This window comes from Bacillus cereus group sp. N11 (assembly GCF_016483605.1).
In the GTDB taxonomy this organism is placed as follows: domain Bacteria; phylum Bacillota; class Bacilli; order Bacillales; family Bacillaceae_G; genus Bacillus_A; species Bacillus_A toyonensis.
Genome location: NZ_JAEHBN010000008.1, coordinates 172,314 through 229,406 on the forward strand (window position 1 = coordinate 172,314; position 57,093 = coordinate 229,406).

The window sequence follows — 57,093 nt, forward strand, 5'->3', positions numbered from 1 at the left end:
TACCAAATTAAAAATTTCCATTGAATGATGAAATCTTTTAAAATTAATTGCTTAATCATGTATTACACCTCCTAACATGAAAATGCCACTTCTATAACTCTGCCTCTTGAAACATTTTCATTGAGAGTAACATTGATATGACTATACTTACTAACACTCCGATACCAAGAACACTCATCGCTACTGTAGCATCCTCAGAGTGAAGTACTTTTAACATAATTGTTTTATCACCAAAAACATTACACATAAGGCCAATCATACCTATTAAAGGAAAAATCATAATTACATACAAGACAGTAGTAGCTTTATTTCCTCCGATGTAATTAGTAGGTATCATTATCACACAATAAATCAAAGTTGCTACTATTGCTGAAAACATTGCATATCCAGGAATAACTATATCTCTGTCCAACAAAATATTTCCTAATATTACGACTATAAAAGTTGTACTCAAACCGACTATAATAAATAATGTAGTTGAAATATATTTAGCTATAACTATCTCTTTTCTCGTTATAGGCAAACTCACTAATACTTTTTCTGTTTTACTTTTTTCTTCATAATAAAAAGAAATATATATAATCATACTACATGTCATAAATAATCCTATTGCAATCCCCATCGGTTCTACAGAATTCCAAAAAATCGATAAAACGGGTATTAAAAAATAGAAAGGAATCATCTTCTTCTGTAAGAAAAACTCCTTCAAAATTAACTGTTGCATATGAATTCTCCTCTCTATAAATCACGGGCTCCATAAATTTTAATTGTTAGAAACATAGAAGCGATATAAATACTAACTAATGTAATGAATCCAACTATAAATACACCAATATGCATAGGATTCATAATCCACTCAATGAATGAAGGTGCTATTCCATTGATCTCATCACTAATAAATATCCAAAGTATCCCTCCGACTCCTATTGAGGCTGCTGATACTATACTTCTTACTACCTTCGACTTTGTACCATAATAACTAGGGAAAAACGTGACAACCAAAAATACGGCGTAAACAGCTCCATTTATTACTTCATACCACGGAATTTCAATGTATAGATTAGGATGATATGCACCGATATCACCGATGACCACAATGCCTCTTATAAGAAAAACAACAAACATCGTAGAGAGCATGCCACCTACAATAAATATTGCACAGGAAATATATCTAGCAATTATGATATCCTTTCGACTTAACGGTAAACTATTTATTACAATGTCACTTTTATTCCTTTCATCCATATAGATTAGCGTCATAACGGAGGAAAGGGTTATAAATAGACAACTCATCGGAAATAACAATTCACTCCCGGGCTCAAGTAAAAAGAACATAAGGGGCATAATAAGATTCACTAACCAAGTTACCCGAAAAAAGAACAAATCTTTATAGATGAGCTGACGCATAGGCACCTCTCCCTTTCGCAGTGTAAACGATAATATCATCTAATGTAGGCTTTTCTAGTACAACCTCATTTCCAAACCAATCGATAATTACTTGTTTATCCTTCGCTAAACCTTCAAAACCAAATTTATTTTTTCGTAATCCAACAAATAGCTCTTTTCCTTCTCGATCCAATAAATCATTACTTCCCTTTACGATTACGTAGCTCTCCATTAATTCATCTTTCTCACCAGTAAATATAATTTCCCCATCGTTGATAAAAGTAATATAATCTGCGATGCGCTCTAAGTCTGTTGTAATGTGCGTTGAGAATAATACAGATACTTCATCTTCCATTACAATTTCTTGCAATATATCAAGCAATTCACTTCGAACAACTGGGTCCAATCCTGCTGTTGGTTCATCCATAATAATAAACTCTGCATGATGCGAAAGCGCGATGGCAATCGCAAATTTCATTTTCATCCCTTTAGATAACTCTTTAATTTTTTTATACTTTGGAACTTGTAATCTCTCCATATACGATTGATACTGACATTCGTCCCACTTTTTATATAGCGGTGCAATAATACGCTTCATTTGTTCACACGTTAAATCTTCGTAGTAATGATTTTCATCATATACAAAGCCGATATTTTGTTTTATTTCCTTTTCTGCTTTCTTATTGTCCTTGCCAAAAATTTGTATATCGCCGCTCTCTTTTCTAATTAAATTCATAATCATTTTGATCGTCGTACTTTTCCCAGCACCATTCGGTCCGACAAATCCCATAATATATCCACGTGGCAGCGTAAAACTTATATTTTTCACTGCAAAATCTTGATATCTTTTACAAACGTTTTTTAGCTCTAACATTCCTTATTCCCCCTCATATAAACACGCAATCATCTGCTGTAAATCTTCAAGTGAAAGCTGCAACACTTTACTTTCTCTCACAATTTCTTCAGCCTTACTTTCCAATAAACGTAAGCGCTGTTCTTTTAATAGTTCATTGTTTTTACGTGAAACATAAGTCCCCTTCCCAGCAACAGTTTCTATATATCCTTCTTTTTCAAGTTCCTCGTACGCACGCTTCGTTGTAATTACACTAATTTGTAATTCCTTCGCTAAGCTACGAATAGACGGCAGTTGGTCTCCCCCCTTTAAACCACCATTTAAAATAAGTTGGCTTAATTGTTTCCTTATTTGTACATAAATAGGGTCTTGGGAAGAATTCGAAATAATAATATTCATGTTTTCCTCCAGTGTGTATATACTGTATATATCTTATATATACAGTATATACACACTATCCTATTTTTGGCAAGAAAAAAAGACCAACATTTTCCTGTTGGTCTTTCGTATATGTATCACTTTTCAAAGCGATCTAACATTTCGTCTCTCATTCCGAAACTAACAACCGCAATTCCTACATACATAAACAGAAGGAATGCCGGATGAACTGTATTGTACCAGCTGCTATCAACAATTAAATAAATCGTTAACGCCACAACAAGAACAAACGCTAAAATAAACATATAAAAGTGTCTTGTACTACCCATGATAAACTCCTCTCTACTCTCTGCACCATTCAACAGTATATTTTATCGAATAATTCGATATGACTCAAGGTTAACTTTCTTTTATGTAATCAAGTTCTACCTTTACAATGTCCTCACATGCTATTGAAATGATTGTTCCTTGTTTATCAATCGCCGTCACTTCTCTATTATCCATTACACGATGTGCTACTCTTTCTAACACTTTTCCTTGGTCTCGATAGCAAAATTCTTTTACATCTTTAATTGTTTCTCCATTTTCTAAATGGTATACCATTCTATAACATCGATATCCCACACTTTCACCCCCGCCTTGCTCGTTTTTTCACATATACATAAAAATGAGTAATTTTTGCCTCATCACATCTTCTTAATTTCAATAAAATTCTAACAAAAATAAATACTTTTATCAAACCGACTTTTTCAACAAAACTACCTATAAAACTACATCTTTACACAATTATGAAACAAAAAATATAAAGTTTTAACATTTTCTTCACTATTTCTGCATAAAGTGAAACTTTAATCAGTGGGGATTTTTGTTCATCCCCACTGATTATTAGCCTTCACCAATCGGGCATTTACGGACAGTTTATCTCCCACCTGGCTTCTTTGCACCAGCTAAGTTTTGAGTTGGGAGTTTTACTGTCCACAAATAGCAGGACAAATTCTCCAAACAAAAAAAGAACCCGCATGTAGCGAGTTCTTTTTTATTCTAATCAAACTTGTACAGGAGCAAGCTTTTCATAACGTAAAACAGGTTTACGAGCAGCCATTGTTTCGTCTAAACGTTTAATAACTGTAGTGTGTGGTGCTTCTTGTACAACTTCTGGATTTTCTTCTACTTCTTTAGCGATTTGAATCATCTTATCAATGAAACCATCTAACGTTTCTTTTGATTCTGTTTCTGTCGGTTCAATCATAATACATTCTTCCACATTTAATGGGAAGTAAATTGTTGGTGGGTGGTAACCGAAATCAAGCAGACGTTTTGCAATATCTAATGTACGTACACCAAGTTTCTTTTGACGACGACCTGATAATACAAATTCATGCTTACAATGTCTATCGAACGGAAGATCATAGAACGGCGCTAATCTTCTCATCATATAATTCGCATTTAATACAGCATACTCAGTTACTGCACGTAGTCCATCTGGACCCATAGAACGAATGTATGTGTATGCACGAACGTTAATACCGAAGTTACCATAGAATGGTTTCACACGCCCAATTGCTTCTGGACGATCGTAATTGAAGTGGTAGCCATTTTCCGTTTTCTCTAAAATTGGTTTTGGTAAGTACGGAATTAAATCAGCTTTCACACCTACTGGACCAGAACCTGGACCACCGCCGCCATGCGGACCTGTAAATGTTTTATGAAGGTTTAAATGCACAACGTCAAATCCCATATCTCCTGGGCGCGCTTGGCTTAATACCGCATTTAAGTTTGCACCATCATAGTATAATTTACCGCCTGCATTATGGACGATTTCAGCCATTTCTAAAATATTTTCTTCAAATAGACCTAATGTATTTGGATTTGTTAACATAAGTGCTGCTGTTTCTTCGTTTACAACACGTTTTAAATCTTCTAAGTCAACAAGACCATGTTCATTCGATTTTACTGTAATTGTTTCAAAACCAGCTACAGTTGCAGATGCTGGATTCGTTCCGTGAGCAGAGTCAGGAACAATTACTTTCGTACGGTTAAAGTCACCATTTGCTTCATGGTAGGCACGAATTAACATTAAACCTGTCCATTCTCCGTGTGCACCTGCTGCTGGTTGTAATGTAACAGTATCCATACCTGTAATTTCAATTAAATGCTCTTGTAAGTCGTACATTAATTCCATTGCACCTTGTACTGTCTCTTCATCTTGAAGTGGATGAATATTTGCAAATCCTGCAAAACGAGCTACATTCTCATTAATTTTCGGATTATATTTCATCGTACAAGATCCAAGTGGATAGAATCCAGAATCCACGCCGTGGTTACGGTTTGAAAGTGCTGTATAGTGGCGCATAATGTCAAGTTCAGATACTTCTGGTAGCTCTGCATCTTCTACTCGAATATAATCGCTCTCAAATACATCTTCTAGTTTCACTTCTTCTACATCTAATTTGGGTAAGCTATATCCTACGCGTCCTTCTTTAGTCACTTCAAAAATAAGTGCTTGGTCTTGGTTCTTCATTGGATAGCCCCCATTTCGTTTACAAGTGTGTCAATTTCCTCTTTTGTACGAAGCTCAGTTACTGCTAACAGCATATGATTTTCTAATTCTTTATAATCACGGCCTAGATCATAACCACCGATAATATTCTTTTGTAGTAATGCGTCGTTTACTTCTTTCACTGGACGTTTGCAATCTACAACGAATTCATTGAAGAATGGTCCAGCAAATGTAGCTGTAAAGCCTTTCGCTTCGAATTGACGTTTTGCATATTGTGCTTTAGAAATATTTTGACGTGCCATTTCTTTCACACCTTGTTTTCCAAGTGCCGTCATTGCAACAGAAGCTGCTAATGCATTTAACGCTTGGTTTGAACAAATGTTAGATGTCGCTTTGTCACGACGAATATGCTGTTCACGTGCTTGTAGCGTTAATACAAATCCACGTTTACCATCTGAATCTACCGTTTGTCCGACAAGACGTCCTGGAATTTTACGCATAAATGCTTTCGTTGTTGCAAAGTAACCACAGTGTGGTCCACCAAACTGTGTTGGAATACCGAATGGTTGTGCATCACCGATTACAATGTCAGCACCGAATTTCCCTGGTGGTGTTAATGCGCCTAATGATAACGGATTTGAAGAAACGATAAATAATGATTTTTGTTGATGAACGATTTTTTCAATATCAGCTAACTTTTCAACTTGTCCGAAGAAGTTTGGATATTGAACGATTACACAAGCAACTGTATCGTCTACTTCGCTTTGTAATACGTCTAAATCTGTTACACCATCTTTATGATTAATTTCAACAACTTCTAGATGTTGACCTTTTGCATAAGTTTCAAGTACTGCTCTTGATTCTGGGTGCACTGCACTAGATACAAGAATTTTCTTTTTACGAGTATGGCCAGCCGCTAACATTGCCGCTTCAGCTAAAGCTGTACCTCCGTCATACATAGAAGAGTTTGCTACATCCATTCCTGTTAATTCACAAATCATTGTTTGGAATTCAAAGATTGCTTGTAATTCCCCTTGTGAAATTTCTGGTTGGTATGGCGTGTAAGCAGTATAAAACTCTGAACGAGAAATAACATGATCAACAATTACTGGAGCATAATGATCGTATACGCCAGCTCCTAAGAAAGAAGCATATTCTTTTAAATTAGCATTTTTACCAGCCATTTGAGATAGCTCTTTTAAAAGCTCTGGCTCTGATTTTGCTTCTTTAATTTTTAAATCCCCTTTAAAACGAACACTCTCTGGAATATCAGAGAATAATTCGTCGATCGTTTGAACGCCGATCGTTTGTAACATTTCTTTTTTGTCTTCTTCTGTCATTGGAAGATAACGATGCAACATGAAATCTACCCCTCTCCCCGTTACTTTGAACGTTTATAAAATGGTGTTGGAACAACTACTGCTTTGACGCGTTTATTACGAATTTCAATTTCTACTTCTGTATCAACTGCTGCGTATTTTACATCAATTAGTGCTAAACCAATGCTTTTCTTTAACGTTGGAGATTGTGTACCACTCGTTACTTCCCCGATTTTTTCTTCTCCTACAAATACAGGGTAATGCGTACGAGGAATACCGCGTTCGATCACTTCGATGCCGACTAATTTACGAGATGCACCGTTTTCTTTTTGCTCTTTTAACGTTTCTTTTCCAAAGAAATCTGCTTCTTTGTTTGGTTTTACCGCAAAGCCAATTCCTGCTTCAATCGGTGTAATATCTTTTGATAATTCTTGTCCGTATAACGGAAGTGTTGCTTCAAAGCGAAGTGTATCACGAGCACCTAAACCACATGCTTTTAAGCCCTCTTCTGCTCCAACTTCAAGAAGTTTCTCCCAAAGTTTTGCAGCATCTTCACTCTTACAGTAAATTTCGAATCCGTCTTCACCTGTGTAACCTGTACGAGATACAAGTGCAGGAATTCCATCTACAAGAATATCGTTTTTAAATTTAAAGAACTTAATTTCTTTCAAATCTTCTGACACAACTTTTTGTAAAATGCCTTCTGCTTTTGGTCCTTGAATTGCAAGCTGCGCAACTTCACTAGAAACATTGACTACTTTCGCATCGCCAATTACATGACTTGCTAACCATTCGTAATCTTTCTCGATATTTGATGCATTGATTACTAATAAATAGTCTTCTTCACCACGTTTGTAGATTAATAAATCATCTACTGTACCACCATTTTCGTAGCACATAGCTGTATATTGTGCGCCTCCTACCTTTAAGGTAGATACGTCATTTGTAACAACACGTTGTAAAAATGCTAAACTATCTACACCTTTTACCTCAACTTCTCCCATATGAGACACATCGAACAAACCTGCCGCTGTACGTACAGCTTCGTGTTCTTCTTTAATGCTTGAAAATTGAACTGGTAATTCCCAGCCACCAAAGTCGATTGTTTTCCCACCATACTTCGCGTATACATCAAATAACGGTGTACGTTGTAATGTAATCATGCTCTTTCCCCCTTATGCTCTGACAAATCAATAAAAGTTGCTTCCCATATCTAAACATTTTCATTCTGAAAAGATAGGATATACGGAATCTCACTATATTTTTTTATGAAAGCGTAAATAAAAAAGTACTTTCTTGGATAAAATACGAAAGATTCCACACATTTCACACCATTATCCTAACATCATTCGCTATATTTCATCAATATTCTAGCATAAAAAATAATTTAGAATTTTTCATTCTTAATCTTACTAAATACAACTTTTGAGATTTAATGCTTATTATTGTCTATCATATAGCCTTTAATAACGATAACAAAGCCTTCTTTCAAGGCGAATCATTATACATGTAAAAAATAATTACTTTAACTTATAAAAGGTGGGAGAGTCGTAATGAATGTTGATATTTCCGTAGATCGGACGTGGCAAAACAATTTTTTAAATAGAATTGAAGAAGATGGTCCTTGGACAAACTGGGATTTATACCATTTAGCTTATGAAACAGAAAAATCGTTACTTGTTCCTACTTTCGATGGACTACAAGCACCGAAGCACTTATCCCATTTCACACCGCTTCCTCATCAATTAGAAGTCGCTCAAAATGTTATTGAACAAATGAACGGTAAAGCGATACTAGCCGACGAAGTAGGGCTTGGAAAAACAATTGAAGCTGGACTTATTTTAAAAGAATATATGGTGCGTGGGCTTGTGAAAAAAGTACTCATACTCGTCCCAGCCTCTCTCGTGTCACAATGGGCATACGAACTAAATACAAAGTTTTTCATTCCAGCTGTAGCTCAAAAGAAAAGCTACTCGTGGGAGCAAGCTGACGTGATCGTATCATCAATTGATACTGCAAAACGTTCACCACATCGCGATATCGTTTTGAACTTAGAATATGATCTTATTATTATCGATGAAGCACATAAACTAAAAAATAATAAAACAAAAAACTATGAATTTGCACAGCGATTAAAAAAGAAGTTTTGTTTATTACTAACAGCTACTCCTGTTCAAAACAAGATTGATGAAATTTTCAACCTTGTTTCTTTATTAAAACCAGGACATTTGGGCAATCAATCCAACTTTGAAGAATACTACGCTTCAAAAAATCGTTCAGCCGAATCAGATGAAGACTTAAAAGCTCTCATTAACAAAGTAATGGTCCGAAATAGACGTCATAATACCGGAATTGATTGGCCGAAGAGGCATGTACGTACAATTTTTGTAGAGTTTAATAAAGAAGAGCAAGCTTTATATAATGCAATTGAACACTGGGGAGGACGAGATGCCTTCACATCTGCTTTCTCATCCTTAACATTAAAACGCGAGGCATGTAGTAGCCGTGAAGCTGTGTACTATTCATTAAAAAAGCATGTAGAAAAACGTCAGAAAGAAAATGAACAATATATAAAAGATCCATATATTGATGTGCTAATGGACAATATTAATCATATTCCATTCAACTCAAAAGCAAATAAAGCTCTTGAGCTTATAAAAGAAATTGACGATAAAGTCGTCATCTTCACGGAATATCGAGCGTCACAAATGTACTTACAATGGTTTTTACAGCAGCACGGCATTTCTTCCGTTCCGTTCCGCGGTGGATTTAAACGTGGGAAAAAAGATTGGATGAAGGAACTTTTCCAAAAACACGCGCAAGTATTAATTGCAACGGAAGCTGGCGGAGAAGGAATTAACTTACAGTTTTGTAGCCATATGATCAATTATGATTTGCCATGGAACCCAATGCGTCTTGAACAAAGAATTGGACGTATTCACCGTCTTGGTCAAAAAAATGATGTTCATATTTATAACTTAGCTACAAAGCATACTGTTGAAGAACACATTTTGAAACTGTTATATGAAAAAATAAATTTATTTGAGCGTGTTATCGGTGAACTCGATGAAATTTTAACAAGAATTAATATGAAAAACATCGATGCGCATATTCAAGAAATTTTTGCGCAATCAAAAAGCGAAGGAGAAATTCGAATTAAGATGGAAAACTTAACATCTATTATCGACTTTGCGAAGCGAAATGAAGCTGAGGTGCAAGGCTATGCAGCAACATGAAATCCATAATTACTTAAACAATTTCTTTGAGGCGAATAACTGCGAAATTTTAGGATGTTCCCCTCACCTATTAGATGTGCAGTTAACAATTGAGATGGATAAATTATTAATGAACCGCCCTTTCTATTGGCACTATCTTGAAAAAACAGGAGGCGTACCGAATCCGATGCGCCTTACTCTTATTACAAATCCAGAAAATGAAGAAAACGATGGCGAACTTATTCACTACGGTTCACCACGACTACATCAAATTTTCCAGACAACGAAAGAATTAGGCTCTTACATACGTTTATATGAGGAAATAAAGCATAACGGGGCAACGCATACACCGCTCCATCCTTGGCTCGGTGTAAATATAAAAGTGTCTTATCAATGTGATCGAAAAAAAGACATCCTTCATTCCATTGGTATTCATCTCATCTCTGGAACAATGATGGCAAATTTTCATGAAACATTAACTAACATTAAACTTACACCGAAAATACCTGACTTTTGTTTTACGCTCTCTCCTATCATTAAGCCTCAAAGCGGCTTACAACGTATAGAGGACGCTTTAAAAAATATAATTGCAGAAGATGATCATGCGTGGGCGAAAGAAGCGAGGGTACGTTGGAATCACGATTTAGATCTTTTAAATCGTTTTTATGAAGATAGTGATGAACTTCCTGAAAGCTATGAAATTGAAAAACAAGCCTTGCAAGAACAATATGAACCACGTATTACAGTGCAAATTATTAACGGTGGCCTCTTTTATGTTACCGCTAATCATTTTCTATCTTAAAAAAGCTCCTTCCGTTTTTAGAAGGAGCTTTTTTTTTATTTATTTTCTATCCTACTCGCTATCGTCACTACGCTCTTGCTGTTTTTTCTGTGCCATACGTTTCTGCTGTGCACGATCCTTTGCGCTCACATGATTTGCATCAGTTGGAAGGTTTTCTTTCGAACGTCCAATTCCATTGCTCATCTTTCCCACTCCTTTTTACGTTTTTCAAAACACATGTTTATTTTCAGCTAGAGTTACAATCCTTATACAAAAAAATAAGAGCAGCCATTGGCTACTCTTACTCACTCACATATTTTTGAAACATATCATGGATGCCTTTATTTACGAGGTTCGAGATCTGTTCGTCAGATTTATTCGGATAACGATCGCGCAATCTGATAGATGCCTTCACCATTAAATTTTCTAATACAGAACGGCCACCTTCTCCATAAATAATTTCAGCATACTTAACAAGCCTTCCATCCTCTACTGTTGCTGGATTATGATTGAAGAAAAATTTACTCATTGTTTCCACCTCTCTCTTTGATAACGTTTACATTTATATATTTTATTTATGTTATTTATTTCACAATATTGTATGCACGTATATTTAATTAGTTTCATTATAAAGCAACATATCGATAGTACATATGTGATTTTCCGTCCATTTTGTGAACAAACCAAAATGAAAGCGTTTCCTTTATTATATACTAAAAAAACTTACTACGCTAGGGGCAATTTTTTCAATCTACTAATCCCTCAAAAATTGATATATTTTTTCTTTTCCAATCAAACCTTATACAATTTTCAGAAATTATATTATAAAATATATGTATGACTTAAGGAGGATTTGTATGAATCAAAATAAAAAAGCTATATTAGATCTTGTCTTTTATCTCGTAATCCCATTCCTCATTTGGAAATTTGCAAAACCTTATATTGATCCTTATTACGCGATGTTAATTTCCTCTGTTCCGGGGATTATTTATACACTGTATACCTTTAAAAAAGAAAAGCAGTTTAACGTGACAGGATTCTTTATTTTAATTACACTCATTTCTAATACGACGGTAGATTTATTATCTGGATCAGCTGAACGAATGTTGTGGAACGATGCGTATTATCACATCGTACTCGGTATTATCGTCATATGTACAATTTTTATAAAAAAACCACTTATGTTATATTTCGCAGCAGATATTGCAGCACTACAAGGGCATGACCGTGATAAAAGTCGTGAACTGTATCGTGATAGTCGTATATATCCAGCACTACAATATTTAACGCTATTTTTCGGGCTTCAATTTATATTAAAAAGCTTTTTAAAAATTTATTTCATCTCCGTTTTCGGTGTAGATGGCTACGGTGAAATGAGAGCGATTATGACTGCTGTCGGCTGGGGCATTTCAATTTGCATCGGAATAGGGTTCGTATGGGTGAACAATAAAATACATGCGGTTACTGAGGAAAAAGAATCCGTACAGTAAATGAAAATCCCCTAGTATATAACGCTACTAGGGGATTTTCATTTTGCTAGGCATATGACTAAAAGTTAACTTGATTTTTTCCTTTTATTTTTTACGTTTCGATAAAATAAAGCTGCACTAAGCGGCATAACACCAAACCATTTATTTAAAAATGGCTCTTTTTCAGAGCGGCGTTGTTCTTTCTTTTGTTTACGATCTTCTTTTGGTGCATCCATATATGACACAAACTGCTGCGTCACAAAGCGAACATAATCATTAGTAGACATATTATCATCACCTCTACTTGATTAGTATGTCCACTTTTTTATTCATTAATCTTTTCCTTTAATTCATTCATAATTTGCTTTACTGACTTATTTGTCGTGTCGATATGAATATGTGCCTCTTCATAATACGCTCGGCGCGATTCGAATTTCGTTACAAATGCCTCTATATCTTTCTTCTGAAATAGTGGACGTGTCGTATCTTCACGAAGCCTTTCTGCAATTACATGCGGATCACAATATAAATACACGACAGTCCCGTTCTCTTTCATCCACTTTCGATTTTCCACTCGCTCAATAATCCCTCCACCAGTTGTAATGATTGCATTATGAACTGGTAGTGAACGTAACATCTCACTTTCATATTCTCGAAAAGTTATTTCGCCTTCTTCTGCAAAAATATTTTGAATTGCCTTCTCTTGCTTCTCTTCGATTTTTTGATCTGTATCTACAACATCCATTTGCAGTTCTTTACTTAACGCTTTTCCAATTGTTGTTTTCCCAGCTCCCATATAGCCGGTTATGTATATAGATTTCATTTTCTGTCCTCTCAATCGTCATGTATTAATTATTATTATAACGAAAGATGCTACTTTGTTTAATAAAAAAACGTTTTGTTCTTCTTATACTAAGAAGAACAAAACGTAACATACTCGCTTTTACCTATAAGTACCTCTTCTCACCCACTGCGTTGCAATCCATTTCTCGCCTTTCGTTACAGGTGCCCCTCCGTGTAACGTAAGCTCATTTAGTGATTGATCTTGATAAAAATACTCAAAGTATACTGCCATTCCCTTTCTAGGGTGTACAGAAAGATTTAATTTCGGGAAGAACGTTTCTCCGCCTTCTTCTACATCATTTAAGTACATTACAAGCGTGCTAATACGATTATTAGCAGCTGATCTACTATGTTCCGCAAAATAATCATAGTGCGCTTTATATTGTTGATCCACTTCATAATTTAAAATGTGCAATCCTTCTCCATGCGTCACCGGAACATTCATGATAGATGAAATACGTTTTTCAATCTTCGAAGTAAGTTCATTCTCTTCCAAAAATGCGCCGCTACTTGTTCGGATATCATTTACATCACGTGCTGAACCAATTGTAGAACGTTTTATTTTATTTTTAGACATTTCAATTAATTCGTCGCATTCTTCGTCACTTATTACATTTCCTAATACGACGATAAGAGGTTCTTCGAATTTCGAAATAATTTGTATTTCCCTATCTTCTGTCATAATCGTATTTCCTTTATGATCAAAAATAGTTTGTTCTTTATTTTCACCTATTTGATTGTTATTTGTCATTTCCCTATTCTCCCTAAAAAAAATGATTGGATAGCATGAATATATCATATTCTTTCTACCTTTCTCTTTTTTGAGAAAATTTAAACTTTTGATCGTTATATTTATCCATTTCCCAAAAGAAATTGAAGCTCTTCACAATGGAAATTCATGGTTTTACTCAGCATACTTTACCTGTCATCCTTCTATCCAATCAAATATTTTCTCATCATTTTTTCTATACCGAAAGCTCACCGTATAGAAAATTCTTTGTTTTGTCTCGCACTGCAAAGAAACGAGAATCATATCATTTTCAAATTCGTACTTTCCACTCACTTTTCCCTTTGTATATGGAAAGAAAAAGGTACCATCTCTTTCTGTTTTCTGTAAGTCTACTTTTATATCTGCAATAGCTCGATTAATCAACTCTTCCACTAAAAATTTTTGCTCTATTTCAGTATAAAATTTTTTATCAGAAAGCAACATATTCGTTTCGTATACAAAAAAAGAGGTTAATAAAATTAAAAAAATGATTGTTGCTGGCATTGTAAATCCATCTTGTTTTTTCATTCCTTTATTTCCATTTCGCTATATCTTACAACTACACCTTCATGTATTTTCCCACTAGTATCTTTCATATTTATAAAGAGCACATGAGGTGTTAGTTTGTACGAAACATTGCCAACCTTTTGTAATATAACTTCCCTTCCACGCATATTCACTTTTCTTATAAGATGATTATTCACTTTTTCATATATCACTTCATCCCCATTACGCAAACGGAAGCGTAAAATACTACCTTTATTTTCAAGGGCCATTATATGTTCCCCAAACGATACCTCACGAAACTCCAGTTGTACTTGGCCTAAAAACACATCCCACTCCCACTCATTTAATCCTTTTGAGTGTTTATTCTCCATTCCGATAAAATGAAGACTCGGTAAAAGTAAAAAGAACAGTGATACTAGAAACAAACATACGATCATTTCTATTAATGTAAATCCAACTTCTAATTTATTTTTCCTCCCACATAAAAACATTGTTCCATCATTCTTCCCTTCACATCTTTCCACATAGTACACACTTCACTTCCTCCCCAATATGTGTAATATACAAGTTCGTTTATAATTTTTTCTTTTACTCGCATTTCCTCATTCTCATACATATATAAAGCTGCTTCTTTTTTTAATAATACGAATGCCTTATAGCGGAGTTGTATATTTTTTCTTTCTTGCATGACCAATACTGTTTGCGGCAGTAGTACCGATACCGCCATCATTAGTATGCTTAACGATACAAGCATTTCAGCCATTATGGATCCTTTTTGATATTTCATGATACGTAAATCTCCCTCTTCCGAGCTGAAATACAATCTCATATTTATAACTTCGATACGAAAGTAAAATTGTACCACCTCTATTAATATTTCCGCTCGGATTATATGTCATCGGATTTGGAAATGTATGCAAATCAATTTGTATATCGTTACCATAGTCTCTCGACACAATAAAATGATTCGTACCCGACTCCTCAATGTAATACGTGTTTTTCTCTTTATACCACCGTAGCGTATAGTATTTCTGACGATTTATCGCTAATTGTTGCATATACAAAATATCATTTGAAAATTGGCTCAAAAATTGTTCGACTTTTTGTTTTTCATATAATGAATGAACATTAAAATACGTAATCATACTTAAGACAGAAATTACAAATAAAACGAGCAACATTTCTAAAAGAGTAAATCCTTTTTGTTTCACAATGTCCCGATTGATACTGTGCCATCATCTGAAATATGAATAGATTCACCATTCGGACACTTATGAGTTGTAATATATTTTTCGTCACTTAGCTCTTTTAACGAAGGAATTTTATTATGCTGTAATTGATATACCTGTATTTGCGCTTCTATAGATTTCACATAGGCTGCGCATCCTTTTCCTTGAACTGATGAGCGCTGCTTCACTACATTCGGAATAATTAATAGTAATAATACAGTTATAACAACCATAACTAATAACATCTCTAACAGAGTAAATCCTTCCTCATTCTGCATGTAAATGCCTCCTAAATGGAATTCATCATTTGAAACATCGGCATAATCATCGCTAAATACATAAGAACAACTATTCCTCCAATGCATGTAAATAAAATCGGTTGAATGATAACTAACATACGTTTCATTTTTTGTTCCATCTTTTCTATAACAAGATCGCTATAGTCCTCTAATTCAACTGCCAAATTACCGTTTGCTTGTCCATGCCTAATAATATAAGAAAGTTCTTTTTCGTAATAACCACTTTTAGCAATGATAGATTGTAACGATTCTCCTGCAATTAATTGCCGTTCAATTCGGGCCGCTTCATACTGAAAAAATCGATTATATTTTTGCTCCATCATTATTGTGAGTGCTTCGAGCACCGATAGTCCGCCGTACAATAAACCACTCAATTGAGTGGAGAAATAATGCGAATGCTTTAAAATAAGAAATACTTTTATGACAGGAATACGAAGCATGATTTTTACCTGTTCAATATGTGGGAGTTTCCGAAAATAAAACAAATATACGCTACATCCAATAATAAAGATAAGAATACCGCTAATAATAATGTAAGGTATTCGTTTAATTGCACTTAAAATTTGTTCTGTAAATAGCGGCACTGTAGAACCAAATGAACTATACACCATTTCAACCTGCGGTAATAAGATGAGATTGAAAACAGCAAGCATAATCATTAAAAAGAATGCTAATAGCATAGGATACTGCATTATTTTCATCATATCTTTCCTATACTTATCCTTCTTATAAAGAAGTGCGCTCCCTTGTTGCAATGCAAAAGAAATATCACCATGTTTCTCAGCATAAAATAAATAACTTAACATCTCCTGATGAAACATTAATTGATGAAATGAATCGTGTAGACTTCTCCCCTCTTTTAATCCCTCAATCATATGCTGTAATTGTACTTTCTTTTCTATGGGTAATTGAAATCGTAAAAATTCTAGTGCCTGCAAAAGGGAGTATCCTTTTTCTAATAGTTCTCCTAATCGTTTCAACAATACTAATTGCTCACTTAAACTCCATGTTTTCTTAAACATAAACATCTTCTTCTAAAAATCCTAAAGCATACCCTTTTCGTATCGAAGATTCTAATGTTTCATGTTTGTACGTAACACATTCTCCGTTCGCTTCTTTAATCGCTTGTTGCAAATCATATCCATCTAACAACTCGTAAACGCTTGCTTGTCTTACTTGCCGCATTGATTTACATAAAATTGAGCACTTTCCTCTGCAAAATGGACACTTTAATTCAACAAGTCGCTGTGCAGCTACAGCCAATAAAGATTGTTCAATTTCTTGCCTCGTTATGCCATAATCCATAAATCTGAGTATCGCTCCTTTCGCATCATTCGTATGCAGGGTCGTCATTACTAAATGTCCAGTTAAACTTGCTCTTACAGCTATTTTTGCTGTTTGTTCATCTCGGATTTCACCAACTAATATAATATCTGGATCATGGCGTAAAATAGCCTTTAGTCCAGCCTCATATGTGATACCTGCTTTTTCGTTTATTTGAATTTGTAATAAATCGTCTTTTCTTTTTTCAACTGGGTCTTCAAGTGTTACAATTCGACGTGTTTTCCTTTTTCTAATTACCTCTAATAATGCATACATTGTCGTTGTCTTCCCAGAACCAGTCGGTCCAGTAAATACGAGTAGACCATGTGAATAACGTAAAAAAGAGAGGAGTTTTTCCGCCGTACTTGGAAATAACGAAAGATGAGATAACGGCTGCACAGATGCTTGTAAATGAAGGCGAATCACGAGACTTTCTCGATATACAGTCGGAAGTGTTGAAAGACGTAAATACACTTCTTGTCCATCAATTTGTAAATACAATGAACCATTTTGTGGCTTCCGCCTCTCTCCTATATCCATGGATGCCAAAAATTTAAAGTGCGAAACAAGTTTTTCTCCAAACTCCTTTTCAATACATTGTTTCGTAATTAAATCTTTTCCTATACGTAGCTGAACCGCTACATCCTTCTGCCGGGGCACAATATGTAAGTCCGATGCTTGTACCCTACACGCTTCTTTCAAAATTGTATTCGCAAAAATTTCAATTCCATTCATCATTTTCCCTCCTCACTATGTATATAGCATGAAAAAATGCACAATAAAAATTGGGACTTTTGTATTTTCATCAGAATAAAAAGGAAAATTATGTTTGTGAAATTATGAACAATTTCCGAATTATTGTCTGAAATTACCTATATGGAAGTTTATCTGTATTATAATGTTATTATCTTGGATAAAGTGATAAAGGTGGAGATCCTCATGGAACAAGCTTTAAAAATTACAGGTGTATTATCTGACCCAACTCGTTATTACATTTATAAATATATTTCTCAAAAACATAGTTACGTAACTGTACAAGAAATTGCAGATGAGTTTGACATTCATCCAAACGTAGCACGCTTACATTTATCTAAATTAGAAGATGTTCATATGCTTAAATCTGAAACAAAGAAAACTGGAAAGGGTGGAAGACCAAGCAGATTATATGTATTATCTGATGATGTTATCCAATTGCAATTTCCATTCCGTGATTATCAATTATTAGCAAAAATAGCGTTCAATTCTCTCCTTAGCCTTGGAGCTGCTGGTGAAAAAGCGCTATACGAAACAGGAAAACAATTCGGAGCAGAATTAATGCAACAACATATGCACCGCTTAAATGTGAGTGAAGAAGACTTAACAGTAGAACAAAAAGTTCAAATTGCAAAAGAAGCTTTCTCAACAGCTGGTTTATCACCTGCATTTGAATTAAGTGCAGATGGAACAAAAATTTTCTATGATGTACACAATTGTCCATTTAAAGAAGTTGCTGTTCATCACCCAACTGAAATTTGTAATATGCATGGGGATATGATGAAAGGGATTTTTGAAATCCTATTCCCTAACATGGAATTAACACGAAATGATAGTCTACTAGATGGATGTAAATCTTGTAATTATAAATTAACAATTTAATTTCTCATATAAAAAGAAGCCAATTATAATTGGCTTCTTTTTATATGAACGAATATTTACAATAGTAAGAAAAATAAACTATAATGAGGAGAGGTTTACTTTTTCTAGAAAAGGAGGGAGATGGCATGGAGCGCATGTTTCGCGTTCTCGGCTTTTGGACTGGAATTTTCTCGGTTATGTTTTACGTAGGGGATATGCAACAGGCTGCACTACTATTTTTAGGACAAACAGGTTTCTTCGTACTTTTAAGTTATTTAAAATTAACAGAGCGTATGTATATATACGTATTTGGGGCCTACTTAACTGTTTTCTTCATAGGATTTACATACTACACGACGTTTTTACTTGTCCCTGGGGCTGGACATTAAAAGATGGCAATTTGCCATCTTTTTTTTAATCGCGGAATTTCCTAGTTGACTTATAGGTTTTATTACCTTATATTCTATATAACAGATTGGAATTAGGGGGAATCAACATGAATACACTGCTTGTCGGAATTAACGTTGCAGTCATGCTCATTTTAGTCGGCGTATTATATTATATGCAACGTAAGCATGTATCTTTTAATAAACGTGTATTTACTGCTTTAGGAGTCGGAATTTTATTTGGTCTTATATTACAATTTATTTATGAGCCTACTTCTAAAGTAATTATTGAATCAAATACTTGGTTTGGCTTAATCGGTAACGGTTATGTGAAATTGCTTCAAATGATCGTTATGCCACTTATTTTAGTATCTATTATTTCAGCCTTTACAAAATTACAATTAACGAAAAATCTTGGTAAAATCAGTGGCCTTATTATCGGAATTTTAATTCTTACTACAGGAATTGCTGCAGCTGTCGGAATCGCTGCAAGTGCAGGATTTGATGTATCAGCAACAGGCCTACAACAAGGTGATGCAGAATCTGCTCGTCTGAAACTAGTTGAAGAAAGATTTACTTCTATTGAAAAGACAACAATTCCAGACAAATTATTAGAGCTATTACCTACAAATCCATTTCTTGATTTAACAGGTGCTCGTCCAACATCAACAATTTCTGTCGTAATATTTGCAGCCTTTATCGGCATTGCCTTTATAGGTGTAAAACGAAAATATCCAGAACAAGCAGAGTTATTTAAGAAGATGCTTGATGCTGTATATGCAATCGTAATGCGTATGGTAACATTAATTTTACGCCTTACTCCATACGGCGTATTAGCTCTTATGGCAAAAACAGTTGCTGGTAGCGATATAAATGCTATTTTAAAACTTGGTAACTTCGTGTTAGCGTCTTACGTAGCACTTATCGTAATGTTCGTTATTCACTTATTATTAATTGCTCTATCTGGTTTAAATCCAATTCAATATTTGAAAAAGGTATTCCCTGTATTAACATTTGCATTCACATCTCGCTCTAGTGCTGGTGCAATGCCATTAAATATTGAAGCGCAAAAAGAAAAGCTTGGTATTTCCGAAGGGATTGCAAACTTCGCAGCTTCATTCGGGGTATCTATCGGTCAAAACGGTTGCGCAGGTATTTATCCAGCAATGCTTGCAATGATGGTCGCTCCAACTGTAGGAATTGATCCGTTACAACCACAATTTATTTTAACTTTAATCGCTGTCGTTGCTATTAGCTCATTCGGTGTTGCCGGTGTTGGTGGCGGTGCAACATTCGCAGCGTTAATCGTACTATCTACAATGAACTTACCAATTGGCATTGTCGCTCTTGTTATCTCGGTTGAACCATTAATCGATATGGGCCGTACAGCCCTTAACGTAAGTGGTTCTATGACAGCAGGTCTTATTTCTAGTAAATGGCTTGGTGAATTAGATCAAGATACGTACAATCAAGATGATACAAAAACTGGTGAAATTGCTTCATAATAAGAAAAAGACGCTAACATAAAACTGTTAGCGTCTTTTTTTACATCCCATCTTGAAAAGTATCACTCCAAGCATTCTTCTAGTTGCTCTTTTAACTCCTCCTCAATCTCATAATAAGAATAATCAACAAGTTCTCCTACTTTCTTACTCCCCCAAATTCTTGATTGAGTTAGCATTCCTAAAAAGATATTTTCGCATTTCCAAATTGGAATGATATAAAAGTCAATCATCTCACCTTCTTCATCTACTATCGCCATAGAAACTGATGAATAATACCCCGTTTCAAAGGGATCTTTTTTTTCTCTTTCGAATCCAATGTCTAATTCCATACTTTTCTCAATATATAAATGGGCATACTCACTAAAAAGTTTAAGTGATATTCGCTCTATCTCCTTTTCCATACATTGAATTTTCTCTTTCAATTCCAATGTAAAATCTCGTTCTTTATACTTCATTTCCGTCTCCTTACACATAGAAAAAGAGAATACAATAACATATTCTCTTTTCTCAAATATATTTCATTATCTCACAGCCCGTCCTTTTCACAAATAACCATTCTGCTCGCACCATTTATGAAATTGTCCTACGTCCACTCCAACTAACACGATATCCTTTAGCTCGACATCAATACTTTGTTCTCCAATTATAATAGCGAAGTGTGGTTTTAATTGTTCTTCGTTTTTCTTTACAATTCCAATTCGGTTCCGATGCGGTCCATCTTTTATATATGCTTTTTGCCCTACAATATCAAAGTTCAAGATTCTCACCTCTTTTACTGCGCTCAAATTGGAAATACAATCTCCACCTCGGAAAATTTCCTTTCATTGCACTATTTCTCTATATATATGACGAAACAATAAAAGAGTCCTTCCTTCTTTACAATTATTTTTTCTTTGTTTCATTTTTATGATTGAAACGTAAAGTTTATAATAAAATACACTTGGAAGCGCTTTCTATGTAATTTTTTATGTTATAATATAAAAGTAGAACTTCGTAAAGAGGGTTAAAAAATGAATACAAAAATAATAAAAAAAGTAATTGACGCATTAAAAGTATATGGCTTTCAGGATGTATCATTCTGTGACAAAACGAAACAATTTTTATTTCATAACGAAACGGATATTATGAGCGGCTATGCAGAAATAACATATAGTAGTCAATTTGAAAAATTTAACGTACAAATTCATCCAATTGAAACACATCATCAAGCAGAGTTACAAGAGGTTGAAAGACATATACAAGCTTGTATAAGAAAAGTGGAATATTTAAACGCACTTCTTACTGGGCAGACAAAACTAGATGATAAAATTATTATTATGTAAAAAAAAGAACGTGATATCCTCACGTTCTTTTTTCATTATACGTTCATCTTTTCCTTCAGTTGTAATCCTGTAATGGATTCTAATACATCCATCGCTTCTCCAAACGTCATATCAAAAATCGTCTTATCCTCTATGTATGGAAACTGTCTGAAACGCTTTTCTAACATCTTCACAGCATCTGATGTAAAGTTTGCACTATCAACACCAAATTCTGTTTCAAGAAGCACGATCCAATCTAACACATGAAAACCTAATCCATTTACGAATGAAATCAGTTTCTCTTCTGGTTGTGAAGATAAGAATACGTATCGCTCCATCTCACTGAATAGTTCTTCGCCTAAAATTTCTGCTAATTCATCATCATGTTCGCGTTCAATAATCTCTTCATATCCGTAATCATCAGTAAGCTCTTCTACTTCTTCACTATCTGCAAAAAGCAATTGACTAAGAAGCGCATCTCTCTTAAATTCACTCTTTTGTACCACTTCTAAAAAACTTGTTTCCCAACCATTTTCTAATTTCATATTATATAGCTCCTTTATATACTTTCCTTATCATCACTGTACCCAAAAGATTATCTTTATAACCTTTTAAACATCCACATTATTCATAACGTGAGCTACAAACTCTTTTGCATCCCCTTCAAAAATATGTACTTCTGGCAAATGGTAAAATGTTGTTTGCAGCGAATTTCCTTCATGATACATATATATTTTTTTCTCTAGTGCAATGGCCATTCCAAACTCTGTATGACTTCCATTTCCACCATCTAATATAAATAAAAAGACATCGGCTTCCTTTATAGCATTCTTTTCCGCCTCACCAATTTCTCTTAATTGTTCTTGGTTAACTGCTCTTTCGTTTTTTGTCCAATCATATGTATGGTGCCATCCTGCTTCTTTTAACTGGCCTGATACAAAACGAACAATGTGTTTATTTTGAAATCCCGATGCTATATAAAATTTCATTTATGTTCATCCTTTAAATCTGTATGGGGAAACTCCTTTTAGCGTTACTTGCTATAGATATAATAAAGAACGACATCAAAAAAAATCCCCATCTTTAGAACTTATTTGCGTTTAAATGATGGGTTGCTTCATGGTCTTCTTTTGTTTTTTGTTTTTTATAACTTTCATCAGCTAACATTTCTAGTTCTGCTGTTATTTCTGATTTTTCAAGCTCTCGTTCTTGCGAAAATTTCCTTGAAATATAAACAATCACACTACCAACGTACAACACAAAGCATATAATAAGTGCAGTATTTTCATAGAGACTTAGCTCCAACACAGTCACTCCTAATCCATTCGTATTTTCACGCTTAATCAATTGGAATTTCCCTACTAACCATTTGTTATTGTAACATAAAAATATCAATTCTTGGAATCTTTCATCCTATTAAAAAAGACATGATTGTATAATCATGCCTCTGAAATATGTTTAATAATAGTTTTAATCGCTTCTTCTCCATTGTATTTCTTTAATGCCCTTTTATACACCTCATTATTTTGATCTAACTCTTCGACATGCTTTATAAGAGAATTCATAGTAACATCTTCTTCGTACAATACTGAGGCATAACCTTGTTTTTCGAAGGATTCTGCATTTAAAATTTGATCTCCACGACTAGCAAATTTTGATAAGGGAATTAAAACCATTGGCTTTTCTAATGTTAAAAACTCAAAGATTGCATTGGATCCCGCACGTGAAATAACAAAATCTGTTGCCGCTAATATGTCTGGTAACTCCTCATGGATATATTCAAATTGTTTATATCCTTCTTTATTTTGTAAGCTTTCATCAAGATTACCTTTTCCGCAAAGATGAACAATTTGATACTTTTTAAGAAGTTTTGGTAACGCTTCTCGAACTGTTTCATTGATTTTCTTCGCACCCAAACTTCCACCCATAATTGTAATAACCGGCTTTTTACGTGAAAAACTTAAAAACGCTAAACCTTTTTCACGATTTCCCTTTAGCACTTCTTCACGTACAGGAGCTCCCGTATATATTACTTTTTCTTTCGGTAAATGTTTCGCTGCTTCCTCAAATGTAACAAATATTTTCGAAGCAAAACGGAGCGCAATTTTGTTTGCTAGTCCTGGTGTCATATCGGATTCATGCAATAAAACTGGCACTCTATTTAACCATCCTCCAATTACGACTGGTACAGATACGAAACCACCTTTTGAAAAAATTACATCCGGTTTTAGTTTTCGAATTCTTACATACGCATCCATAACCCCCTTCATTACAAAAAAAGGATCTTTTATATTTTTCAAATCAAAATAACGACGTAGCTTTCCACTCGCAATACTATAGTACGGAATGCCCTCTTTTTCTATAATCGCTTTCTCAATCCCTTGATGAGAACCAATATAAGAGATATCCCAATGCTGTTCTTGTAAATATGGAATGATGGCTAAATTAGGTGTTACATGCCCTGCCGAACCGCCACCTGTAAAGACTATTTTCTTCATACGTCTCCCCCTTCTACACTATAGTACACTAAAATACCTTGCCTCAGGGTGAGAAAATACCATAGCCGTTACTGATGCTTCTGGTTCCATCATGAATCCTTCCGTTAATGAAATACCTATTTCCTCTGGATGAATTAGACGGAACAATTTTTCTTGATCCGCAAGTTCTGGGCATGCTGGATAACCAAATGACACACGTATTCCTCTATATTTCGTACGGAAACGCTCTTCCATCGTCAGTTCAGGTGAATCTGGAATGCCCCAGCGGTCACGAATGAGCATATGTGTTTTTTCAGCAAGCCCCTCTGCTAATTCAAGCGCTAACGATTGAATTGCATGACTGCGTAAATAATCTCCCTTCGCCTTCCACTCCTCAGCAATATCCCGAACTCCTTCCCCAACAGTAACAGATAAGAAAGCGACATAGTCCATCTCATCTCCAATAGGGCGCAAATAATCACCTAAAGTACGGTATGGTGCTTTTCCTTGTCTAGGAAATGTGAAACGCTCTATTACGCGCGTATGATCTTCCGGATCATATATTACGATGTTTTGTCCATCGCTTTGCGCTGGGAAAAATTGATACACTGCTTTCGGTTTTAACCAAGATTGTCCTTCCACCAATAATTCGTCTATTAAATCATTTAATTCGTGCGCTCTTTTATCCCCCTCTTTCAAAAGCTTCTTCACATTTCCTTTTAATCCAAGGTGATGTCCAAGTAACATTTGTCTATTTAAAAATGGGGCAAGATGTGAGACAGGAACATCTCGTAATACAATTCGTTTTGTTGAATCAGGCACCATAACCTCTGATTTTGGTAATGGCTCAATTACTGCTGGAATTTCCACTTTCTTCTCTTCTTTTTTTACGATATGAAGATGACGTTCTTTTTTATCCTGTTTCATCTTCTCACGCTCTTCTTCTTTTTGAAGCTTATTAATAATATCAAGACCTGTCATCGCATCGCTCGCATAACATACGAGCCCTTTATACGATGGAGAAATACGATTATCTGTAAACTTTCTCGTTAACGCTGCACCACCAACAACAATTGGAATATCAATATTCGCCGCTTTTAAATCCTCAGCAGTTGTTACCATTTGTTGTGCTGATTTTACTAGCAAGCCAGAAAGACCTATAATATCAGGTTTTTTTTCTTGCACTTCTTGAACGATTCGATCCGAACGAACATTAATTCCTAAATTAATAATCTCATATCCGTTATTTGATAAAATAATTTCAACAAGATTTTTCCCAATATCATGTACGTCCCCTTTAACGGTCGCTAATAATACTTTTCCTTTTTTCGCACTATCGCTAGATTCCATATGCGGCTCCAAATAACTTACAGCAGCTTTCATACTTTCAGCACTTTGCAATACTTCAGCAACTATAAGTTCATTATTATTAAATAATCGTCCCACCTCATCCATTCCTGCCATAAGTGGACCATTAATAATATCCAAAGGTTTTCTTCCCTCTGTCAGCGCGAGACTTAAATCTTCATGTAATCCTTGCTTTGTACCTTCTACAATATAGTTGGCTAGTCGCTCATCAAGCGTTAATGTTTCTTGAACAACAACCTCTTTCTTTTTAGCAACACGATAAAAATTCGTAAATTCTTCTAACGTCTCTTTCGTCGTTTCAAATAATAATGCATCTGCAAGACGTTTTTCTTCCTCTGGAATTGACGCATAGCGCTCTAATTTCTCAGTATTAACAATCGCATAATCTAATCCTGCTTTCGTTGCATGATATAAAAAGACAGAATTTAACACTTCACGTCCAGCTGGTGGTAAACCAAATGATATATTACTCACACCTAAAATCGTTAAACATTCTGGTAACGCTTCTTTAATAAGTCGAATTCCTTCTATCGTCGCTGCCGCTGAACCGATGTATTCTTCATCACCTGTCCCCACTGGAAATACAAGTGCATCAAAAATAATATCTGACGGGCGTATACCATATTTCGTCGTCAATAATTCATAACTTCTTTTCGCAATTTCTAGTTTTCTTTCAGCACTTACTGCCATACCATCTTCGTCAATTGTCCCAACTACAATTGCGGCACCATACTTGCGAAGCAGTGGCGTTACCTTTTCAAAACGCTCTTCTCCATCTTCTAAGTTAATAGAGTTAATAACAGCTTTCCCTTGAATATAAGTAAGTGCTCTCGCCATTACATTTTCATCTGTTGAATCAATCATAATCGGTACTTTTAACACTTTTGTAACTTCTGATAAGAATTTTTCCATATCTTCTATTTCATCACGGTCAGGGTCTGCCATACAAATATCAATAATATGAGCATTTTTCTTCACTTGTGCTCTTGCCACTTCAGCAGCCTCTTCAAATTTACCTTCTGCCACTAATCGTTTAAATTTACGTGACCCTATAACATTCGTTCTTTCACCCACAAATAACGGTCTCATAGACTCATCATATTGCAGCGCCTCTAATCCACTAATTCCATGTCCGGCTCGTTCATTTTGCTCACGCGGTGTAAGAGATGCTAGCGCTTCTTTCATTGCTCTTATATGTTCTGGTGTTGTGCCGCAACAACCACCAATAATATTAATCCATCCTTCTTCAGCAAATCGCTTCACTTTTTCAGCGAGAGAAGATGGAGATTCATGATAATGTCCATCTTCATCAGGAAGACCTGCATTTGGATAACAAGAAATGTAACACTCCGATAAATCAGATAAAGAACGAATATGGTCTCTCATAAACTCCGGACCAGTCGCACAGTTTAATCCAACAGATAATGGCTTCATATGTTCTACGGATAAGTAAAAAGCCTCAATTGTTTGCCCAGCCAGAGTCGTCCCCATCGGCTCAATCGTCCCAGAGATCATAATAGGAACAATTTTATTTAGTTCTTCAAAAGCAGCTTGAATTCCAATATAAGCTGCTTTCACATTACGCATATCTTGACTCGTCTCAACGAGTAACACATCAACTTCGCCATTTAATAATCCCCTCGCCTGCCTAGTATAAGCTTCTATTAGTTCTTCAAATGTAACTCCTCCTGTAACACTAATTGCTTTCGTTGTCGGTCCCATCGCACCTGCAACATATACTTCATTCCCGCTTTCTTTAACAGCTTGTTTCGCTAATCGTGCTGCCTTTTCATTTAGTTCTTCATCTAAATGAGACAGCTCATAATCACTTAATACGATATTTGTCGCCCCAAATGTATTTGTTTCAATAATGTCAGCTCCAGCTTCAATATAAGCTTTATGAATCTTTAAAATAACATCCGGCCTTGTTTCTACTAAATATTCATTACAGCCCTCGTACTCTTCTCCTCCGAAATCTTCCGCAGTTAAGTCCTCTTGTTGTATCATTGTCCCCATTGCACCGTCTAATATTAAAATGTTATTTTGTAATTTTTCTTCTATACACTTCATCAATTAATACCTTCTTTCACTTCTTGCTTTTCTCTCACATATTTAACAAGATGTTCTGTAATTTCATATTTTAGAAATGGTGTAATTAAATAGATACCGTTAAAATATTTCATCGCTGCATCGATCAACTCTTGTGAAATACGAATCCCTTCCTCGATAGCTGCCTCTTTCGTTTCGTGTCCATCCATTCTCTCTCTTATTTCTTCAGGAAGAGTAATACCCGGCACCTCAAAATGGAGAAAGTCTGCATTCCGCTTACTTACTAATGGCATAATTCCAATAAAAATAGGTTGTTCCAAATGTTTTGTTGCTTCATATACTTCTTCTATTAAAGCAACATCATATATCGGCTGTGTTAAGAAATATTCAGCCCCAGCATCTATTTTTCGTTCCATTCGCTTTACCGCTGCTTTTAAATGCCTTACGTGAGGATTAAAAGCACCTCCGACTGAAAACCTTGTTGCCGGTCCAATGGATTTCCCTAAAATGGAACGTCCATCGTTCATTTCTTTAATCATTTTAATTAACTCTATAGAGGACAGATCATATACAGAAGTTGCTCCCGGAAAATCACCAACGCGCGCTGGATCACCAGTTAAAGCTAATACTTCCTCCATACCTAACGCTGATAAACCTAGTAAATGAGATTGTAGTCCAATGACGTTATGGTCTCTACACGTTAAATGTGTCAATACTGGAATATCGTGCTTCGTTAATAGTGCGCCCATTGCCATATTCGAAACACGAGGCGATGCTAATGAATTATCTGCTAGAGTAATAGCGTCTGCTCCCGCTCTTTTTAACGCTCTTGCTCCTTCAAAAAACCGCTGTGTATCTAACGTTTTCGGCGGATCTAATTCCACTACAACTGTCGTTTGTTTTTTTGCCTTTTCCGCAAGAGTAACCTGTGCCTTCGAACGCTTCTCGTGTGTATGAACTACTTTCGGTCTTTGAATTGTGTCTTTTTCTATTACAGGTGTAACATTCGCAACAGCGCGCTTCATACTTTGAATATGTTCTGGAGTCGTACCACAACAACCACCCAATAACCGAATACCTTGCTCAATAAATTTCGGTGTCATCGCTTCGAAATAAGCTGGGCTTCCCTCATATACGTAACGTCCCTCCACATAATTTGGGAGACCTGCATTTGGGTATGCTGATAAATAGCCATTCTGCGGAATCGATATCATTTTGAAAGCTTCTGTCATATGAAGTGGTCCTAGTTGACAGTTCAATCCAACAACATTTGCACCGTAATCTATAAGCTGCTTTAATATTTCATTGACATCATTTCCATTTTGAGTCGTACCTGCTTCATGTAACGCTACTTGAGCAACAATCGGAATATTCGTTTGCTTACGCAATACTTTAACGGCATGAAGTAATTCAAATTCATCGTAAAAAGTTTCTAATAGTAATCCATCAACCTGTTCTTCTAGTAAAGCACCTGCCTGTTCAAGTAGCATAAATTCTCGCTCCATATCAGTCGTTGTGACAGCTCCGATATGTTTCATACCACCGATTGTTCCTAAAATTGCATTTCTGTTTGTAACAGATGCTTTTGCAAGCTTCACTGCCGCTTTATTAATTCGAACAACTTGATTTTCTAAGCCATACATACGTAATTTCGCCTCATTTGCTCCATACGTATTTGTTTGAATCACATCTGCACCAGCAGCTACATATTGTTTATGAATCGATATAATTAGGTCTGGATCAGATACATTCAATTCTTCAAAACTACTTTGCAAACCATGTGAATGTAATAACGTTCCAACCGCACCATCACCTATTACAATTCCTTTTGATAATAAATCTAGTAATTTCACGAATCTCCCTCATTTCTATCAATATAAAAACCCCCTCTTCACTTTGAAGAGGGGGACATAATTGTTCCGCCTCTTATTATGCAAAACATGCGTTTTGCAGGTATTAGCACCGTTTCAAACATTTCGTTTGAAGGTTGCCGGGTTTCACAGGGCCTTTCCCTCCACCGCTCTCAATAAGAGTTGTCTTTATTATTTTATTTATGTAGCTAAAAGGAAATGCGTTCCCCTTTTAACAATGTTTGTTAATTTTTTATAAATTTAGCATGCACAAATATAAAAGTCAATGACACTTGCGGAAAAATAAAAATTATTTAAAATAAAGTTGCAATTCAATTAACTTTTGTTGTAAAGTTAAAAACATAATAAAAATTTCATACGAACATTCTTATCTAGAGAGGTAGAGGGACTGGCCCTATGACGCCTCAGCAACCATTAACATTTGTTAATAAGGTGCTAATTCCAGCAAATTGTGAAAGATTTGACAGATGAGAAGAAGACTCTATTCAATCCGAAAGCCTTCTTCTTAGAAGGCTTTTTTTATTTTATATTCAACTACTGGTTCAATTTAAAAAGGAGGAATTTTTACATGTCAACTATCGAAACAAAACTAGCACAAATCGGAAATCGTAGCGAAACTACAACAGGAACTGTTAATCCACCCGTTTATTTCTCAACCGCTTATCGTCACGAAGGACTTGGTAAATCTACCGGCTTTGACTATTCACGAACTGGAAATCCAACTCGTGGTCTTTTAGAACAGGCAATCGCAGACTTAGAATATGGCCAACAAGGTTATGCCTGTAGTTCAGGTATGGCAGCTGTTCTCCTCGTCCTTTCATTATTCCGTTCTGGAGATGAACTTATTGTATCCGAAGATTTATACGGGGGAACGTATCGCTTATTTTCCGAACACGAAAAAAAGTGGAATGTTCGATGTAGATACGTAAATACACAATCTATTAAACAAATTGAGCAAGCTATCACAACTGAAACGAAGGCTATTTTCATAGAAACTCCGACTAATCCATTAATGCAAGTTACTGATATTGCCGCTGTCGCAACTGTAGCGAAAAGACACAGACTACTTCTTATCGTAGACAATACATTCTACACGCCTTATATACAGCAGCCATTAACAGAAGGTGCTGACATCGTACTTCATAGTGCAACGAAATATTTAGGTGGGCATAATGATGTATTAAGCGGACTTGTCGTTGCAAAAGGAAAGGAACTTTGTAAGGAAATCGCTCATTATCATAATGCCTCCGGTGCTGTCTTAAGCCCATTTGACTCATGGCTATTAATTCGTGGTATGAAAACTTTAGCGCTTCGCATGAAACAACATGAAGAAAATGCGAAAGCAGTTGTTGCTTATTTAAATGATGAGGATGGTGTGACAGATGTCTTTTATCCAGGGAGAGGCGGTATGATTTCATTCCGACTTAAAGATGAAGCTTGGATTAATCCATTCTTACAATCTTTATCCTTAATCACATTTGCCGAAAGTCTTGGTGGTGTAGAAAGTTTAATGACTTATCCAGCAACGCAAACACATGCTGATATTCCAGAAGAAATCAGAACGGCGAACGGTGTATGTAATCGTCTTCTTCGATTCTCCGTCGGCATTGAAAACAGTAATGATTTAATTCAAGACTTAAATCAAGCCATTAAACTTGTAAAAGAAGGTGTGAGAATATGAGTTATTCTATAGATACACTCTTACTACACAACCAATATAAACACGATGCACAAACAGGAGCTGTTAACGTTCCCATTTATAACACATCAACATTTCACCAGTTTGATGTAGATACTTTTGGCAAATACGACTATAGCCGATCTGGAAATCCAACTCGTGAAGCTCTGGAAGATATCATTGCTTTATTAGAAGGCGGAACAAAAGGATTCGCCTTTGCCTCAGGCATTGCAGCGATTTCTACTGCTTTTCTCCTTCTTTCACAAGGCGATCACGTTCTCATTTCAGAAGACGTATACGGAGGCACTTATCGAATTATAACTGAAGTACTCTCCCGTTACGGTGTTTCACATACATTTGTTGATATGACCAATTTAGAAGAAATAAAGCAAAATATTAAATCGAATACGAAACTCTTTTATGTAGAAACACCATCTAACCCACTTTTAAAAGTAACAGATATTCGCGAGGTTTCTAAACTCGCAAAATCTATTGGTGCTCTTACATTTGTTGATAATACTTTTTTGACACCATTATTCCAGAAGCCACTTGATCTTGGCGCCGATGTCGTTCTTCATAGTGCTACAAAATTTATTGCTGGTCACAGTGATGTTACTGCCGGATTAGCGGTCGTAAAAGATGCCGAACTCGCTCAAAAGCTTGGATTTTTACAAAATGCATTTGGCGCTATTTTAGGACCTCAAGATTGTTCTCTCGTACTTCGCGGTCTAAAAACATTACATGTACGTCTTGAGCACTCAGCTGCAAATGCCAATAAAATTGCACACTATTTACAAGAGCATGCTAAAGTACAAAATGTCTATTATCCGGGATTACAAACACATCTTGGATTTAATATTCAACAATCTCAAGCAACGTCAGCTGGAGCGGTCTTATCGTTTACTTTGCAGTCAGAAGATGCACTCCGCCAATTTTTATCAAAAGTAAAATTACCTGTTTTTGCAGTGAGTTTAGGAGCTGTCGAATCGATTCTTTCCTACCCAGCTAAAATGTCCCACGCCGCACTGTCGCAAAAAGCTCGTGATGAAAGAGGTATCTCTAATTCATTACTTCGCTTATCAGTCGGTCTTGAAAATGTTAACGATTTAATATCCGATTTTGAAAATGCCCTCTCTTATGTAGAAGAACCTGTAAATGCGTAGAGAGAAAAGAAGATATGAGATTAAGTTTTCATATCTTCTTTTTAGTGTTTTTTCTTTTTGTACTCAAATTTTTTTGTCTTCTTCAACCATCCTCCTCGTTAGTCTAATGAGGGGTAGCGTCAGGAAAATGCGGATTTACAACGCTAAGGAAATATCACTTATTAAAAAAAGCCGATTCCCCTCTCAAGGAATCGACTTTTTTATTTATTCTTAATGAACTAACGCATGCGTTAGTTCATTAAGAAAGATGTTTGAAAAAATAGCCTGTATATATTTGAACGATGAATAACTTACCTATTTCCTTTTGTTTACACCGAATACAAAACAATCAGACAAACAAAACATATTATTTATCTGTTTGTTTTTGCTTCTTTTTCAAATACTCCGCACGCAATTTTTCAAGTTGCTGCTTTTTATCAAATTTGGCAGGCGTCTGTTTTTCATGAAACTTTGCCACAGCTACCTGACTTTTGTAATCTAATTGATATTTGCCCACTTTGTTCACCTACTTTTCTTGTCTTTACAGAGAATCTATTCAACAAATATAATATACCTTATTTTACTGAAGCAAATTTTATTACTTTAGTAGTTTTTCTACTTACATCTATCTTAATCCAAATATCCCTTTATCTAACTAACCTGCCCCGTTAGTTTAAGTAGGAAACTTCACAATCTCAATAGAGTAAAACCTATCGGTACATAATCCAATCACCTTTCAATTAGACCTCATAATGTCTCATAAGACTTGTATCAAAATACTTATCGTTGTAAATGTGTATTTTCTTGACTCTACCCCAATTATAATAAAACAACTTTATTGTTTTTTAAAGAATTTTATTGTAAATGAAACTACTTTATTATCTCTGTACAAAAATTTAATCATTGGGGGTTTTGTTCATTCCCACTCATTATTAGCCTTCACCAATCGGGCGTTTACGGGCAGCCCGCCTCCCACAAATAGTGGGATAAAAGCACATCACTTATTTACAAATAATGGTTTTATCGATATATTAAGAAATAAAAGGGGGTAAAAATAATGGATACTTGTTCTGATATTTTAATCGTTATCGATTTACAAAATGGGGTATGTTATAGCGGAGAGCATTTATTTGATTTACAAAACTTGCTTACAAAAGTAAATAAAAGAATTTCTTCATACAGAAAATCAAATAAACCAATCATTTTTGTTCAACATTGTGATGATGATTTAGTACCCGAAAAAGAACTTTGGGCTATTCATACTGATCTAGATGTTCAAGACCAAGATTTCTTTGTGAGAAAAACACATGCAAATTCATTTTATAAAACAAACTTAAAAGAAATTTTAGATCAATTATCTGTACATCGTATTGAATTTTGTGGCGCCCAAACAGAGTACTGTATGGATGCTACGATTAAATTTGCTCACGGACTAGGGTACGAAAACTTTATGGCACCTAAAATAACTTCTACATTAAACAATCCATTTATGTCCGCAAAAGAGACAATTGACTTTTATGAGAATATATGGAATCACAGATTTTTAAAGTTGCTAAAAGATGAGCTCTAGCATAAATGACGAATGACTTGATCATTCTAAGATTAATCAGCTACACTCAAGTGTCTCATTATCCTCATAAAAAAGCTGATTACATCGGGCTTCTTTTAACCTGTTTTATATTCTATATATAGCATTATAATTCCTTTGTCATATTATTTTAAAAATTTTGTATATTCATTTGAAAGAATAAGAAAATCATGATAAAATTGTGTTACAAATATATCTATATCTTTCAATTTTTAAAACGCATCAAAATTTTCGCCCAAAAGCGTCATTTTACAAAACTGTGCTAATTTATCTATTTTATTTACATCAGGGTCTCTTTTCTTACAATTTCTTTACTTTAGGAAATTTTTTCTGCAACAACTGTTTTCTTTTCTTTAATTTTTTGGTATGTATAGTATGGTATAACAGCTCACACGGAGGTGGAAAAGAACATGTTAGAAACCTTTCAAAAAGAAATAGAACTTTATGAAAGCAATGCAGAATTATTGAAAGTACTTGCTCACCCAGTTCGTTTATGTATCGTAAAAGGATTAATCGAGCGTGGTCCAAGCAACGTTTCTACAATGTACACTGGCTTAAACATGCCACAGTCTACAATTTCACAGCATTTAGCAAAATTAAAAAGTGCTAAAATCGTTTCTAGTGAAAGAAAAGGATTAGAAATTTACTACAAAGTAGAAAACGAAACAATTATTCAACTCGTTCGCGTATTATTAGGTTAGGGACTAATAAACAGAGAAAAAGAACGTATTCTATATTTTTCATCTCATATCTTTAATATAAATATATATCATGAGAGGAAATATATAATACTACATACGTCGTATTAAAAAACAAGACACAGAAATATGCTGTGTCTTGTTTTTTATATTGTTAAATACCGATTCAGATGTAAATTCTGTATGTCTTTCGTATGTATAACAACATCAAAGGCATTCCCTAATCCTCCGTTCAAAATCATAGAACGAATTGCTCGATTTTGTTTTTGAGTTTCAGAAAAAGGATTCGTATCTTGATGACTCGTAAGCTGTTCTAATATTCCTGCAGCTAACAAAAACTCAGATTGCTTCTTATGCCATACTGCACTCATTCCCTGAAGGTTAAAAATCTCCTTTAACTCATCCCAATGAATATGAGTAGTAAGATCCATTTCCCCTGGATACGCTAAAGGATTACGTATTAACTTATGCTTATAATACCCACGTAAACTTCCTTCTCGATGCGCAGGGTACGTCCATTCTGCTTTTGTGTATCCATAGTCAACTGTAATACATATACCTTTTTGAAACCATTTTGCAATTCCTTTTATATAATCTTCCATCGCAATTGGCACCTCAAAACGCTGCCCTTCTGCAATATGAATGTTATATTTCAGTAAGTAGCGACCGATTCTTTTATCTAACGGTCTACATACTTCAGCAAGGTTCCCTTCCTCTGTATACGTAATACGTACTTCATACAACATTCCATTTCTCTTCTCAATTACTTCAACAGGAAATGCATCAAATAACTCATTCGAAAAAAGAATTCCTTCGAATGACTCTCCCATTTTACTATAAGATGTATAATACGATACATTAGAAAATGAGCACAGATTCTCTTGTTGTAATTTTCTATGAAAAGGGCTCACTTCAATCATTGAATAGTTTAAATCAATAAAGGTTTCCGGAGATAATTGCTTCCATTCTTGTAAAACATCATAGGCAAACTTTCCTGTTCCCCCGCCAATCTCACAAATATTTGGAGCGACTTCATCATTCTCAACAAGACGAATAAAAAACTTAGCAAATGTTTTTGCAAAAGCAGAGGATACATTGCTACTTGTAAAAAAATCGCCTTGTCTTCCAATCTTTTCACGGTCCTTCATATAATAGCCATGCCCTTCTGCATACAATACGAGGTTCATATACGTACTATATGAAATCGAATAATCTTTCTCTTTCCCCATCCATTCTCTTAAAATGAGCTCCATCCCCATAATGACTCCTTATTGTAAAAATGGATTATTTTCTTTTTCAAAACCGATACTTGTTTCTGGACCATGTCCACATAGCACCGCTGTTTCATCTGGCAATACGAATAATTTCTCTTCAATACTTCCAATTAATTCAGCAAAACTTCCACCAGGTAAATCAGTTCTTCCAATACTCATTTGGAATAATACATCTCCTGAGAACACTGCATTCGCCTCTTTACTATAATAAGAAATACTTCCTGGAGAGTGTCCTGGCGTCTCAAAAATTTCAAAATTAAATGAACCGACTGTTAATGTACCTTCTGCATCAATAATATGATCCGCTGGCTTAGCTGTAATACTACGGTTCATCATAAAAATTTGAGAGCCATTTACAGTTCCATCTCCTAACCAATCTGCTTCTTCTTTATGTACGTATACAGGAATATGGAAAGCGTCTCTTACCGCATCAACAGCACCAATATGATCAAAGTGGGCATGCGTTAATAAAACCGCCAGTGGTTTTAATTGTTCTTCTTGTAAATATGTAACGAGCTTCTCTCCTTCATGACCAGGATCAAAGATAATACACTCATTTTGATCATTCGTTAAAATATAAGCATTTGTTTGTAATGGTCCTAACGGCATTTGTGTCCATTTCATATGAAAATCTCCTCCAGTTATTAAACTTACTTTTAATGATACAACATTTCTTTCTCTTAGGAAAAGAAAGGATGCTATCTCGACAATCATTTTTAAAACATGTACAATGTAAAAGAGTAAATATTCTAAAAACTCATATTTAAGAATAGGTAGACAGAGGAGGATATTGTATGGGCCTTGTTATTATTTTTACGCTTGTCACTCTGTTAGCTGTTTTTGCTACGCTTAGAACACTTCGCGAAAAGAACTTTTTCGCAGGCGGCTTTGCAATTGCGACTGTACTCGTTTTCGGATGGTTTACGATCATGACTGTTCTATATAACGGGTATCCGCCAGCAGCTTAATTCACTTACATGTTATTCTTCATCAAGATTTTACGCAAAAAGAGGAAGGGTTTCCCCCTTCCTCTTTTCACATTTCACAACTTATATCATCTTCGCTTCGTATTTGTGCTTTTTTACAAGCCAAGCTCCTCCAATAACACCTGCATCATTACCAAGTGTTGCAATGGCTAACTTCGTACTCTTTACAGCACGTGAGAAAGCATATTGCTCGAAATAACTTTGAATTGGTTCTAATAGTGCATCTCCAGCTTTAGACACGCCTCCACCAATAACAATTTTCTCTGGGTTCAACGTACTAGAAAGATTCGCTACAGCTAATCCTAAATAAGAAGCTACTTTTTCTACTACTTCATTTGCTAGTTCATCACCTTGTCCGTGCGCTTCAAAAACATCTTTTGATGTAATACGTCCTTCTTCTGCTAACATAGAACGTAACATGCTTTCTTTATCAGTCTCTTGTATTTTCTGCATAGCAACACGCACAATACCCGTTGCAGAAGCTACTGTTTCTAAACAACCAGATTTTCCGCAATTACATGGGAAAGCATTTTCTGTAACGACTGTAATATGTCCAATCTCACCAGCAGCACCACTTACACCGTGTACAATCTCACCATTGGCGATTACACCACCACCGACACCAGTGCCAAGCGTCATACAAATTAAATCTTTTGCTCCTTCGCCAGCACCTTTCCACATTTCGCCAAGCGCTGCTAAGTTTGCATCGTTATCAATTACAACAGGTAACCCTGTTTCTACTTCTAGTAAATCTTTTAATGGATAGTTTTTCCACCCTAAATTAACCGCTTCATAAATCATTCCAGATGCTACATGCACAGGACCAGGAGCTCCCATACCAATACCAATTAACTTGCTTTTTAATTCGCCTAACTCTTCTAATTTTTTATCAATTGCCTTCGCTACGTCAAGTGTAATATGTTTTCCTTGCTCATTTGTATTCGTAGGGATTTCCCACTTATGTAAAATTTCACCGTATACATTAATAAATGCTAATTTAATCGTTGTACCACCAAGGTCAACACCAACTAACCATTTCTCTTCCATGTTGCTTACCTACCTTTATCTAATTCTTATTTAGCTCTTTTTGAATTTCTTGCTTCAATAAAAATAAAGCTGTTTGATAGTCTTGTGGATCGATTAGCTGTGACTGATTTAATTCACGTAGCTCATCTTGCATTAATTGCAAATCTGCAATTCGATCACCCGTATAAATAATCGTACCAAATTTCTTTAGCAATTGCTGAATATCATAAATAGATACCATTTCATCACCCTCTATGCTCACTTACTATAAAAAATTATAATAAGAAAACGTTCACATATTTTATTATAATCAAGAAGAAAAAGTCTCGTCAATTTTTATTTGTCTATACAAGCCCATTTATAACCATTGTTCCTTTTTCTGTAATAATTTTTTCTACATTTTTATCAAATGGTTCCACTGGAATTTGTTTTACCATTTGAAAATCATAAGCTAATGATAGCGTTTTCCCTTTATAATGCACGAGATAACGATCATAATAGCCCCCGCCGTATCCAATCCGTTCTCCTCGCTCTGTATAAGCTACGCCTGGTACGATTTGAAGGTTAATTTCATCCGCATTCACTTCTTCAGTAAGCGATGGAATCGGTTCACGCAAATGCATATACACTGTTTCTAATTGATCAAAATTACTAATTTGCCGGAAGGACATTGTTCTTGTTCCTTTATTACACTTCGGAACTACAACTTTCTTTCCTTCTTCCCAAGCTTTTTCGATAATAGGATATGTATTCACTTCATTTTCCATTGAAAGAGTGATTCCAATTGTTTCAGCTTCAACCCACTCTTTTTGCGCATACAACGAAACTGCGATTTGCTCTGATAAAGTTGTATACTGTTCTTCCGATAAAGAATTCATGTGTTCTATTATTTTTTTACGTAAACGTATTTTCTCTTCTTTCACACATCTTCCCCCCTACAGTGACACTTTACTCTATGATGATAGTGTATCACTTTTAATATAGGAATCGAATAAAAAAAGAAACAGTAGGAAAATATTCCTACTGCTTACTTTGTTTCACGGTGTAACGTAGACTTCTTGTCACGCTTGCAATACTTTTTAAGCTCGATACGCTCAGCGTTGTTACGTTTATTTTTCTTTGAGATATAGTTACGATCTCCGCATTCTGTACATGCTAGAGTAATATTCACACGCATTCTTATTTCCCTCCAGTACTAATAACTTAAATCAGACTATACCATAATACCACTTTTAAAATAAAAATTCTACACCTTTTGATATTGTCTAATTTTTTCTATAAGATTTTTCATGTTTTCCCTTGCTATCACTGGATTTCTAGCATGTGAATACACCAAAAATTTTGGTTGTTTTGTATCAGAAACGATATAAGACCACTCTTTTTCGGTATATTTGAACTGCACTCCTTCAAATATACCTTCTTCCTTTCTTTCCATATCGGCCAATAATTTCCTCATCACTTTCCCTTTTTCGTTCCATGAACACACAACTTCATCATAAAGTAAATAAAGCGGCGGTGATTGCTCTACTATGCTAAGAAACGCCTTTTCTTGCAGTGCTATTAACTCGAATAACTTTCCAATTCGATATAAAATATCTCGTTTCCACTTTACTTGAAACGCCTTTTTTTCATCATGTATATAAAATAGAAGGTAACATTCTCCTAATTTCAAAGACATTGGGTAAATATTCCCTTTTGATTCCAGTAATAAGTCAGGAAGATCTATTTCTTCAAAATCTGTACCTTGGTAAATATTACTATGATTATCATATAACTCGAAATAATTTCCTTGCTCAGAAAACATAAGCGCCATATTCGCTTTACTTGATTTCATCAAAGCTTTCACATGATCTTTTTGTTCGCCCGCATAAATCCATGTAACTGTGCACCCAAGCCTTTGAAGAAAGAGCATAAGTAAATGTTGTAACATATCATTTCTCTTATTAATAAGAAGATGAAACTTTTGTTTTTGTATTTGTTCAATATCAATGCATTCTAATACAGCTTCTATATAGTCATTTAAAGAAACGTGGACTGGCGTATTTTGTCCCATTTCTTTCTCACATACGTAATAAAACGACTCGGACATATATACTTGTTCTATTGCTTTTTGCTGCTTATACGTTAACAGCATCCCATCCTTACCATACAGCTTTATAACAACTTCTTTTTCATTTTCCACTTGAACGAAAACCCCACCTGCACATTGCAAATTATGAATGCTATACTGAAAAAGTGACTCGTTCATCTCTTTGCATTCCATCGTATGAATCCCGATACCATGAATAGCATGTAAAAATAAATTTTTATAAGAAGTTGTTTCTATATGTTCTTGACTCCCAATTAGTATGCTTTCCCCTTTTCCGAAAAGAGATCCATACGCCATCGCCACTTTTACAATAAATTGCGGAGTAATCTCAACATTCCCTCTCCCTACAATACGGCTTTTTTGTAACCAGCCAGCGCTTTTTTCACTTTCTTGAACACCAGCCGATCCTACTATCGAATGACTATCAATGGCCTTATAAGGCCATAATTTTCCTTTTTGCTTAATGACCGTACTCTTCCCTATATGACAATGATCCGCTACAATACTTTTTTGAAACAACGTAACGTCATCTTCAACCATTGTATGCTCTCCTATTGTCGTTTCTAATAGCTCACAATACTCCCCAATGTGAGCATTTGCAAAAACAATACTTTTTTGAAGATGAGAGTAACTTGAAACAATACTATTTTTCCCGATAATAGAGTACGGCTCAATTACAGCCCCCGCACCAATCTTTGCTCCTTCTCCAATAAAAGATGGGCCATGAATTTTCGTCCCTTTTCCAATCGTCACACCTTCTCCCATCCATACCATCGGTAACACTTCCGTATAAGGAATAGGTACTTGCAATTTTTTCGTTAACAAATCAAATTGTGCTTGTCGATATTGATCAAATGTACCAATATCTAACCAATAACCTTCTGACAAATATGCAAATAACGCGTTCTTATTTGCTAATAATGGAAACACATCTTGACTGAAATCAAAAAATTCTCGGGGTGGTATGTAAGAAAAGATTTCTGGCTCCATAATATAAATCCCTGTATTCACAATATTGGAGATTACCTCATTCCAGCTTGGTTTTTCTATATATCGTGTAACCTCTTGCTCTTTGTTCATTACAACCAAACCGAATGAGAGTGGGTTTTCTACTTCCTTTACAAACATAGTTACCATTCTTTTCTTTTGTTCATGAAACGCAATTCCTTCTGATAATCGAAAATCAGTTAATGCATCTCCACTTATAACAACAAATGTTTCATCTAAAAAGTTTTCCGCTTGTTTAATACTTCCTGCCGTTCCAAGTGGAGGGGAGTCTTCAAAATAGTACAAGTTAACTCCCCATTTACTACCATCGCCAAAATATTGCTTAATGGCCGCACTCATATATTGAACTGTAATTGCAATTTCACGAATACCATGCTGACGTAACAATTCAATATTGTATTCCAAAACTGGTTTTTCTAATAATGGCAACATCGGCTTTGGAGTATTACATGTTAATGGTCTAAGGCGTCTTCCTTTTCCTCCAGCTAAAATAACCCCCTTCATATACTTCAGCCTCCACTTATATAATGTTCAATAAATCCATACACCATATGTATATTCTCTATCCCACATGAACTAGCAATATAAGCTTGATTGTTTCAACAAATCATTGTGCTATGGAAAATCTCTGCTTATAATCTTCTTCCATATAAAATGAAACTTTAATAAGAAGGGCTATTTTTATCACCCTCAAACAACAAAGAAAGCGCTTACTATTAACTTAGTAAAAAAGCACTGAATAAAAACCAATAATACTAATTTCCCCATTATATTATGATACATCTTATCATCATAAACTAAAGGAAACAATGAGCTTTTTTTGTCATGTTTTGACTAAAAAAAGCAGGTGATTTCTCATCACCTACTTTCCTTCCTATTCATTCAATAAATAATGCTTTCCTTTTACTAAATAAAATACATTCTCAGCAATATTTGTAACATGATCTGCTACACGCTCAATATATCTTGCAACAAAGGATAATTGTGTAATTTGTGTAATAGCCTCTGGTTGTTCAGGGATCGAGGATATAAATTCACGAATTGCCTTCCCATATATTTCATCAACTGAATCATCCATCTCAGCAATTTGTTTAGCAAAAGTTAAATTTTCTTGTTCGTATGCTTCCAATGCTAAATTTAGCATCTTATGAGCAATCGCAAACATTTCATCAAGATTTTGCAAACTAACTGTTACTTCTTTTTCTCCAAGACGAATTGTGGATTTCGCAATATTAACAGCATGGTCTGCAATACGCTCTAAATCTGTCGCTGTTTTAATTGAAATAAAAATTCTTCTTAAATCACTTGCTACAGGCTGTTGCTTCGTAATAAGCATAAGAGCAAGATCGTTTATTTCCTCTTCTAAATTATCCATGCGGTAATCACCATCAATGACCTCTAACGCTTTCTCTACATCTCTTGTATGCAGACCTTCCATAGCAATTAATAAAGCTTCCTTTGCTAATTCACCAAGCTCAATTACCTTTTGCTGTAACGTTTTTAAATCACACTGAAACTGTTCTCTTACCATCGTTTCTTCCCCCTCAATATTATGTGCCATTTTATATAAATCTCCTATCTAACCTCTTATACTTGCCATAAGCAGTAAGATAGGAGAAGTTTTAATTCTCTATTAAAATGAGGTAAAAATAAGAAATGCCCTCTGTTAAGAGGGCATTTTCTCTTAGCCTTGCTAGCGATATCAACCGAATCGTCCTGTGATATAGTCTTCTGTACGCTTATCTGAAGGGGTTGTGAATAATTTATTTGTATCTGTATACTCCACAACTTCCCCACTTAAGAAGAAAGCTGTTTTATCTGAAATACGCGCTGCTTGTTGCATGTTATGCGTTACAATTACAATACTAAAGTCTTTCTTTAACTCTTGAATTAATTCTTCTACTTTTAACGTCGAAATTGGATCTAACGCCGATGTTGGTTCATCCATTAAAATAACGTCTGGTTCAATCGCTAAGCAACGTGCAATACATAAGCGTTGTTGCTGTCCACCAGATAAACCGTATGCGTTATCATGCAAACGATCTTTTAATTCATCCCAAATTGCTGCCCCGCGTAAACTTTTTTCAACAATTTCGTCCAACGTTTTTTTATCACGAACACCGTGGATTTTCGGTCCATATGCTACATTTTCATAAATAGATTTTGGAAATGGATTTGGCTTTTGGAACACCATTCCTACATGTGTGCGTAATTCTTCAACTGGATACGATTTATCAAATATATTACGTTCTCTATATTCAATCACGCCTGTAGTTCGAACGATCGGTACTAACTCTACCATACGATTTAATGTTTTTAAGTACGTTGATTTACCGCAACCACTTGGTCCAATAATTGCTGTAACTTCATTCTCATGAATACTTAAGTTAATATCCTTTAAAGCATGGTCTTCTCCATACCATAAATTTAGGTTTTTCGTATCAAATACTACTTTTTTTGGAGCAGTCTGGATTTTCTCTTCGTTTTTCACCTGTACATTTACTACTGTTGCTACCATTTGAATTCCCCTTTCATCCACTTCCAACTTATTTTCGATTCCGTAACCATAAGACAAATATATTGATAAAGAGTAACAGACCTAGCAAAACAATCATCCCAGCTGCCGCTACATACTGAAATTCTTCTTGTGGTCTACTCATCCAATTAAAAATTTGAATTGGTAAAACTGTAAATCTATCAAACATACTAAATGGAACATAATTTGCAAACGCTAATGCTCCGATTACTAACAACGGTGCCGCTTCTCCAATTGCTCTTGATACCGCTAACGTACAACCCGTTATAATTCCTGGGAAAGCTACCGGCAATACAATTTGATACATCGTTTGCCACTTCGTAGCACCTAATCCGTAAGAAGCCTCTAATAATGAACTTGGTACAGATCGTATCGCTTCTTGACTAGCTACAACAACTGTCGGTAAGACGAGCAAACTCATCGTCAGCGCCGCTGCAACAATACTCTCGCCTAAATGAAGAGCATATACAAAAATAGTTAAGCCAAGTAATCCAAATACAACGGAAGGTACTCCTGCTAACGTTTGATTATTAATTTCTATTACCTTTTTAAATATAGATTCCTTCGCATATTGCTCTAAATAAAGGGCAGTCCCGACTCCAAATATAAACGAGACCGGTATAACAATACTCATAAATAATATTGTCCCCGACAAAGCTGCAGCAATCCCGGCTTCTTTCGGATTACGTGAAGCGAAGTTTGTAAAGAAATCTATTGAAAGATAGCTTAACCCTTTTTCAAAAATTTGAAAAAGCAAAATAAGCAAAATTACGATTGAAAACAAAATTGCTATATAAAATAACAATTTGTAAATTCGATCTTTAAAAAAACGTGATGCCATATTTTCTTGTATTTTTTTATGATTCAACATTCGCATATTATGTCACCCTCCTAAAACGGCGCACAATATACTGCGAAATGATGTTCATTATAAAAGTAAACAAGAATAACGTTGCGCCTACGGCATACATACTGTAATAAGCAATCGTTCCATGCGGAGCATCGCCTAAACTCACTTGCACAATATAGGCTGTTAACGTTTGAATAGAGTGCGTCGGATCCAGCGATACATTCGGTGTGGATCCCGCTGCAATTACAACTATCATTGTTTCACCGATTGCCCTAGAAGCCGCTAATATAATCGCTGCCATAATTCCTGTAAAAGCTGCGGGAAACACTACTTGTTTTACCATCTCAAACCGAGTCGCACCGAGCGCTAACGAGGCTTCTTTCGTTCCTTTCGCCACAGCTCTCATCGAGTCTTCAGATAAAGATGCAACTGTAGGTATCATCATAAATCCAATCACGATTCCTGGACTAATTGCATTAAAAAACTGTAAATCCGGTATCATTCGTTGTAAAAGTGGCGTGACAACTATTAATGCAAAAAAACCATATACAATTGTCGGGATACCTGCTAATAGTTCTAACATCGGCTTTAATATTTTTCGCGCACCGTTTGAAGCGTATTCGCTCAAAAATACAGCACACGCTAAACCGATAGGAATTGCTACAAACATGGCGATTGCTGTTACAAGGACTGTTCCACATATAAGTGGTAATATACCGAATTTAGGATCTTCAAAAAACGGTAACCATTCTTTCTCCGTCAAAAAGGAGTATAATGATATTTTTTGAAAAAACATCATTGTTTCATTTGCCAACGTAAAAATAATTCCAATTGTCGTCACAATAGACACACTAGCAATTATTTTTAATAATAATGGAACTATTTGATTGATTCGCTGCGTTTTTTTTCTTTGTTTTGTATTTCTTTCAATCAAATGTTGTACAGAAAATGTAATTTGACTTTTGTCATTATGAGCCAAAGATGAAAACCCCTTTCCACCCTGACATTACCTTTTGATTTCTGTTAACATTCGCAGCTGTTCATTATATTTTTCTTTTCGTAATTTTACATATCCAACCTCTTCAGCGAGGTTACCAACATGTTTGATTATAAACTCAACATAATTTGCTACATTTATTTTTTGTCGGATAGATGCATCATTCACATAAGTAAATAACGATCTAGATAACGGCTTATAATCACCTGATTGAATAGTCTCTTTCGTCGGAAATACACCGTTCACTTTTATCGCTTTCACCCTATCTCGATTGGCCATATAATAAGCATATCCTACAAAAGCAATGGCATTTTTATCATGCATTACTCCTTGCATAATAACTTGATCATCTTCAGACAAAGAGACTTTTTTTACAATGCGACGATTTTGTAAGATGACATTTTGAAAATAATCATAAGTACCAGAGTCTACACCTGGTGCATAAAACTTCACTTGTGCACGTGGCCATGTTGAATGAACTTGCGACCATCGCTTCTCTCTTCCATCTTCACTCCATAAGAGACGTAACTCGTCTACTGTCATATTGTCTACCCAAGTATTGTGACGATTTACAACAATCGTAAGACCGTCATAAGCAACCTCAAAGGGTGTAAACTGAATGGAGTTATTCTTCATTTCATTTTCTTCCACTTGTTTCATTACTCTCGAAGCATTATTTATATCCACTTCTCCTTTACTGAAACGATTAAATCCTCCTCCAGTTCCAGAAACACTAATAGAAATTTTCACGTTTGGATGCTCCTTTGTATATTCCTCCGCTACTGCTTCTATAATAGGGAAAACCGTTGAGGATCCATCAACTCTCACTTCTCCCATTTCGTTCACAGCAAATGCAGTAGATATGCCAAAACAAAGGAACCATGTCGATAATATAAAAACTTTAATCGATGCACTCATCCATTTCACGTGTTCTTCCTCCTAGAAGTAACCGGAAATAACAGGATTACAGATATAAGAATACTGCTAAACTATTAATTCGGTTTTAATTGTTTGTAAAAGTTTTGTAAAGTTCCACAGGAATCAACATAAGATAAAACTTTAATCAGTAGCCGCTATTCATTTCCACTGATAATTAATTAGTCCATAAGACAGTTATCCCCCTATACACAATATAAAATTATCATTTGTGAGACCGCGTGCTTTTTCCAATATTTTATACTTGTCCACATTTATTACACGATATGCATAAACCATAAAAAAAAGCACACTATCTTTTCAGATAGTGTGCTTTTTTTACAACTTTTTTATTCCTCATCTTGATCTTCTTTTTCATTTTTATTATCTTTTGCATCTTTTGGAGCTTCACCATTTATTTCTTGGTTTTTCAAATCAAAGTAAGCATCCATAATTTCACGACTAATATATCCATTAATACCAGTCTTATCATCATGTACCCACGGAACAACAACAGAAAATGCTACTTCAGGGTCTTCAAGTGGCGCATAACCTACTAATGTTAAGTTATAAACTTGAACACGCTCACCTTTTGCATTTCTACCAATCTCTTTATCTCCGCCATACACAGTTTGGGCTGTACCGGTTTTCCCTGCAGCTTTATATTTTGCACCTGTAAAGTATTTTGTAGCTGTACCACCCGAATCGTTAAATACTTGTCTAAATCCTTCTTGAACACGTTTAATTTGTGATTCAGGCATATCAATACGATTTAGCACTTTCGGTTCCATCGAATGAACAACTTTTCCAACTTCCTCCGGTTTCACTGCCGGTTGACGAATCTCTTTCACAACTTGCGGCTGCATACGATATCCACCATTGGCAATTGTTGAAATATACTGAGCTAATTGAAGTGGTGTATACGTATCATATTGACCGATTGCATAATCAAGTAAAAACCCTGGGATATTGTCTGTTCTACCCATCTGACCAGCAGATTCATTCGGTAAATCGATTCCTGTTTTTACACCTAATCCAAACTGCCCGAAATAGTAACGCATCGTATCAAATGATTTTTGTTTTATATCTAACGTACCACCTCTCACATATGGAACATTAGCAATATTCATCGCTGTTTTAAACATATATACGTTAGAAGACATTTTTAACGCTGTAAGATCATTAATATATCCCATTGTTTTCCAAGATGATTTCGTCGGTGTACCTTTTAATTTGATTGGTTCATCTAACTGTACCGATCCTGGTTGAATTGCACCTGTTTGATACCCTGTCAGAATCGTTGCACCTTTTACTGTTGAACCTACAGGATACGAGCTTGTCATCGTACCTAAAGCGAAATCTTTCACATCAGTTTTTCCTTCATCATTCGTAACAAGCTGTTTTCCAGCCATAGATAACACTTCACCGTTTTTCGGATTCGTCATAACAACGAAAGCACGATCTAAAAGAGGTTCCGCTCCTTTAAATCTCATTAAGTTTTTCGCAAGAATATCTTCCACACGCTTTTGTAATTCCATATCAATTGTTAAGTTCAGGTCATTACCGCTTTGTCCTTGCGATACATTAATCGTTTCTAAAATATTACCATTTTTATCTGTAATATTTTTCACTTCTGCTTTCGTACCGTGCAGGCTATCTTCATATTGCTGTTCAAGATAACTTTTCCCTACTCGGTCATTTCGATTATAATCACGAACAAGATAGTAATCTAGTCTTTCTCTCGGTAAACCTTCATCCGCCGTCGACACCCCACCAAGAACACTTCGGAATAAATCATCATACGTATATTTTCGATCCCAATCAACATTCGTATCTACACCTGGTAATGTTGCTAGGCTCTCGCTAATAATCGCATATTCTTTTTCTGTAGCATCTTTTTTAATAACTTGAGGTGTCATTGCATATCCGCCGTCCATCTTACTTTTAATCGCTAGTATTTCTAAATCTTTTGCGGATAATTGATTAATCTCTTCTTCTGTCACACGACTTCGTTGACGCTCGTCTAATTCTTTATCGTCAATTTTGTTATCTTTCAATTCTTGACGATCTTTACTCGTAATTTTTGTTTTCGCTTCCTCTTTATGCATCGCAATCCAATAATCTTTTTTATCTCGATCTGTTAATTTATCTGTCGGTACTTCAATCAACTCTGCTAATTTTTTCGCTGTTTCTAAGCGATCTTCTGCAGTTGATCCTTTCATTTTTGTAAATGTAATAGTACGAACAGCTGTATTATCTACTACAGGTCGCCCATAGCGGTCAAAGATTTTCCCGCGCGGTACAGGATTACTTATCGTTGAATTCTCTTTCTTCTCTACTTCATTCTTATATTCCTCACCACGAACAATTTGTACATATCCGAGCCTTACAATAACCGCGGAGAACATTAAAAATACGCAAAAAAACAGCACGTTTAATCGAAAAGGAACGTGAGTTTTTTTCTTTTGTTGTTTCTGCTTCTTGCTCATACAAACCCCCTCTACCAACAGCTATGTAATGTGAAAGGGACACCTTCATACAGGTGTCCTCACTGCTGTCTTACATCTTTTTCTATTTTAGCATAAAACAAACGATAAGTTAACCTTCTGGTTCAGTTTGATTCTGAGTAGTTTCTTGCGCTACAACGCTGGTTTTCCCCACATTTCCCTCATCATATTTGACATTTTTAACTGCAAAATAAATAAGAAAATGTCCAGCACCTAAAATACATAGTAAGAAAGGTAAACTTTTTTCAGGCGGAAAGAATAACACAGCACATAAAAAACTTAAAACCGAACAAATCCTTCCAGCATTTAACCATAATTCCCGGACAACTACATACTCTACACGCCACTCTCTCGCATTTTTCGCTCTACCAATTACGTCATATGTCATTGACCCGTACGGAACGAGTAAAATAGGGTATGCGATCGCGATACATGCTGCATAAATAAGTAATTTTGTGTATGTAACATTGAATATAACTAAAAATACGACCGCATATAAAATAATGCCTCCAAGCAAAATCGCTTTTTTTCGCCACTCTTTCTTTAACATACGAGCAACTAAGTAGTAACATACAAATGATACAGCGGAGTTGACTAAGCTATATTTCCCTAATGCGAGCTCACTATCGGTTGCTAAGTACACATATACTGAAATAACAAAAATAAATGTTCCCTCTCTCAACCCTTGGAAAAAATGAGCACGTGTAATTCTCCCCCAATTTTTATCAATCCGTCGCTCTTTCAATACTTTTGTAATTTCATAACGCCCTTCACATTCTCTCTTAGATAAAAAAAAGCTTAAAACGACAGCAATTGCAAATAGCACTAATGAAAGAAAGAATATGACAGTATAACCACTCCATTTTGCCATACGTGAAATTGTGTATCCTGCCGCTATCGGTCCAATCATTCCAGAGAAGGATGTAAGAAGTCCAAGAAACCCATTAAAGAAATCTCTTGTTTCTGGTTCTGTAATCTCAAATGTCAATAAGTTAAACGCGAGCCAATAAAAACCATATCCGACTCCTAAAAGAGCCCCCATTAATAAAATATAGTGAGAAGCGCTTTTTCCCGCTACTAAAACAACGATAAAAAAAATTGCTAACGTGCCTACGCCTATTCGTAACAAGATTGAGCGGTCAATACGTTTCGCTAATTTCCCACCTATAAGAAATGTGAGAGGCTGCAATACAACGCTGGCCAAATTATACAAGCCAAGATTCACATAATTTTGTGTTTGTTTCCATAAATAAATATTAACAAACGTATTCGATAAAGAAATTGCGAGCGTGTATAAACCTCCAATAAGGAGCAATAACACTAAATCCCGATTCACTTCAACGTCACCAATTATATGTTTCCACTTCATACACAACTCTCCTTTACTTCATGTTCTAGTCTTCCAAAGACAAGCCCAATTATGTAAAAGGAAAGCATAGAAAAAAGCTAGGAGCATTCTCCTAGCTTTTTTCTATAATTATTATAATTATTTTGCTTCTTGGTAACGTTTTTCAGCAGCGTTCCAATCTACAACGTTCCAGAATGCACCGATGTAGTCTGGACGACGGTTTTGGTAATTTAAGTAGTAAGCATGCTCCCAAACATCTAAACCGATAACTGGAGTTTTACCTTCAGTTAGAGGAGAATCTTGGTTTGGCGTGCTTGTTACTTCTAACTCACCATTGTTTACTACTAACCAAGCCCAACCAGAACCGAAGCGAGTTGCGCCAGCTTTTGCGAATTCTTCTTTGAATGCATCGAAGCTACCGAATTTCGCTTCAATCGCAGTTGCAAGTTCGCCTACTGGTTGTCCCCCGCCGTTTGGAGAAAGAATTGTCCAGAAGAATGTATGGTTAGCATGTCCACCACCATTGTTACGTACTGCTGTACGGATTGCTTCTGGTACTTCGTTTAAGTTTGCAACTAATTCTTCAACGCTTTTGTCAGCTAGTTCTGCATGACCTTCTAAAGCAGCGTTTAAGTTTGTAATGTACGTGTTGTGATGTTTTGTATGATGGATGTTCATTGTTTCTTTGTCAAAGTGAGGCTCTAAAGCATCATACGCATAAGGTAAGTTTGGTAATTCGTGTTTTGCCATTGTTATATTCCTCCCAGTTTATGTATTGCCACCATATGTGTGACATACAACTTCATTCTACCCTAATTGCCATAGGGTGCAAACAAATAAATCACATTGTCTTGCTATCATTAAAGTAGCAAAATTCCCACTTCTTTTCAATTAAAATGCTCATATATTCCGTAAAAAAAGCTTCCTTCTACAAGGAAGCTTCCTGCTGACATAATAAACATGTGAAATGGGTATGGACCCTGTAGGACTCGAACCTACGACCGGACGGTTATGAGCCGTCTGCTCTAACCAGCTGAGCTAAGGGTCCATAATTATGTATGTAATAACATATTAAACAATTGAATTCCTATCGGATATATCCTTTAAGAAATGTAAGATAAATTTACCATATAAAAAAGAAAAGTGTCAATTGTATTTTTCTCATTTAAAAGAAGAAAATTATTAAAAAGAAATTTAATTATCTCCACTATATGTAAATATAATATATCTTGAGATTCTCTAGATTCCTACGTTACAATGACTTTATACATACATAAAGGAAGTGAATCTATGTCCATTTTTAAACAGCTAGCAAAAAGCGTATATTCGCCTAAAGATATTGCGCTTTTCCGTTTTCAAAAAATCGGTAAAACCATTTTGTATATTATGCTTCTTTGCTTAATCACTACTATTCCAAGAACTTTCTTGTACGGTAGCGTTATTCAAGACGGTGTTAATATGGTAAATAAAGTAATCGAAAAAGATTTACCTGATTTTAAAATTGAAAATGGCGAACTAACAGCAGATATTGATCAACCTATCGAAAAAGAAGATGGCAATGCCCTTTTCGTATTTGATCCAAATTCAACAGACTTAGAAAAATATCAAAATAAAACGGGTTTATTTGTTTTAAAAGATAAAGTAGTCTCCATGGGAAATGGTCAAACACAAACGTATTCCTATAACGACTTATTAGGTGCATCTCTTGAGAAAAAAGATTTACAAGACTTTATTTCTCTATTCGATAGTATCTATCCAATTTTATTATTTGTTATCGGATTTTTAGTGTACCTATTCCAATTATTTATTACTTTTGTAGGCGTGACTTTACTTGCGTTCATCGGTTCTGCTATGAGCGGACAACGTAAATTATCCTACAAACAAGTTTGGACATTAACTGCTTACAGTTACACAATTCCAACAATCTTCTTTATGATTATGGATTTATTTAAAATCGTCGTACCTGGTTCAACATTCATTTATATCGCAGTTGTTTTAATTGTTCTATACTTAACACTTAAAGAAGTTCCACAACCGAAAGAAAAATAAGAACGATAAAAAATGCCTAAATAGGCATTTTTTTTTTGGACAAGCATATATTCCTAGCAAAGGAGTGAAGAATATGAAGAGATTAGGTATATTCTTATTCGTGCTTGTTCTCGGTTATATATTTTATTACGATATAAAAATCGGTACTTTACCGATGTTAAGTTCATACAAAAAAACAACAGCTGCTCAAACTATAAAAAAAGAAGAAACAACTACAAAACAAAGCAAAAAGGAAGAAACAGATGTTACTTATAAAGCAATTGAAGTAAAAACTGGTGAGACCGTTCTTTCGATTACAGAACAAATTAATAAGAAAAAAATCCCTTCTATTGAAAAGGTAATTGATGACTTTAAACAATTAAATAAAAGTACATCTGCTACAAAAATTCAAATTGGAAAGACTTATAAATTCCCGTTATATCAATAAGCGATCACTTAATCCTTGTCAATTACATAAAGGCGCTGATACAATAGTAAAAGTGAAACCGAGCACTTCGGTTTCTATAGCCCTATATCACGTATACTATCATTGATATGAGGGACTAAATAAGAAACTTCTTTTATAAGGAGAGCGATCTATTCGTGAATGAAATGACTCATCGTACAAAAACACGTCCAGTTAAAGTCGGTAATTTAACAATTGGCGGTAATAATGAATTAATTATACAAAGTATGACAACAACAAAAACACATGATGTTGAAGCAACAGTTGCTGAAATTAAACGTTTAGAAGAAGCTGGTTGTCAGGTTGTTCGTGTTGCCGTTCCAGATGAACGCGCAGCAAATGCTATTGCTGATATTAAAAAACAAATCAACATTCCACTTGTTGCTGATATTCATTTTGATTATCGCCTTGCTTTAAAAGCAATTGAAGGTGGCATTGATAAAGTACGTATCAATCCAGGTAACATTGGTCGTCGCCATAAAGTAGAAGCTGTTGTAAATGCAGCAAAAGAGCGCGGCATTCCAATCCGTATCGGTGTAAACGCTGGTTCATTAGAGCGTCACATTTTAGAAAAGTACGGATACCCAACTGCAGATGGCATGGTTGAGAGCGCACTACATCACATTAAAATTTTAGAGGACTTAGATTTCCACGATATTATCGTATCTATGAAAGCCTCTGATGTTAATTTAGCAATTGAAGCATATGAAAAAGCTGCTCGCGCTTTTGATTATCCATTACATTTAGGTATTACAGAATCTGGCACATTGTTTGCTGGAACTGTAAAAAGTGCCGCTGGTCTTGGAGCAATTTTAAGTAAAGGCATCGGAAACACACTTCGTATTTCATTAAGTGCTGATCCAGTTGAAGAAGTAAAAGTTGCACGTGAACTATTAAAGTCATTCGGTCTTGCATCTAATGCAGCAACACTTATCTCTTGTCCAACTTGCGGTCGTATTGAAATTGATTTAATTAGCATCGCTAACGAAGTGGAAGAATATATTTCTACACTGCAAGTACCAATTAAAGTTGCAGTACTTGGTTGCGCTGTAAACGGCCCTGGTGAAGCTCGTGAAGCTGATATCGGTATTGCCGGTGCACGTGGAGAAGGATTATTATTCCGTAAAGGGCAAGTTGTTCGTAAAGTACCAGAAGAAACAATGGTAGAAGAACTGAAAAAAGAAATCGATGTAATTGCTGCTGAAATGGCTGCTGAAAGAGATAAAGAAAAAGAAACACAAGAACAATAAAAAGAAGGTTGCCCACAATATTTGTGAGCAACCTTCTTTTTTATGCAAAAAAGCTCGTCAGTTATATAACCGACGAGTTTTTATTTTGCACATTTTGGACAACGGCCGTATATTTCAAATTTATGCCCTGTTACTTCATAACCGTTAAAATCTTTATTCATAAAATCCATTGGACAGGAAGTAATCTCTTTCGTTCCCCCGCAATCTAAACAAATAAAATGATGATGATGTTCCATAATGGAACATGTAAAACGAAAATGTTTTTCACCATTTAATTCTGTTTGTTCTAAAACGCCGATTTCAGCAAAAACCGTTAAGTTACGATAAATCGTATCAAAACTAAGACCTGGATAATCATCCTTCATATGCTCTAAAACATCTTTTGCTGTTAAATAACGATTGTGAGCTGCAAATAATCTGAGCATCTCTTCCCTTTTCCCAGTATGTTTGTATCCTTTTTCTTTCATTAGGCGTAAAGCTTCTGTTAGATTCATACCTATCCCTACTTTATGCAGTTTTTTTCTTCTTCCATAAAATCGCACCGATTAAAATAAGAACTGCTATCATAACAATTGTACCACCTGGTGCTAGATCAAGTTGATACGAAGCAAACATTCCACCAATTACTGCAATTTCACCAAATAAAATGGAAAAGAAAATTGTTTGTTTAAATCCTTTAGCAATACGAATACTTGCTGCAACTGGTAACGTCATTAATGAGGATACGAGAAGAACACCTACTACACGCATTGATACTGCAATGACAAGAGCAACTAATATAATGAAGATAAAGTGAATCCATTTTGCCCTTAGACCAGTTGATACTGCGTATTCCTCATCAAATGATAATAAAAACAGCTCTTTATATAATAAAATAATTGTCGCAATAACAACAATTGCTACAATCCCAATAATAATTAAATCCGTACTCGTTACAGCACTTACACTACCAAATAAATAACTAAATAAGTCTGTGTTAAATCCATTTGCAAGTGAAATGAAAATAACTCCAATTCCCATTCCTGCTGAAAGAATAATCGGAATTGCTAATTCTTGATAATGCTTATATACAGTTCGTAACTTTTCAATTAGTAACGCTCCCCCAATCGAGAAAATCATCCCCATATATAGGGGATTTAAAAAGCCACCTGTAAAAATTGTTTTTTCAAGTAGTAAACTTGCTGCAATACCTGATAACGTCACGTGACTTAATGCATCTGCAATAAGAGATAAACGACGAATAACAACAAACACACCGATAAGCGGTGCAACAAGTCCAATTAAAATACCTGCATATAAAGAATTACGTAAAAAGTCATATTGTAAAAAATCTTGTATCATTATATCCTCCCGTGATGCTCATGCTCGTGTTTTAAACGATGGACATGATGTCCATATAAGACGGACATTTCTGCATCTTCTAACTCTCGGAACTCCTTTACATTCCCATGAAAATGTAAATGTTGATTTAGACATGCAACATGTGTTACTTTCTCGGTAACAGCCCCCATATCATGAGTAACAAGAATCAATGTAATCCCAAGCCTTTTGTTTAAATCCTCTAATATCTCATAAAAACTTTCCACATTTTTCACATCAATCCCAACAGTAGGCTCGTCCAAAATAAGTAATTCAGGATCACTAACGAGCGCACGAGCAATAAATACACGTTGTTGTTGTCCACCAGAAAGCTCTCCAATATTGCGACCTTGAAATTCACTCATCCCTACATCAGCAATCGCCTTTTCTACCTTCGCCTTGTCGTCTTTCGTGAAAAAGCGAAAAAGACCTTTTTTCGAAACGAGCCCCATTGACACAACTTCAAAAACAGTTGCTGGAAAACCAGAGTTGAAACTATTTGCCTTTTGGGATACATAGCCAAGTTTGTTCCATTCTTTAAACTTCTTGCTATCAACACCAAACAAGCGAATACTCCCTTGTTTAGGCTTTAAAACGCCTAATAAACATTTTAGTAAAGTGGATTTCCCAGAACCATTTGGCCCAACTAAACCTAAAAAAGCTCCCTTCGGAACTTGCAAATTAATATTTTCTAACACATTTCGATCTTCATATCGAAACGTTAATCCTTCTATTTCCAATATATTATTCATAGCATCTCACCTATTTTAATTCAGAATGATTCCGATTTATATCTATTTGAATTATAGTACAGCTTATTATAGTTGTAAACCAATCTGCCTAAATTATATCTATTTTTTCAAGAAACCTTACTATTATAACAAAAAGCAGAGAAAAATTCTCTGCTTTCGAAAAATATTCCAAGTAACTTTTTAGTGGATAGCTGATTTAAACTTACCACCATTTGTTTCTTGTGTACTCATAATCGTAACAAACGCATTTTCATCAATTTCATGCACAATTGATTTTAACTTCGTCACTTCCAAACGCGTTACAACTGCATAAATAACTTCTTTTTCTTTATCCGTGTAACCACCTTTGGCTACAAGCTTTGTAGTTCCACGACCGAGACGATGCAAAATGGCATTTGATACTTCCTCATACTGATCTGATACAATTAAAACTGCTTTCGTTTCATCTAAACCTTGAATTACCGTATCAATTGTTTTGAATGCAATATAGTACGTCATAACAGAATACATAGCTTGTTCGACACCAAATACAAATGCTGCCCATGCAAAAACAAATAAGTTCACAAACATTACGAATTCACCAACAGAAAACGGTAATTTCTTCGTTAATAAAATCCCCATAATTTCTGTTCCGTCCATTGATCCGCCATGACGAATAACAAGTCCTACACCAAGCCCCAAAATAAGGCCACCAAAAACTGTTGCTAAAATGGGCTCAGTTGTAAATGGTGGAACAGCATGTAATGTCGATTCAATAAATGCTAAAGCTACAATCCCAAATGCTGAGGATAACATAAATGTTTTTCCGATTTGCTTATACCCAGAGTACATAAACGGAATGTTGAGGATAACAACTAAAGTAGAAAAACTTAACCACCAAATATTAGGAGTAAGATAATCTAATATAAGAGAAATACCAATAATTCCACCATCAATAATTTTATTTGGCATTAAGAATAATTCAATCGCTACCGCCGCGCACGCTGCCCCAAAAATAATCATTACTAAACGATAAATGAGATGGATAACGCTTTCTTTTCGATGTTGCTTTTGTTCCATAAGTCCTCCTTATATTCTTTTTCTGTAGTTTTGTCCTTACATTATAACATACGCTTCTTTTCCTCATGAAAAAAGAAACTCTATAAGAATATGTA

65 protein-coding genes, 1 tRNA gene, 1 pseudogene and 2 riboswitches (1 of these 69 cut by a window edge) are annotated in these 57,093 nt (G+C 35.2%); of the genes and pseudogenes, 16 read left to right on the forward strand and 51 right to left on the reverse strand.

Translation table 11 applies throughout. The features are described from left to right. The 10 genes from JDS98_RS15375 to gcvT form a co-directional block, all read right to left on the reverse strand. A protein-coding gene (locus JDS98_RS15375; protein WP_000595334.1) for an ABC-2 transporter permease crosses the window boundary here: on the reverse strand, positions 1-59 show its beginning. Its footprint begins 538 nt before the window's first position; the window shows 59 of its 597 coding nt (coding positions 1-59); it begins with the start codon at positions 57-59; its stop codon lies off the left edge, out of view. Positions 60-91: 32 nt separating this feature from the next. After that, complete coding sequence (locus tag JDS98_RS15380; protein ID WP_199634016.1) at positions 92-724, reverse strand: ABC-2 transporter permease; 633 nt, start codon at positions 722-724, stop codon at positions 92-94. Between the two features lie 14 nt (positions 725-738). Then, the gene (locus tag JDS98_RS15385; protein ID WP_199634017.1) at positions 739-1,407 is read right to left on the reverse strand and encodes an ABC-2 transporter permease; all 669 of its coding nucleotides are present in this window, start codon (positions 1,405-1,407) and stop codon (positions 739-741) included. Continuing rightward, positions 1,388-2,260, reverse strand: coding sequence for an ABC transporter ATP-binding protein (locus tag JDS98_RS15390; RefSeq protein WP_000891283.1), 873 nt, complete (start codon positions 2,258-2,260; stop codon positions 1,388-1,390). Before JDS98_RS15390 ends, JDS98_RS15385 begins: the two co-directional genes overlap by 20 nt. A gap of 3 nt (positions 2,261-2,263) precedes the next feature. Continuing rightward, a complete protein-coding gene (locus JDS98_RS15395; RefSeq protein ID WP_001021357.1) occupies positions 2,264-2,638 on the reverse strand; it encodes a GntR family transcriptional regulator in 375 nt (124 codons plus the stop codon). Positions 2,639-2,754: 116 nt separating this feature from the next. Next, positions 2,755-2,946: a hypothetical protein gene (locus JDS98_RS15400; protein ID WP_000535934.1), complete on the reverse strand. Its 192-nt coding sequence runs from the start codon at positions 2,944-2,946 to the stop codon at positions 2,755-2,757. A 70-nt stretch (positions 2,947-3,016) separates the two neighbouring features. Further along, positions 3,017-3,220, reverse strand: a complete 204-nt coding sequence (locus JDS98_RS15405; RefSeq protein ID WP_002039587.1) for a DUF3929 family protein — start codon at positions 3,218-3,220, stop codon at positions 3,017-3,019. A 442-nt stretch (positions 3,221-3,662) separates the two neighbouring features. Next, positions 3,663-5,138, reverse strand: coding sequence for an aminomethyl-transferring glycine dehydrogenase subunit 2 (gcvPB, locus tag JDS98_RS15410; RefSeq protein ID WP_098137347.1), 1,476 nt, complete (start codon positions 5,136-5,138; stop codon positions 3,663-3,665). Next, positions 5,135-6,478 (reverse strand): aminomethyl-transferring glycine dehydrogenase subunit 1, encoded by a 1,344-nt coding sequence (gene gcvPA, locus JDS98_RS15415; protein ID WP_000903224.1) that lies wholly within the window; start codon positions 6,476-6,478, stop codon positions 5,135-5,137. The genes gcvPB and gcvPA overlap by 4 nt, the downstream gene beginning before the upstream one ends. A gap of 20 nt (positions 6,479-6,498) precedes the next feature. Next, positions 6,499-7,599 carry a glycine cleavage system aminomethyltransferase GcvT gene (gene gcvT, locus JDS98_RS15420; RefSeq protein ID WP_000631761.1) on the reverse strand — a complete coding sequence of 367 codons (1,101 nt, stop codon included), beginning with the start codon at positions 7,597-7,599 and terminating at the stop codon, positions 6,499-6,501. Between the two features lie 390 nt (positions 7,600-7,989). Between gcvT and JDS98_RS15425 the strand changes: the two genes are divergently transcribed. Both JDS98_RS15425 and JDS98_RS15430 read left to right on the forward strand, forming a co-directional pair. Next, positions 7,990-9,672 carry a DEAD/DEAH box helicase gene (locus tag JDS98_RS15425; protein ID WP_001100044.1) on the forward strand — a complete coding sequence of 561 codons (1,683 nt, stop codon included), beginning with the start codon at positions 7,990-7,992 and terminating at the stop codon, positions 9,670-9,672. Then, complete coding sequence (locus tag JDS98_RS15430; protein WP_199634018.1) at positions 9,659-10,453, forward strand: YqhG family protein; 795 nt, start codon at positions 9,659-9,661, stop codon at positions 10,451-10,453. Before JDS98_RS15425 ends, JDS98_RS15430 begins: the two co-directional genes overlap by 14 nt. Before the next feature lie 51 nt (positions 10,454-10,504). Here the strand turns inward: JDS98_RS15430 and JDS98_RS30480 are convergent, their stop codons facing one another. Beyond that, positions 10,505-10,636 carry a hypothetical protein gene (locus tag JDS98_RS30480; protein WP_000064664.1) on the reverse strand — a complete coding sequence of 44 codons (132 nt, stop codon included), beginning with the start codon at positions 10,634-10,636 and terminating at the stop codon, positions 10,505-10,507. Positions 10,637-10,733: 97 nt separating this feature from the next. Next, positions 10,734-10,961, reverse strand: coding sequence for a hypothetical protein (locus tag JDS98_RS15435; protein ID WP_000032702.1), 228 nt, complete (start codon positions 10,959-10,961; stop codon positions 10,734-10,736). 72 nt (positions 10,962-11,033) lie between these two features. Between JDS98_RS15435 and JDS98_RS30270 the strand changes: the two are divergent. Both JDS98_RS30270 and JDS98_RS15440 read left to right on the forward strand, forming a co-directional pair. Further along, positions 11,034-11,149: pseudogene (locus tag JDS98_RS30270) on the forward strand (GTP pyrophosphokinase). Between the two features lie 140 nt (positions 11,150-11,289). Then, complete coding sequence (locus tag JDS98_RS15440; RefSeq protein WP_001073100.1) at positions 11,290-11,922, forward strand: VC0807 family protein; 633 nt, start codon at positions 11,290-11,292, stop codon at positions 11,920-11,922. A gap of 65 nt (positions 11,923-11,987) precedes the next feature. Here the strand turns inward: JDS98_RS15440 and JDS98_RS15445 are convergent, their stop codons facing one another. The 10 genes from JDS98_RS15445 to comGA all read right to left on the reverse strand — a co-directional run bounded on the left by JDS98_RS15445 (position 11,988) and on the right by comGA (position 17,606). Further along, on the reverse strand, positions 11,988-12,188 hold the full coding sequence (locus tag JDS98_RS15445) for a YqzE family protein (RefSeq protein ID WP_000106086.1): 201 nt from the start codon (positions 12,186-12,188) through the stop codon (positions 11,988-11,990). 38 nt (positions 12,189-12,226) lie between these two features. Continuing rightward, positions 12,227-12,724, reverse strand: a complete 498-nt coding sequence (locus JDS98_RS15450) for a shikimate kinase (RefSeq protein ID WP_199634019.1) — start codon at positions 12,722-12,724, stop codon at positions 12,227-12,229. Positions 12,725-12,844: 120 nt separating this feature from the next. Beyond that, a complete protein-coding gene (locus tag JDS98_RS15455) occupies positions 12,845-13,495 on the reverse strand; it encodes a 2OG-Fe(II) oxygenase (RefSeq protein ID WP_098911397.1) in 651 nt (216 codons plus the stop codon). 174 nt (positions 13,496-13,669) lie between these two features. Beyond that, complete coding sequence (gene comGG / locus JDS98_RS15460) at positions 13,670-14,041, reverse strand: competence type IV pilus minor pilin ComGG (protein ID WP_000743703.1); 372 nt, start codon at positions 14,039-14,041, stop codon at positions 13,670-13,672. Further along, a complete protein-coding gene (gene comGF / locus JDS98_RS15465; protein WP_000477948.1) occupies positions 14,038-14,511 on the reverse strand; it encodes a competence type IV pilus minor pilin ComGF in 474 nt (157 codons plus the stop codon). The genes comGG and comGF overlap by 4 nt, the downstream gene beginning before the upstream one ends. Continuing rightward, the gene (locus JDS98_RS15470) at positions 14,481-14,783 is read right to left on the reverse strand and encodes a hypothetical protein (protein ID WP_000829525.1); all 303 of its coding nucleotides are present in this window, start codon (positions 14,781-14,783) and stop codon (positions 14,481-14,483) included. The genes comGF and JDS98_RS15470 overlap by 31 nt, the downstream gene beginning before the upstream one ends. Beyond that, positions 14,776-15,231 carry a competence type IV pilus minor pilin ComGD gene (gene comGD / locus JDS98_RS15475; RefSeq protein WP_098137348.1) on the reverse strand — a complete coding sequence of 152 codons (456 nt, stop codon included), beginning with the start codon at positions 15,229-15,231 and terminating at the stop codon, positions 14,776-14,778. The genes JDS98_RS15470 and comGD overlap by 8 nt, the downstream gene beginning before the upstream one ends. Beyond that, positions 15,228-15,527, reverse strand: coding sequence for a competence type IV pilus major pilin ComGC (comGC, locus tag JDS98_RS15480; protein ID WP_001178691.1), 300 nt, complete (start codon positions 15,525-15,527; stop codon positions 15,228-15,230). Before comGC ends, comGD begins: the two co-directional genes overlap by 4 nt. Positions 15,528-15,538: 11 nt before the next feature. Further along, positions 15,539-16,576: a competence type IV pilus assembly protein ComGB gene (gene comGB / locus JDS98_RS15485; RefSeq protein WP_274605742.1), complete on the reverse strand. Its 1,038-nt coding sequence runs from the start codon at positions 16,574-16,576 to the stop codon at positions 15,539-15,541. Continuing rightward, positions 16,563-17,606, reverse strand: a complete 1,044-nt coding sequence (comGA, locus tag JDS98_RS15490) for a competence type IV pilus ATPase ComGA (protein WP_199632674.1) — start codon at positions 17,604-17,606, stop codon at positions 16,563-16,565. The genes comGB and comGA overlap by 14 nt, the downstream gene beginning before the upstream one ends. A 204-nt stretch (positions 17,607-17,810) precedes the next feature. On the opposite strand from comGA, the gene JDS98_RS15495 reads away from it, so the two are divergent. From JDS98_RS15495 to JDS98_RS15505, 3 genes are all read left to right on the forward strand, one after another. Continuing rightward, the gene (locus JDS98_RS15495; RefSeq protein ID WP_000434114.1) at positions 17,811-18,506 is read left to right on the forward strand and encodes a helix-turn-helix transcriptional regulator; all 696 of its coding nucleotides are present in this window, start codon (positions 17,811-17,813) and stop codon (positions 18,504-18,506) included. Positions 18,507-18,631: 125 nt separating this feature from the next. Continuing rightward, the gene (locus JDS98_RS15500; protein ID WP_000440717.1) at positions 18,632-18,874 is read left to right on the forward strand and encodes a DUF2626 domain-containing protein; all 243 of its coding nucleotides are present in this window, start codon (positions 18,632-18,634) and stop codon (positions 18,872-18,874) included. A gap of 107 nt (positions 18,875-18,981) precedes the next feature. Then, positions 18,982-20,376, forward strand: coding sequence for an L-cystine transporter (locus JDS98_RS15505; RefSeq protein ID WP_001094345.1), 1,395 nt, complete (start codon positions 18,982-18,984; stop codon positions 20,374-20,376). Between the two features lie 62 nt (positions 20,377-20,438). Here JDS98_RS15505 and JDS98_RS15510 read toward each other — a convergent pair whose 3' ends face one another. After that, positions 20,439-20,831 (reverse strand): hypothetical protein, encoded by a 393-nt coding sequence (locus JDS98_RS15510; RefSeq protein ID WP_199634021.1) that lies wholly within the window; start codon positions 20,829-20,831, stop codon positions 20,439-20,441. 87 nt (positions 20,832-20,918) lie between these two features. Further along, positions 20,919-21,134, reverse strand: coding sequence for a DUF3912 family protein (locus JDS98_RS15515; RefSeq protein ID WP_001008324.1), 216 nt, complete (start codon positions 21,132-21,134; stop codon positions 20,919-20,921). A gap of 252 nt (positions 21,135-21,386) precedes the next feature. On the opposite strand from JDS98_RS15515, the gene JDS98_RS15520 reads away from it, so the two are divergent. After that, a complete protein-coding gene (locus JDS98_RS15520; RefSeq protein WP_001092833.1) occupies positions 21,387-21,698 on the forward strand; it encodes a hypothetical protein in 312 nt (103 codons plus the stop codon). A 35-nt stretch (positions 21,699-21,733) separates the two neighbouring features. Here the strand turns inward: JDS98_RS15520 and JDS98_RS15525 are convergent, their stop codons facing one another. From JDS98_RS15525 to JDS98_RS15550, 6 genes are all read right to left on the reverse strand, one after another. Further along, positions 21,734-22,222, reverse strand: coding sequence for a hypothetical protein (locus tag JDS98_RS15525; RefSeq protein ID WP_000764254.1), 489 nt, complete (start codon positions 22,220-22,222; stop codon positions 21,734-21,736). Positions 22,223-22,288: 66 nt separating this feature from the next. Next, complete coding sequence (locus JDS98_RS15530) at positions 22,289-22,666, reverse strand: nucleoside 2-deoxyribosyltransferase (protein ID WP_199634022.1); 378 nt, start codon at positions 22,664-22,666, stop codon at positions 22,289-22,291. A gap of 94 nt (positions 22,667-22,760) precedes the next feature. Next, complete coding sequence (locus JDS98_RS15535; protein WP_079996683.1) at positions 22,761-23,021, reverse strand: DUF3966 domain-containing protein; 261 nt, start codon at positions 23,019-23,021, stop codon at positions 22,761-22,763. A 95-nt stretch (positions 23,022-23,116) separates the two neighbouring features. Further along, the gene (locus JDS98_RS15540; RefSeq protein WP_098227149.1) at positions 23,117-24,175 is read right to left on the reverse strand and encodes an undecaprenyldiphospho-muramoylpentapeptide beta-N-acetylglucosaminyltransferase; all 1,059 of its coding nucleotides are present in this window, start codon (positions 24,173-24,175) and stop codon (positions 23,117-23,119) included. Positions 24,176-24,193: 18 nt separating this feature from the next. Next, a complete protein-coding gene (gene metH, locus JDS98_RS15545; RefSeq protein WP_098137350.1) occupies positions 24,194-27,592 on the reverse strand; it encodes a methionine synthase in 3,399 nt (1,132 codons plus the stop codon). Beyond that, the gene (locus tag JDS98_RS15550; protein ID WP_199634023.1) at positions 27,592-29,424 is read right to left on the reverse strand and encodes a bifunctional homocysteine S-methyltransferase/methylenetetrahydrofolate reductase; all 1,833 of its coding nucleotides are present in this window, start codon (positions 29,422-29,424) and stop codon (positions 27,592-27,594) included. Before JDS98_RS15550 ends, metH begins: the two co-directional genes overlap by 1 nt. A gap of 70 nt (positions 29,425-29,494) precedes the next feature. Next, a riboswitch (SAM riboswitch) is annotated at positions 29,495-29,604 on the reverse strand. Positions 29,605-29,806: 202 nt separating this feature from the next. Next, positions 29,807-29,916: riboswitch (SAM riboswitch) on the forward strand. 94 nt (positions 29,917-30,010) lie between these two features. Between JDS98_RS15550 and metI the strand changes: the two genes are divergently transcribed. Next, on the forward strand, positions 30,011-31,123 hold the full coding sequence (metI, locus tag JDS98_RS15555) for a cystathionine gamma-synthase/O-acetylhomoserine thiolyase (protein ID WP_199634024.1): 1,113 nt from the start codon (positions 30,011-30,013) through the stop codon (positions 31,121-31,123). Then, complete coding sequence (metC, locus tag JDS98_RS15560; protein WP_000122267.1) at positions 31,120-32,283, forward strand: cystathionine beta-lyase; 1,164 nt, start codon at positions 31,120-31,122, stop codon at positions 32,281-32,283. The genes metI and metC overlap by 4 nt, the downstream gene beginning before the upstream one ends. 346 nt (positions 32,284-32,629) lie before the next feature. Here metC and JDS98_RS15565 read toward each other — a convergent pair whose 3' ends face one another. Further along, entirely contained in the window at positions 32,630-32,779 is a 150-nt protein-coding gene (locus JDS98_RS15565) for a hypothetical protein (protein ID WP_000521653.1), read from the reverse strand. 540 nt (positions 32,780-33,319) lie between these two features. Between JDS98_RS15565 and JDS98_RS15570 the strand changes: the two genes are divergently transcribed. Both JDS98_RS15570 and JDS98_RS15575 read left to right on the forward strand, forming a co-directional pair. Continuing rightward, positions 33,320-33,832, forward strand: a complete 513-nt coding sequence (locus JDS98_RS15570; protein WP_000379181.1) for a cysteine hydrolase family protein — start codon at positions 33,320-33,322, stop codon at positions 33,830-33,832. A 428-nt stretch (positions 33,833-34,260) separates the two neighbouring features. Beyond that, a complete protein-coding gene (locus tag JDS98_RS15575) occupies positions 34,261-34,551 on the forward strand; it encodes an ArsR/SmtB family transcription factor (protein ID WP_000894375.1) in 291 nt (96 codons plus the stop codon). Between the two features lie 143 nt (positions 34,552-34,694). On the opposite strand, the gene JDS98_RS15580 is transcribed toward JDS98_RS15575, so the two are convergent. Beyond that, positions 34,695-35,807, reverse strand: a complete 1,113-nt coding sequence (locus JDS98_RS15580) for a class I SAM-dependent methyltransferase (RefSeq protein WP_070173777.1) — start codon at positions 35,805-35,807, stop codon at positions 34,695-34,697. A gap of 9 nt (positions 35,808-35,816) precedes the next feature. Continuing rightward, complete coding sequence (locus JDS98_RS15585) at positions 35,817-36,446, reverse strand: MBL fold metallo-hydrolase (RefSeq protein ID WP_000872319.1); 630 nt, start codon at positions 36,444-36,446, stop codon at positions 35,817-35,819. Between the two features lie 170 nt (positions 36,447-36,616). Here JDS98_RS15585 and JDS98_RS15590 point away from each other — a divergent pair, with 170 nt between their 5' ends. Continuing rightward, positions 36,617-36,790: a DUF2759 domain-containing protein gene (locus JDS98_RS15590; RefSeq protein WP_000524850.1), complete on the forward strand. Its 174-nt coding sequence runs from the start codon at positions 36,617-36,619 to the stop codon at positions 36,788-36,790. Positions 36,791-36,871: 81 nt separating this feature from the next. On the opposite strand, the gene glcK is transcribed toward JDS98_RS15590, so the two are convergent. From glcK to JDS98_RS15660, 14 genes are all read right to left on the reverse strand, one after another. Next, positions 36,872-37,855, reverse strand: a complete 984-nt coding sequence (glcK, locus tag JDS98_RS15595; RefSeq protein WP_000391710.1) for a glucokinase — start codon at positions 37,853-37,855, stop codon at positions 36,872-36,874. A 19-nt stretch (positions 37,856-37,874) separates the two neighbouring features. Continuing rightward, on the reverse strand, positions 37,875-38,075 hold the full coding sequence (locus JDS98_RS15600) for a YqgQ family protein (RefSeq protein WP_000253699.1): 201 nt from the start codon (positions 38,073-38,075) through the stop codon (positions 37,875-37,877). Between the two features lie 103 nt (positions 38,076-38,178). Beyond that, on the reverse strand, positions 38,179-38,757 hold the full coding sequence (locus JDS98_RS15605; RefSeq protein WP_000656839.1) for a 5-formyltetrahydrofolate cyclo-ligase: 579 nt from the start codon (positions 38,755-38,757) through the stop codon (positions 38,179-38,181). A 104-nt stretch (positions 38,758-38,861) separates the two neighbouring features. After that, complete coding sequence (rpmG, locus tag JDS98_RS15610) at positions 38,862-39,011, reverse strand: 50S ribosomal protein L33 (protein ID WP_001265616.1); 150 nt, start codon at positions 39,009-39,011, stop codon at positions 38,862-38,864. 69 nt (positions 39,012-39,080) lie between these two features. Next, complete coding sequence (locus JDS98_RS15615; RefSeq protein ID WP_000679286.1) at positions 39,081-41,435, reverse strand: sugar phosphate nucleotidyltransferase; 2,355 nt, start codon at positions 41,433-41,435, stop codon at positions 39,081-39,083. 370 nt (positions 41,436-41,805) lie between these two features. Then, the gene (gene phoU, locus JDS98_RS15620; protein ID WP_033657342.1) at positions 41,806-42,462 is read right to left on the reverse strand and encodes a phosphate signaling complex protein PhoU; all 657 of its coding nucleotides are present in this window, start codon (positions 42,460-42,462) and stop codon (positions 41,806-41,808) included. A gap of 171 nt (positions 42,463-42,633) precedes the next feature. Beyond that, positions 42,634-43,449, reverse strand: coding sequence for a phosphate ABC transporter ATP-binding protein (gene pstB, locus JDS98_RS15625; RefSeq protein WP_000226691.1), 816 nt, complete (start codon positions 43,447-43,449; stop codon positions 42,634-42,636). Positions 43,450-43,477: 28 nt separating this feature from the next. Next, the gene (gene pstA / locus JDS98_RS15630) at positions 43,478-44,344 is read right to left on the reverse strand and encodes a phosphate ABC transporter permease PstA (RefSeq protein WP_001242538.1); all 867 of its coding nucleotides are present in this window, start codon (positions 44,342-44,344) and stop codon (positions 43,478-43,480) included. 1 nt (position 44,345) lies between these two features. Next, a complete protein-coding gene (pstC, locus tag JDS98_RS15635; RefSeq protein ID WP_199634025.1) occupies positions 44,346-45,296 on the reverse strand; it encodes a phosphate ABC transporter permease subunit PstC in 951 nt (316 codons plus the stop codon). A gap of 27 nt (positions 45,297-45,323) precedes the next feature. Continuing rightward, on the reverse strand, positions 45,324-46,241 hold the full coding sequence (locus JDS98_RS15640; RefSeq protein ID WP_097958083.1) for a PstS family phosphate ABC transporter substrate-binding protein: 918 nt from the start codon (positions 46,239-46,241) through the stop codon (positions 45,324-45,326). 338 nt (positions 46,242-46,579) lie between these two features. Continuing rightward, on the reverse strand, positions 46,580-48,718 hold the full coding sequence (locus JDS98_RS15645; protein ID WP_000038999.1) for a peptidoglycan D,D-transpeptidase FtsI family protein: 2,139 nt from the start codon (positions 48,716-48,718) through the stop codon (positions 46,580-46,582). A 109-nt stretch (positions 48,719-48,827) separates the two neighbouring features. Continuing rightward, positions 48,828-50,105 carry an MFS transporter gene (locus JDS98_RS15650; protein ID WP_097958085.1) on the reverse strand — a complete coding sequence of 426 codons (1,278 nt, stop codon included), beginning with the start codon at positions 50,103-50,105 and terminating at the stop codon, positions 48,828-48,830. 117 nt (positions 50,106-50,222) lie between these two features. Further along, a complete protein-coding gene (sodA, locus tag JDS98_RS15655) occupies positions 50,223-50,834 on the reverse strand; it encodes a superoxide dismutase [Mn] (protein WP_001052031.1) in 612 nt (203 codons plus the stop codon). 224 nt (positions 50,835-51,058) lie between these two features. Next, positions 51,059-51,132 (reverse strand) — tRNA-Ile (locus JDS98_RS15660). A gap of 242 nt (positions 51,133-51,374) precedes the next feature. Here JDS98_RS15660 and yqgB point away from each other — a divergent pair. The 3 genes from yqgB to ispG all read left to right on the forward strand — a co-directional run bounded on the left by yqgB (position 51,375) and on the right by ispG (position 53,828). Continuing rightward, a complete protein-coding gene (gene yqgB, locus JDS98_RS15665; protein ID WP_000021677.1) occupies positions 51,375-52,133 on the forward strand; it encodes a protein YqgB in 759 nt (252 codons plus the stop codon). 73 nt (positions 52,134-52,206) lie between these two features. Continuing rightward, complete coding sequence (locus JDS98_RS15670) at positions 52,207-52,560, forward strand: hypothetical protein (protein WP_000825413.1); 354 nt, start codon at positions 52,207-52,209, stop codon at positions 52,558-52,560. A 164-nt stretch (positions 52,561-52,724) separates the two neighbouring features. Beyond that, positions 52,725-53,828 (forward strand): flavodoxin-dependent (E)-4-hydroxy-3-methylbut-2-enyl-diphosphate synthase, encoded by a 1,104-nt coding sequence (gene ispG, locus JDS98_RS15675; RefSeq protein ID WP_162861751.1) that lies wholly within the window; start codon positions 52,725-52,727, stop codon positions 53,826-53,828. Positions 53,829-53,908: 80 nt separating this feature from the next. Here ispG and JDS98_RS15680 read toward each other — a convergent pair whose 3' ends face one another. The 4 genes from JDS98_RS15680 to JDS98_RS15695 all read right to left on the reverse strand — a co-directional run bounded on the left by JDS98_RS15680 (position 53,909) and on the right by JDS98_RS15695 (position 56,998). Next, positions 53,909-54,322: a Fur family transcriptional regulator gene (locus JDS98_RS15680; RefSeq protein ID WP_001054515.1), complete on the reverse strand. Its 414-nt coding sequence runs from the start codon at positions 54,320-54,322 to the stop codon at positions 53,909-53,911. Positions 54,323-54,335: 13 nt separating this feature from the next. Beyond that, positions 54,336-55,169, reverse strand: coding sequence for a metal ABC transporter permease (locus JDS98_RS15685; RefSeq protein ID WP_000613814.1), 834 nt, complete (start codon positions 55,167-55,169; stop codon positions 54,336-54,338). Continuing rightward, on the reverse strand, positions 55,169-55,939 hold the full coding sequence (locus JDS98_RS15690) for a metal ABC transporter ATP-binding protein (RefSeq protein WP_001059665.1): 771 nt from the start codon (positions 55,937-55,939) through the stop codon (positions 55,169-55,171). The genes JDS98_RS15685 and JDS98_RS15690 overlap by 1 nt, the downstream gene beginning before the upstream one ends. 180 nt (positions 55,940-56,119) lie before the next feature. Beyond that, entirely contained in the window at positions 56,120-56,998 is an 879-nt protein-coding gene (locus JDS98_RS15695) for a YitT family protein (RefSeq protein ID WP_000435959.1), read from the reverse strand. Positions 56,999-57,093: the final 95 nt, after the last annotated feature.

What these genes read in the sequence shown, in the direction of transcription:
- JDS98_RS15380 (WP_199634016.1), bottom strand. Translation starts at nt 724, where the DNA reads ATGCAACAGTTAATTTTGAAGGAGTTTTTCTTACAGAAGAAGATGATT.
- JDS98_RS15385 (WP_199634017.1), bottom strand. Translation starts at nt 1,407, where the DNA reads ATGCGTCAGCTCATCTATAAAGATTTGTTCTTTTTTCGGGTAACTTGG.
- JDS98_RS15390 (WP_000891283.1), bottom strand. Translation starts at nt 2,260, where the DNA reads ATGTTAGAGCTAAAAAACGTTTGTAAAAGATATCAAGATTTTGCAGTG.
- JDS98_RS15395 (WP_001021357.1), bottom strand. Translation starts at nt 2,638, where the DNA reads ATGAATATTATTATTTCGAATTCTTCCCAAGACCCTATTTATGTACAA.
- JDS98_RS15400 (WP_000535934.1), bottom strand. Translation starts at nt 2,946, where the DNA reads ATGGGTAGTACAAGACACTTTTATATGTTTATTTTAGCGTTTGTTCTT.
- JDS98_RS15405 (WP_002039587.1), bottom strand. Translation starts at nt 3,220, where the DNA reads ATGGTATACCATTTAGAAAATGGAGAAACAATTAAAGATGTAAAAGAA.
- gcvPB (WP_098137347.1), bottom strand. Translation starts at nt 5,138, where the DNA reads ATGAAGAACCAAGACCAAGCACTTATTTTTGAAGTGACTAAAGAAGGA.
- gcvPA (WP_000903224.1), bottom strand. Translation starts at nt 6,478, where the DNA reads ATGTTGCATCGTTATCTTCCAATGACAGAAGAAGACAAAAAAGAAATG.
- gcvT (WP_000631761.1), bottom strand. Translation starts at nt 7,599, where the DNA reads ATGATTACATTACAACGTACACCGTTATTTGATGTATACGCGAAGTAT.
- JDS98_RS15425 (WP_001100044.1), top strand. Translation starts at nt 7,990, where the DNA reads ATGAATGTTGATATTTCCGTAGATCGGACGTGGCAAAACAATTTTTTA.
- JDS98_RS15430 (WP_199634018.1), top strand. Translation starts at nt 9,659, where the DNA reads ATGCAGCAACATGAAATCCATAATTACTTAAACAATTTCTTTGAGGCG.
- JDS98_RS30480 (WP_000064664.1), bottom strand. Translation starts at nt 10,636, where the DNA reads ATGAGCAATGGAATTGGACGTTCGAAAGAAAACCTTCCAACTGATGCA.
- JDS98_RS15435 (WP_000032702.1), bottom strand. Translation starts at nt 10,961, where the DNA reads ATGAGTAAATTTTTCTTCAATCATAATCCAGCAACAGTAGAGGATGGA.
- JDS98_RS15440 (WP_001073100.1), top strand. Translation starts at nt 11,290, where the DNA reads ATGAATCAAAATAAAAAAGCTATATTAGATCTTGTCTTTTATCTCGTA.
- JDS98_RS15445 (WP_000106086.1), bottom strand. Translation starts at nt 12,188, where the DNA reads ATGTCTACTAATGATTATGTTCGCTTTGTGACGCAGCAGTTTGTGTCA.
- JDS98_RS15450 (WP_199634019.1), bottom strand. Translation starts at nt 12,724, where the DNA reads ATGAAATCTATATACATAACCGGCTATATGGGAGCTGGGAAAACAACA.
- JDS98_RS15455 (WP_098911397.1), bottom strand. Translation starts at nt 13,495, where the DNA reads ATGACAAATAACAATCAAATAGGTGAAAATAAAGAACAAACTATTTTT.
- comGG (WP_000743703.1), bottom strand. Translation starts at nt 14,041, where the DNA reads ATGAAAAAACAAGATGGATTTACAATGCCAGCAACAATCATTTTTTTA.
- comGF (WP_000477948.1), bottom strand. Translation starts at nt 14,511, where the DNA reads ATGTTTTTATGTGGGAGGAAAAATAAATTAGAAGTTGGATTTACATTA.
- JDS98_RS15470 (WP_000829525.1), bottom strand. Translation starts at nt 14,783, where the DNA reads ATGGCTGAAATGCTTGTATCGTTAAGCATACTAATGATGGCGGTATCG.
- comGC (WP_001178691.1), bottom strand. Translation starts at nt 15,527, where the DNA reads ATGCAGAATGAGGAAGGATTTACTCTGTTAGAGATGTTATTAGTTATG.
- comGB (WP_274605742.1), bottom strand. Translation starts at nt 16,576, where the DNA reads ATGTTTATGTTTAAGAAAACATGGAGTTTAAGTGAGCAATTAGTATTG.
- comGA (WP_199632674.1), bottom strand. Translation starts at nt 17,606, where the DNA reads ATGAATGGAATTGAAATTTTTGCGAATACAATTTTGAAAGAAGCGTGT.
- JDS98_RS15495 (WP_000434114.1), top strand. Translation starts at nt 17,811, where the DNA reads ATGGAACAAGCTTTAAAAATTACAGGTGTATTATCTGACCCAACTCGT.
- JDS98_RS15500 (WP_000440717.1), top strand. Translation starts at nt 18,632, where the DNA reads ATGGAGCGCATGTTTCGCGTTCTCGGCTTTTGGACTGGAATTTTCTCG.
- JDS98_RS15505 (WP_001094345.1), top strand. Translation starts at nt 18,982, where the DNA reads ATGAATACACTGCTTGTCGGAATTAACGTTGCAGTCATGCTCATTTTA.
- JDS98_RS15510 (WP_199634021.1), bottom strand. Translation starts at nt 20,831, where the DNA reads ATGAAGTATAAAGAACGAGATTTTACATTGGAATTGAAAGAGAAAATT.
- JDS98_RS15520 (WP_001092833.1), top strand. Translation starts at nt 21,387, where the DNA reads ATGAATACAAAAATAATAAAAAAAGTAATTGACGCATTAAAAGTATAT.
- JDS98_RS15525 (WP_000764254.1), bottom strand. Translation starts at nt 22,222, where the DNA reads ATGAAATTAGAAAATGGTTGGGAAACAAGTTTTTTAGAAGTGGTACAA.
- JDS98_RS15530 (WP_199634022.1), bottom strand. Translation starts at nt 22,666, where the DNA reads ATGAAATTTTATATAGCATCGGGATTTCAAAATAAACACATTGTTCGT.
- JDS98_RS15540 (WP_098227149.1), bottom strand. Translation starts at nt 24,175, where the DNA reads ATGAAGAAAATAGTCTTTACAGGTGGCGGTTCGGCAGGGCATGTAACA.
- metH (WP_098137350.1), bottom strand. Translation starts at nt 27,592, where the DNA reads ATGAAGTGTATAGAAGAAAAATTACAAAATAACATTTTAATATTAGAC.
- metI (WP_199634024.1), top strand. Translation starts at nt 30,011, where the DNA reads ATGTCAACTATCGAAACAAAACTAGCACAAATCGGAAATCGTAGCGAA.
- metC (WP_000122267.1), top strand. Translation starts at nt 31,120, where the DNA reads ATGAGTTATTCTATAGATACACTCTTACTACACAACCAATATAAACAC.
- JDS98_RS15570 (WP_000379181.1), top strand. Translation starts at nt 33,320, where the DNA reads ATGGATACTTGTTCTGATATTTTAATCGTTATCGATTTACAAAATGGG.
- JDS98_RS15575 (WP_000894375.1), top strand. Translation starts at nt 34,261, where the DNA reads ATGTTAGAAACCTTTCAAAAAGAAATAGAACTTTATGAAAGCAATGCA.
- JDS98_RS15580 (WP_070173777.1), bottom strand. Translation starts at nt 35,807, where the DNA reads ATGGGGATGGAGCTCATTTTAAGAGAATGGATGGGGAAAGAGAAAGAT.
- JDS98_RS15585 (WP_000872319.1), bottom strand. Translation starts at nt 36,446, where the DNA reads ATGAAATGGACACAAATGCCGTTAGGACCATTACAAACAAATGCTTAT.
- JDS98_RS15590 (WP_000524850.1), top strand. Translation starts at nt 36,617, where the DNA reads ATGGGCCTTGTTATTATTTTTACGCTTGTCACTCTGTTAGCTGTTTTT.
- glcK (WP_000391710.1), bottom strand. Translation starts at nt 37,855, where the DNA reads ATGGAAGAGAAATGGTTAGTTGGTGTTGACCTTGGTGGTACAACGATT.
- JDS98_RS15600 (WP_000253699.1), bottom strand. Translation starts at nt 38,075, where the DNA reads ATGGTATCTATTTATGATATTCAGCAATTGCTAAAGAAATTTGGTACG.
- rpmG (WP_001265616.1), bottom strand. Translation starts at nt 39,011, where the DNA reads ATGCGTGTGAATATTACTCTAGCATGTACAGAATGCGGAGATCGTAAC.
- JDS98_RS15615 (WP_000679286.1), bottom strand. Translation starts at nt 41,435, where the DNA reads ATGAAGGGGGTTATTTTAGCTGGAGGAAAAGGAAGACGCCTTAGACCA.
- phoU (WP_033657342.1), bottom strand. Translation starts at nt 42,462, where the DNA reads ATGGTAAGAGAACAGTTTCAGTGTGATTTAAAAACGTTACAGCAAAAG.
- pstB (WP_000226691.1), bottom strand. Translation starts at nt 43,449, where the DNA reads ATGGTAGCAACAGTAGTAAATGTACAGGTGAAAAACGAAGAGAAAATC.
- pstA (WP_001242538.1), bottom strand. Translation starts at nt 44,344, where the DNA reads ATGCGAATGTTGAATCATAAAAAAATACAAGAAAATATGGCATCACGT.
- JDS98_RS15645 (WP_000038999.1), bottom strand. Translation starts at nt 48,718, where the DNA reads ATGAGCAAGAAGCAGAAACAACAAAAGAAAAAAACTCACGTTCCTTTT.
- JDS98_RS15650 (WP_097958085.1), bottom strand. Translation starts at nt 50,105, where the DNA reads ATGAAGTGGAAACATATAATTGGTGACGTTGAAGTGAATCGGGATTTA.
- sodA (WP_001052031.1), bottom strand. Translation starts at nt 50,834, where the DNA reads ATGGCAAAACACGAATTACCAAACTTACCTTATGCGTATGATGCTTTA.
- yqgB (WP_000021677.1), top strand. Translation starts at nt 51,375, where the DNA reads ATGTCCATTTTTAAACAGCTAGCAAAAAGCGTATATTCGCCTAAAGAT.
- JDS98_RS15670 (WP_000825413.1), top strand. Translation starts at nt 52,207, where the DNA reads ATGAAGAGATTAGGTATATTCTTATTCGTGCTTGTTCTCGGTTATATA.
- ispG (WP_162861751.1), top strand. Translation starts at nt 52,725, where the DNA reads ATGACTCATCGTACAAAAACACGTCCAGTTAAAGTCGGTAATTTAACA.
- JDS98_RS15680 (WP_001054515.1), bottom strand. Translation starts at nt 54,322, where the DNA reads ATGAATCTAACAGAAGCTTTACGCCTAATGAAAGAAAAAGGATACAAA.
- JDS98_RS15685 (WP_000613814.1), bottom strand. Translation starts at nt 55,169, where the DNA reads ATGATACAAGATTTTTTACAATATGACTTTTTACGTAATTCTTTATAT.
- JDS98_RS15690 (WP_001059665.1), bottom strand. Translation starts at nt 55,939, where the DNA reads ATGAATAATATATTGGAAATAGAAGGATTAACGTTTCGATATGAAGAT.
- JDS98_RS15695 (WP_000435959.1), bottom strand. Translation starts at nt 56,998, where the DNA reads ATGGAACAAAAGCAACATCGAAAAGAAAGCGTTATCCATCTCATTTAT.